The 51,749-nt window shown below is 53.5% G+C and carries 52 protein-coding genes, 3 tRNA genes and 1 pseudogene (1 of these 56 cut by a window edge); 36 read left to right on the forward strand and 20 right to left on the reverse strand.

Annotated features, from left to right (window positions below; all coding sequences use genetic code 11):
- The 4 genes in view from purF to CJD38_RS12645 are tightly spaced (at most 49 nt apart) and all read left to right on the forward strand, a layout consistent with a single transcriptional unit that may run on beyond the window.
- A protein-coding gene (gene purF / locus CJD38_RS12630) for an amidophosphoribosyltransferase (RefSeq protein ID WP_107940710.1) crosses the window boundary here: on the forward strand, nt 1-1,461 show its 3' portion. It extends 54 nt beyond the left edge of the window; the window shows 1,461 of its 1,515 coding nt (coding positions 55-1,515); the start codon falls outside the window, past its left edge; the stop codon is at nt 1,459-1,461.
- 33 nt (nt 1,462-1,494) lie between these two features.
- On the forward strand, nt 1,495-2,037 hold the full coding sequence (locus CJD38_RS12635; protein ID WP_107940711.1) for a DUF2059 domain-containing protein: 543 nt from the start codon (nt 1,495-1,497) through the stop codon (nt 2,035-2,037).
- Between the two features lie 49 nt (nt 2,038-2,086).
- Complete coding sequence (locus CJD38_RS12640) at nt 2,087-3,328, forward strand: cystathionine gamma-synthase family protein (RefSeq protein WP_107940712.1); 1,242 nt, start codon at nt 2,087-2,089, stop codon at nt 3,326-3,328.
- Nucleotides 3,329-3,352: 24 nt separating this feature from the next.
- Nucleotides 3,353-4,105 carry a ferritin-like domain-containing protein gene (locus CJD38_RS12645; RefSeq protein WP_107940713.1) on the forward strand — a complete coding sequence of 251 codons (753 nt, stop codon included), beginning with the start codon at nt 3,353-3,355 and terminating at the stop codon, nt 4,103-4,105.
- A 3-nt stretch (nt 4,106-4,108) separates the two neighbouring features.
- Here the strand turns inward: CJD38_RS12645 and CJD38_RS12650 are convergent, their stop codons facing one another.
- Genes CJD38_RS12650 through dusA form a run of 3 tightly spaced genes read right to left on the reverse strand, consistent with a single transcriptional unit; the run spans nt 4,109 to nt 6,443 of the window.
- Nucleotides 4,109-4,825, reverse strand: coding sequence for a UDP-2,3-diacylglucosamine diphosphatase (locus CJD38_RS12650; RefSeq protein ID WP_107940714.1), 717 nt, complete (start codon nt 4,823-4,825; stop codon nt 4,109-4,111).
- Nucleotides 4,826-4,862: 37 nt separating this feature from the next.
- The gene (locus CJD38_RS12655) at nt 4,863-5,396 is read right to left on the reverse strand and encodes a peptidylprolyl isomerase (protein WP_366511337.1); all 534 of its coding nucleotides are present in this window, start codon (nt 5,394-5,396) and stop codon (nt 4,863-4,865) included.
- Nucleotides 5,397-5,450: 54 nt separating this feature from the next.
- Nucleotides 5,451-6,443 (reverse strand): tRNA dihydrouridine(20/20a) synthase DusA, encoded by a 993-nt coding sequence (gene dusA / locus CJD38_RS12660; protein WP_366511339.1) that lies wholly within the window; start codon nt 6,441-6,443, stop codon nt 5,451-5,453.
- 433 nt (nt 6,444-6,876) lie between these two features.
- On the opposite strand from dusA, the gene CJD38_RS12665 reads away from it, so the two are divergent.
- Together CJD38_RS12665 and CJD38_RS12670 are read left to right on the forward strand one after the other, a co-directional pair.
- Nucleotides 6,877-7,290 (forward strand): hypothetical protein, encoded by a 414-nt coding sequence (locus tag CJD38_RS12665; RefSeq protein WP_107940717.1) that lies wholly within the window; start codon nt 6,877-6,879, stop codon nt 7,288-7,290.
- On the forward strand, nt 7,287-7,634 hold the full coding sequence (locus tag CJD38_RS12670) for a hypothetical protein (protein WP_107940718.1): 348 nt from the start codon (nt 7,287-7,289) through the stop codon (nt 7,632-7,634). Before CJD38_RS12665 ends, CJD38_RS12670 begins: the two co-directional genes overlap by 4 nt.
- A 42-nt stretch (nt 7,635-7,676) precedes the next feature.
- Here CJD38_RS12670 and CJD38_RS12675 read toward each other — a convergent pair whose 3' ends face one another.
- Nucleotides 7,677-7,862 carry a hypothetical protein gene (locus CJD38_RS12675; RefSeq protein WP_107940719.1) on the reverse strand — a complete coding sequence of 62 codons (186 nt, stop codon included), beginning with the start codon at nt 7,860-7,862 and terminating at the stop codon, nt 7,677-7,679.
- A gap of 208 nt (nt 7,863-8,070) precedes the next feature.
- On the opposite strand from CJD38_RS12675, the gene CJD38_RS12680 reads away from it, so the two are divergent.
- A complete protein-coding gene (locus tag CJD38_RS12680) occupies nt 8,071-9,540 on the forward strand; it encodes a phospholipase D-like domain-containing protein (protein WP_206362985.1) in 1,470 nt (489 codons plus the stop codon).
- On the forward strand, nt 9,537-10,349 hold the full coding sequence (locus CJD38_RS12685; RefSeq protein WP_107940720.1) for an endonuclease/exonuclease/phosphatase family protein: 813 nt from the start codon (nt 9,537-9,539) through the stop codon (nt 10,347-10,349). Before CJD38_RS12680 ends, CJD38_RS12685 begins: the two co-directional genes overlap by 4 nt.
- Nucleotides 10,350-10,411: 62 nt before the next feature.
- Here the strand turns inward: CJD38_RS12685 and CJD38_RS12690 are convergent, their stop codons facing one another.
- Entirely contained in the window at nt 10,412-10,825 is a 414-nt protein-coding gene (locus CJD38_RS12690; RefSeq protein ID WP_107940721.1) for a hypothetical protein, read from the reverse strand.
- 161 nt (nt 10,826-10,986) lie between these two features.
- Between CJD38_RS12690 and CJD38_RS12695 the strand changes: the two genes are divergently transcribed.
- Complete coding sequence (locus CJD38_RS12695) at nt 10,987-11,886, forward strand: hypothetical protein (RefSeq protein ID WP_107940722.1); 900 nt, start codon at nt 10,987-10,989, stop codon at nt 11,884-11,886.
- A gap of 195 nt (nt 11,887-12,081) precedes the next feature.
- A pseudogene (gene mtgA, locus CJD38_RS12700) lies at nt 12,082-12,720 on the forward strand (monofunctional biosynthetic peptidoglycan transglycosylase); the annotation flags it as partial.
- A 240-nt stretch (nt 12,721-12,960) separates the two neighbouring features.
- On the opposite strand, the gene CJD38_RS12705 reads toward mtgA, so the two are convergent.
- The 4 genes from CJD38_RS12705 to CJD38_RS12720 all read right to left on the reverse strand — a co-directional run bounded on the left by CJD38_RS12705 (nt 12,961) and on the right by CJD38_RS12720 (nt 16,194).
- On the reverse strand, nt 12,961-13,743 hold the full coding sequence (locus CJD38_RS12705) for an alpha/beta fold hydrolase (protein ID WP_107940723.1): 783 nt from the start codon (nt 13,741-13,743) through the stop codon (nt 12,961-12,963).
- Nucleotides 13,744-13,836: 93 nt separating this feature from the next.
- Nucleotides 13,837-14,613, reverse strand: a complete 777-nt coding sequence (locus CJD38_RS12710; protein WP_107940724.1) for an SDR family oxidoreductase — start codon at nt 14,611-14,613, stop codon at nt 13,837-13,839.
- Between the two features lie 11 nt (nt 14,614-14,624).
- Nucleotides 14,625-15,323, reverse strand: coding sequence for a histidine phosphatase family protein (locus CJD38_RS12715; RefSeq protein ID WP_161554230.1), 699 nt, complete (start codon nt 15,321-15,323; stop codon nt 14,625-14,627).
- 25 nt (nt 15,324-15,348) lie between these two features.
- Entirely contained in the window at nt 15,349-16,194 is an 846-nt protein-coding gene (locus CJD38_RS12720; RefSeq protein WP_107940726.1) for a hypothetical protein, read from the reverse strand.
- A 295-nt stretch (nt 16,195-16,489) separates the two neighbouring features.
- Here CJD38_RS12720 and CJD38_RS12725 point away from each other — a divergent pair, with 295 nt between their 5' ends.
- From CJD38_RS12725 to CJD38_RS12755, 7 genes are all read left to right on the forward strand, one after another.
- Nucleotides 16,490-17,914 carry a 3-oxoacyl-ACP reductase gene (locus tag CJD38_RS12725; protein WP_107940727.1) on the forward strand — a complete coding sequence of 475 codons (1,425 nt, stop codon included), beginning with the start codon at nt 16,490-16,492 and terminating at the stop codon, nt 17,912-17,914.
- Nucleotides 17,915-18,115: 201 nt separating this feature from the next.
- Nucleotides 18,116-18,703: a GTP cyclohydrolase II gene (ribA, locus tag CJD38_RS12730; RefSeq protein WP_107940728.1), complete on the forward strand. Its 588-nt coding sequence runs from the start codon at nt 18,116-18,118 to the stop codon at nt 18,701-18,703.
- Complete coding sequence (locus CJD38_RS12735; protein WP_107940729.1) at nt 18,704-20,707, forward strand: ABC1 kinase family protein; 2,004 nt, start codon at nt 18,704-18,706, stop codon at nt 20,705-20,707. It begins immediately after the preceding gene.
- On the forward strand, nt 20,697-21,704 hold the full coding sequence (locus CJD38_RS12740) for a quinone-dependent dihydroorotate dehydrogenase (RefSeq protein WP_107940730.1): 1,008 nt from the start codon (nt 20,697-20,699) through the stop codon (nt 21,702-21,704). The genes CJD38_RS12735 and CJD38_RS12740 overlap by 11 nt, the downstream gene beginning before the upstream one ends.
- Nucleotides 21,705-21,804: 100 nt before the next feature.
- On the forward strand, nt 21,805-22,938 hold the full coding sequence (locus tag CJD38_RS12745) for an OmpA family protein (RefSeq protein ID WP_107940731.1): 1,134 nt from the start codon (nt 21,805-21,807) through the stop codon (nt 22,936-22,938).
- 98 nt (nt 22,939-23,036) lie between these two features.
- Complete coding sequence (locus CJD38_RS12750; protein ID WP_240783617.1) at nt 23,037-23,237, forward strand: DUF1289 domain-containing protein; 201 nt, start codon at nt 23,037-23,039, stop codon at nt 23,235-23,237.
- Nucleotides 23,215-23,652 carry an acyl-CoA thioesterase gene (locus CJD38_RS12755; RefSeq protein ID WP_107940732.1) on the forward strand — a complete coding sequence of 146 codons (438 nt, stop codon included), beginning with the start codon at nt 23,215-23,217 and terminating at the stop codon, nt 23,650-23,652. Before CJD38_RS12750 ends, CJD38_RS12755 begins: the two co-directional genes overlap by 23 nt.
- Here CJD38_RS12755 and CJD38_RS12760 read toward each other — a convergent pair.
- Together CJD38_RS12760 and purB are read right to left on the reverse strand one after the other, a co-directional pair.
- Nucleotides 23,649-24,146 carry a DUF7931 domain-containing protein gene (locus CJD38_RS12760; RefSeq protein WP_107940733.1) on the reverse strand — a complete coding sequence of 166 codons (498 nt, stop codon included), beginning with the start codon at nt 24,144-24,146 and terminating at the stop codon, nt 23,649-23,651. The genes CJD38_RS12755 and CJD38_RS12760 overlap by 4 nt on opposite strands.
- An 11-nt stretch (nt 24,147-24,157) precedes the next feature.
- Complete coding sequence (gene purB, locus CJD38_RS12765) at nt 24,158-25,525, reverse strand: adenylosuccinate lyase (protein ID WP_107940734.1); 1,368 nt, start codon at nt 25,523-25,525, stop codon at nt 24,158-24,160.
- A gap of 156 nt (nt 25,526-25,681) precedes the next feature.
- On the opposite strand from purB, the gene CJD38_RS12770 reads away from it, so the two are divergent.
- The 17 genes from CJD38_RS12770 (at nt 25,682) to CJD38_RS12850 (ending at nt 41,423) form a co-directional block, all read left to right on the forward strand.
- On the forward strand, nt 25,682-27,037 hold the full coding sequence (locus CJD38_RS12770; protein WP_240783623.1) for a class II fumarate hydratase: 1,356 nt from the start codon (nt 25,682-25,684) through the stop codon (nt 27,035-27,037).
- Between the two features lie 212 nt (nt 27,038-27,249).
- Nucleotides 27,250-28,770: a fumarate hydratase gene (locus CJD38_RS12775; protein WP_107940736.1), complete on the forward strand. Its 1,521-nt coding sequence runs from the start codon at nt 27,250-27,252 to the stop codon at nt 28,768-28,770.
- Between the two features lie 20 nt (nt 28,771-28,790).
- Nucleotides 28,791-29,297, forward strand: a complete 507-nt coding sequence (locus tag CJD38_RS12780; protein WP_107940737.1) for a disulfide bond formation protein B — start codon at nt 28,791-28,793, stop codon at nt 29,295-29,297.
- 32 nt (nt 29,298-29,329) lie between these two features.
- Nucleotides 29,330-29,812 carry a ribonuclease E activity regulator RraA gene (gene rraA / locus CJD38_RS12785; protein WP_107940738.1) on the forward strand — a complete coding sequence of 161 codons (483 nt, stop codon included), beginning with the start codon at nt 29,330-29,332 and terminating at the stop codon, nt 29,810-29,812.
- Nucleotides 29,813-29,888: 76 nt separating this feature from the next.
- Nucleotides 29,889-31,253 (forward strand): MATE family efflux transporter, encoded by a 1,365-nt coding sequence (locus CJD38_RS12790; RefSeq protein ID WP_107940739.1) that lies wholly within the window; start codon nt 29,889-29,891, stop codon nt 31,251-31,253.
- A gap of 54 nt (nt 31,254-31,307) precedes the next feature.
- Nucleotides 31,308-32,888 (forward strand): malate synthase A, encoded by a 1,581-nt coding sequence (gene aceB, locus CJD38_RS12795; protein WP_107940740.1) that lies wholly within the window; start codon nt 31,308-31,310, stop codon nt 32,886-32,888.
- 307 nt (nt 32,889-33,195) lie between these two features.
- Entirely contained in the window at nt 33,196-34,506 is a 1,311-nt protein-coding gene (gene aceA / locus CJD38_RS12800) for an isocitrate lyase (protein WP_107940741.1), read from the forward strand.
- A gap of 124 nt (nt 34,507-34,630) precedes the next feature.
- Nucleotides 34,631-35,185: an SRPBCC family protein gene (locus CJD38_RS12805; RefSeq protein ID WP_107940742.1), complete on the forward strand. Its 555-nt coding sequence runs from the start codon at nt 34,631-34,633 to the stop codon at nt 35,183-35,185.
- Between the two features lie 159 nt (nt 35,186-35,344).
- On the forward strand, nt 35,345-36,046 hold the full coding sequence (locus CJD38_RS12810; RefSeq protein ID WP_107940743.1) for a hypothetical protein: 702 nt from the start codon (nt 35,345-35,347) through the stop codon (nt 36,044-36,046).
- Nucleotides 36,047-36,261: 215 nt separating this feature from the next.
- Nucleotides 36,262-36,954 carry a hypothetical protein gene (locus tag CJD38_RS12815; protein ID WP_107940744.1) on the forward strand — a complete coding sequence of 231 codons (693 nt, stop codon included), beginning with the start codon at nt 36,262-36,264 and terminating at the stop codon, nt 36,952-36,954.
- A 137-nt stretch (nt 36,955-37,091) separates the two neighbouring features.
- On the forward strand, nt 37,092-37,790 hold the full coding sequence (locus CJD38_RS12820; protein WP_146165982.1) for a hypothetical protein: 699 nt from the start codon (nt 37,092-37,094) through the stop codon (nt 37,788-37,790).
- 122 nt (nt 37,791-37,912) lie between these two features.
- On the forward strand, nt 37,913-38,569 hold the full coding sequence (gene uvrY, locus CJD38_RS12825; RefSeq protein WP_107940746.1) for a UvrY/SirA/GacA family response regulator transcription factor: 657 nt from the start codon (nt 37,913-37,915) through the stop codon (nt 38,567-38,569).
- Nucleotides 38,570-38,620: 51 nt separating this feature from the next.
- Nucleotides 38,621-40,438, forward strand: coding sequence for an excinuclease ABC subunit UvrC (uvrC, locus tag CJD38_RS12830; RefSeq protein WP_107940747.1), 1,818 nt, complete (start codon nt 38,621-38,623; stop codon nt 40,436-40,438).
- A gap of 44 nt (nt 40,439-40,482) precedes the next feature.
- A complete protein-coding gene (gene pgsA, locus CJD38_RS12835; RefSeq protein ID WP_107940748.1) occupies nt 40,483-41,049 on the forward strand; it encodes a CDP-diacylglycerol--glycerol-3-phosphate 3-phosphatidyltransferase in 567 nt (188 codons plus the stop codon).
- Between the two features lie 38 nt (nt 41,050-41,087).
- Nucleotides 41,088-41,163, forward strand: a tRNA-Gly gene (locus CJD38_RS12840).
- Nucleotides 41,164-41,242: 79 nt separating this feature from the next.
- A tRNA-Cys gene (locus CJD38_RS12845) sits at nt 41,243-41,316 on the forward strand.
- 22 nt (nt 41,317-41,338) lie between these two features.
- A tRNA-Leu gene (locus CJD38_RS12850) sits at nt 41,339-41,423 on the forward strand.
- A 198-nt stretch (nt 41,424-41,621) separates the two neighbouring features.
- On the opposite strand, the gene dksA is transcribed toward CJD38_RS12850, so the two are convergent.
- The gene (gene dksA, locus CJD38_RS18780; RefSeq protein WP_276307795.1) at nt 41,622-42,536 is read right to left on the reverse strand and encodes an RNA polymerase-binding protein DksA; all 915 of its coding nucleotides are present in this window, start codon (nt 42,534-42,536) and stop codon (nt 41,622-41,624) included.
- A gap of 255 nt (nt 42,537-42,791) precedes the next feature.
- Between dksA and CJD38_RS18455 the strand changes: the two genes are divergently transcribed.
- Nucleotides 42,792-42,935: a hypothetical protein gene (locus CJD38_RS18455; protein WP_161554231.1), complete on the forward strand. Its 144-nt coding sequence runs from the start codon at nt 42,792-42,794 to the stop codon at nt 42,933-42,935.
- A 60-nt stretch (nt 42,936-42,995) separates the two neighbouring features.
- Here CJD38_RS18455 and CJD38_RS12865 read toward each other — a convergent pair whose 3' ends face one another.
- The 4 genes from CJD38_RS12865 to CJD38_RS12880 are packed head-to-tail and all read right to left on the reverse strand — an operon-like array spanning nt 42,996 to nt 46,595.
- A complete protein-coding gene (locus CJD38_RS12865; RefSeq protein ID WP_146165983.1) occupies nt 42,996-44,048 on the reverse strand; it encodes a LysR substrate-binding domain-containing protein in 1,053 nt (350 codons plus the stop codon).
- A 39-nt stretch (nt 44,049-44,087) separates the two neighbouring features.
- Entirely contained in the window at nt 44,088-45,329 is a 1,242-nt protein-coding gene (fabF, locus tag CJD38_RS12870; RefSeq protein ID WP_107940751.1) for a beta-ketoacyl-ACP synthase II, read from the reverse strand.
- Between the two features lie 51 nt (nt 45,330-45,380).
- Nucleotides 45,381-45,629, reverse strand: coding sequence for an acyl carrier protein (acpP, locus tag CJD38_RS12875; RefSeq protein WP_107940752.1), 249 nt, complete (start codon nt 45,627-45,629; stop codon nt 45,381-45,383).
- 42 nt (nt 45,630-45,671) lie between these two features.
- A complete protein-coding gene (locus CJD38_RS12880) occupies nt 45,672-46,595 on the reverse strand; it encodes a ketoacyl-ACP synthase III (RefSeq protein WP_107940753.1) in 924 nt (307 codons plus the stop codon).
- Nucleotides 46,596-46,789: 194 nt separating this feature from the next.
- On the opposite strand from CJD38_RS12880, the gene CJD38_RS12885 reads away from it, so the two are divergent.
- Complete coding sequence (locus CJD38_RS12885) at nt 46,790-47,407, forward strand: TetR/AcrR family transcriptional regulator (RefSeq protein ID WP_107940754.1); 618 nt, start codon at nt 46,790-46,792, stop codon at nt 47,405-47,407.
- Between the two features lies 1 nt (nt 47,408).
- Here CJD38_RS12885 and CJD38_RS12890 read toward each other — a convergent pair whose 3' ends face one another.
- The 4 genes from CJD38_RS12890 to CJD38_RS18940 all read right to left on the reverse strand — a co-directional run bounded on the left by CJD38_RS12890 (nt 47,409) and on the right by CJD38_RS18940 (nt 51,741).
- The gene (locus tag CJD38_RS12890; protein ID WP_161554232.1) at nt 47,409-48,974 is read right to left on the reverse strand and encodes a tannase/feruloyl esterase family alpha/beta hydrolase; all 1,566 of its coding nucleotides are present in this window, start codon (nt 48,972-48,974) and stop codon (nt 47,409-47,411) included.
- 99 nt (nt 48,975-49,073) lie between these two features.
- Complete coding sequence (locus tag CJD38_RS12895) at nt 49,074-50,216, reverse strand: acyl-CoA dehydrogenase family protein (RefSeq protein ID WP_107940756.1); 1,143 nt, start codon at nt 50,214-50,216, stop codon at nt 49,074-49,076.
- A 104-nt stretch (nt 50,217-50,320) separates the two neighbouring features.
- Nucleotides 50,321-51,592, reverse strand: a complete 1,272-nt coding sequence (locus CJD38_RS12900; protein ID WP_107940757.1) for a tetratricopeptide repeat protein — start codon at nt 51,590-51,592, stop codon at nt 50,321-50,323.
- 2 nt (nt 51,593-51,594) lie between these two features.
- Complete coding sequence (locus tag CJD38_RS18940) at nt 51,595-51,741, reverse strand: energy transducer TonB (protein WP_366511321.1); 147 nt, start codon at nt 51,739-51,741, stop codon at nt 51,595-51,597.
- Nucleotides 51,742-51,749 lie beyond the last annotated feature (8 nt).

Genomic DNA, 51,749 nt, shown 5'->3' on the forward strand with positions numbered 1-51,749 from the left:
TTTGACGCGCTGACCATGCTTCAACATCGTGGTCAGGATGCCGCAGGCATCATCACCAATGATGAAGATCGTCTTTATCTGCGCAAAGAAAATGGTCTGGTGCGCGATGTGTTCAACAAAGATGAACACATGCAGCAGCTCCGCGGCCCAATGGGCGTTGGGCATGTGCGTTATCCGACCGCTGGTTGCTCAACGTCTGCCGAAGCGCAGCCGTTTTACACCAACATGCCATTCGGCATTTCGCTTTCGCACAACGGCAACCTGACCAATGCCGAAGAGCTGAAGCAAGAACTGTTTCTGCAAGATCGTCGCCACCTCAACACGGAGTCTGATTCCGAGGTGTTGCTGAACGTTTTTGCACATGAACTGATGCAGCGCAACGCGCTACGTCTGTCGCCAGAAGATATCTTTGCCGCTGTCTCCGGCGTGCATCATCGTTGCCGCGGCGCATACGCTTGCGTTGCAATGATCACCGGCTACGGCGTTGTTGGCTTCCGCGATCCGTTCGGCATTCGTCCAGTGGTTTACGGTTTCCGCGAAACCGCCAACGGCCGCGATTACATGATTGCTTCGGAATCCGTTGCGCTCAACGCGCTCGGCTACGAAATGCTCGGCGACATCTTGCCAGGCGAAGCGGTCTACATCACGCATGATGGCAAGCTGCACAAGCGTCAGTGCGCCGCCAACCCAATCTACTCGCCATGCATTTTTGAGCACGTCTATCTGGCTCGTCCAGACTCCGTGATCGACAACATCTACGTCTACAAAGCGCGTCTGCGCATGGGCATCAAGCTCGCAGAAAAAATCCTGCGCGAATGGCCAGATCACGATATCGACGTCGTCATTCCAATCCCAGATACCAGCCGCGTAGCTGGCGCTGAACTCGCCGCACGTTTGGGGGTGAACTATCGCGAAGGCTTCATTAAGAATCGCTACATAGGTCGTACCTTCATCATGCCCGGGCAGGCACAGCGCAAGAAGTCCGTGCGCCAGAAACTCAATCCGGTCGGCATCGAGTTCAAAGGCAAGAACGTGCTGCTGGTGGATGACTCCATCGTTCGCGGCACCACCAGCCAAGAAATCATTCAGATGGCACGCGACTCCGGCGCCAGAAAGGTTTACTTCGCTTCTGCATCGCCACCTGTGCGTTATCCCAACGTCTACGGCATCGACATGCCAACGACCGTTGAACTCGTCGCTCACGGGCGCAGCAATGAACAGCTCGAACAGCTGCTGGGTGCTGATCGTTTGATCTATCAGGATCTGCCAGATCTGATTGAAGCCGTGCGTCAAGGCAACAAGAACATCACGCGCTTTGACACCTCGGTGTTCACTGGCGAATACGTCACGCAAGACATCAGCAGCGAGTACCTGAGCCAGCTGGAACTGTTCCGCTCAGATGCTGCCAAACAGAAACGCACTCGCAGTGCGCAAACTGTTATCGAACTCAAGAACGCTTAAAACCAAATACAAAAAATTATTCGGAGCAACGTCATGTTTAAGTCGATCCTTACTGCTGTATTGATGCTCAGCGTTACCTCGGTTTGGGCTGCCGCTCCGGCTGCTGCTGCCACTGGCGGCGGTGCCAGCGCCAAAACCGTTGAGAAACTCCTTGAGATCACTCACGCCGATAACACTGCCAAGCTGCTGCAAGCGCAGATTCAGGGCTCATTGGCACAGCAGATTCAGCAGCTGAATCTGGGCGCTGCGGATAAGCCGATCATCGACAAGTATTCAAAAGAGCTGAACACCACCATCATGCCGGAACTCTCTTGGGCCAAGCTCAAGCCAGATATGGTGCAGGCTTATTCGACGACGTTTACTGAAGAAGAAGTGGGCGATCTGATCAAGTTCTACACCTCCAAGACCGGCCAGTCGTACCTCAAGAAGGCGCCAGATCTGAGCAAGCTGACGATGGGCTCAACCCAAGCACGCCTGCGTGCACTGGTGCCTAAGCTGCAAGACATTTCGCGCCGCTTGGAAGCAGAACTGAAAGCCAACCAGAAAGCGAAGGCCGCACCTGCACCCAAGAAGTGAGTAAAATCGTGATTGCAGCGTAGGCTGCAATCACGATTTGAGGCTCACAATGAAGTACGGCATCACCACACGCATTCTGCATTCGGACCACGTCACGGGCGTCGAGCACGGCGCTGTGCACAAGCCCATGCACACGTCTGCGGCCTATACGCAGGGCTCCGCACGCGATCTGGCGGCCGTATTCAAGGGCGACCAATCCGGCTACGTCTATGCACGTCAGGGCAACCCGACGGGCGCTGCGCTGGAAGCCAAAATCAATCTACTCGAAGAAGCACGCGCCACCGCCTGCTTCTCTACCGGCATGGCTGCGATTGCAGCGGCGTTGGTATCGCTGCTGCGTAGCGGCGACCACATCGTCAGCAGCGCGTTCCTGTTCGGCAATACCAACAGCCTGTTCCAGACGCTGCAAGCCATGGGCGTGGAAGTCAGCTTTGTTGATTCGACTGACGTTAAGCAGGTTGCTGCTGCTGTGCGCCCAACTACGCGCATCGTGTTTGTCGAAACCATCGCCAATCCACGCACACAGATTTCAGACCTCGCCGGCATTGGCGCGCTGTGCGCTGAAAAACAGTTGCTCTATGTCGTCGACAACACGCTAACGACGCCAGTGTTGCTGCGTGGCCGCGACGTACAGGCCGGCCTTGTCGTGCATGCACTGACCAAAGGCATTGGTGGCCATGGCAACTCCATGGGCGGTTCGGTCAGCGACACAGGTCTGTTCGACTGGTCGAAATATTCCAACATTTTGCCTGCCTACAAAAAGGGTGATGCCGCGAACTGGGGCATTCTGCAAATCCGCAAGAAAGGTCTGCGTGACTTTGGCGCAACGCTGCGCGCTGAAGATGCACATCGAATTGCCGTGGGTGCAGAAACTTTAGTTCTGCGCTTGGCTCGTGCCTGCGACAACGCATTGCAACTCGCACAGTGGCTGGAGAAGCAGCCGCAGATTGCACGCGTCTATTACCCGGGCTTGAAGAGTCACCCACAGCATCAGCGCGCTGCTGATCTGTTTAAAGGTAGTTTCGGTACACTGCTGAGCTTTGAGTTGCGTGATGGTTTTGATTGCTTCGATTTTCTCGACGCACTCAAACTCGTCATCGTTTCCAGCCATCTGTCCGACACACGCACGCTCGCGATTCCGGTTGCTCACACCATCTATTGGGAGATGGGCGCAGAGCGTCGCAAAGAGATGGGCATCGTCGACGGACTCGTGCGCTTGTCCGTAGGCATCGAAGACTTAACGGATTTGCAGTTCGACTTCACGCAGGCGTTGGGCCAGTTCAAGGCCTAAGAGATTCGCGTGTCACTCCAAGCAATGCCGACTGTCTTTTCCGCACTGACCGAGCCAGACCCTGAGCGCAAATGCGCTCAGGTGGCTGCGCTCGTGTTGCCACTGCGCTTTGATGCGAATGAAGACATCCAACGCATTCCCGGAAGGCCTGCGCTGCCAACGCTCGTGCCGCCAAACAAAGTGCCATATCGTGGCCTTGGCACGCCTGAAGGCCGTGCAGCGCTGATTCACGCAGTCGCTCACATCGAATTCAACGCCGTGAATCTGGCGCTCGATGCCTGCTGGCGATTTCGCTATCAGCCAGACGATTACTACCGTGATTGGCTGTCGGTAGCGCAAGACGAAGCACGACACTTCCTGATGCTCAGCGGCCGTCTCAAGGAATTGGGTTATGCCTACGGCGATTTCGTAGCGCACAACGGCCTGTGGGAAATGGCAGAAAAAACAGCCAATGATGTGTTGGTGCGGATGGCAGTCGTGCCACGTGTACTCGAAGCACGCGGTCTTGATGTCACGCCCGGAATCATCCACCGCTTCACCGAACTTCGCGATGTTGAAACCGTGCGGATTCTCGGCATCATTCTGGAAGAAGAAGTACGCCACGTTGAAATTGGCACACGCTGGTACCGGCATTTCTGCACGCTGAAAGGCGTCGATCCGGATTCAACCTTCCGCGCCATCCTCGCAGAGCACCGCATGCGAATTCGATTGCCTTTGAACACTGAAGCACGTGCTCGTGCTGGGTTCAATGATCAGGAATTATTGGACGCGTATTAAAAGCTAGAGTGGCAACGCAATCCGCTTCAAGCCTGACTCACTGATTTCCAGATACTCCTTCCGCGTCGGCGTCCAATCCGCCAGCACAATGCGCTCATTCCCCCAAGCATCACGATGATCCGCAGGCCTGTGTGTATGGCCGTGGATGATGCGTTTGACGTTATGGTGCTTGAACGCGGCTGCAATGGCTGCGTCGTTTACGTCCATGATCTCTAAGCTCTTGGCGGCTTTGTTGTTGGCGCTCTGGCTGCGCAGATCGCCAGCAATACGTTCACGCCAGTTGCGTGGCATCAAGCGGAACAAACCTTGGACGAATGAATTGCGTGAGATGCGGCGCCATTTTTGGTAGCCAACATCGTCGGTGCAAAAAACATCACCGTGAGAGAGCAGGGTGGTGATCCCTGACACTTTGATTGCGCAGGGATCACGAAGAATTTGTGCGCCGGTGATTTGGGCAAAGTGTTTGCCAACCAGAAAATCGCGGTTGCCAGCCATGAAGTAGACATCGACACCGGCAGCGGTGAGCGCTGCGATGCGACTGACTTCACGTGCATAAACTTGTAAACCGACGTCGTCGCCGATCCAGTATTCGAATAAATCGCCGAGGATAAAAACTTGCTGCGCTTTGCGCGCAGGGCCCTCGAGAAATTCTACAAATGCCTCGCGCAGCCGTGATGGCTGCGCGGGCAGGTGTAGATCAGAAAGTAGTAGCGTGGTCATGCGGCACGTATGCGCTGCGCGACACGATTACGTGCGACTACTTTTTTGGAGCTTCAATGATAGTGACGTGCGTGATGACGATCGGCGTCACTGGCACATCGCGACCAAATGGAGCGATGTTGCCGGTTTTGACTTCAGCGATTTTGTCGACGACGTCCATGCCTTCGGTGACCTGACCAAACACGGCGTAGCCCCAACCATCAAAGCTTGGAAAGTCGAGGTTGGAGTTGTCAGCGTGGTTGATGAAGAACTGCGACGAAGCAGAGTGCGGGTCGCTGGTGCGTGCCATCGCGATGCTGCCACGAACGTTCTTGAGACCGTTCTTGGCTTCGTTCTCAATCGGCTTCTGCGTTGCGCGCTGGTTGTACTTTTCGTCGTAACCGCCGCCCTGAATCATGAAGCCACGGATCACGCGGTGAAAGGTCAAACCATCAAAGTGCTTGGCCTTCACGTATGAAACAAAGTTGGCAACCGTCTTCGGTGCCTTGTCTGCATTGAGTTCCAGCGTGATATTGCCCTGGCTGGTTTCCATCAATACGCGTACAGGTTCTGCTGCGTTTGCGAGCGTCATGTTCAGTCCTAAAATTAGTGAAAGTAAGATTTTTTTCATAGCAGTTCTCATTGATTACGCTGCTTCTTCAAGTGTTGACGCTTGCTCAACTGCAGCCAGCGCCTCCTCAATAACTTCGATACCACCGCCAGCGCGGAAAGCGCGCTCGCTGATCACGCGACGATAAGCGCGACCACCGGCTTGACCACGGAACAGGCCGAGGATGTGTTTGGTGATGTGTGCCAGCGGAACGCCAGCGGCCAGCTCGCGTTCAACGTAGGGAATGAAGCTGCGCAGCAACGCGGCGCGGTCCATGTTGAAAGCTTCGCCACCAAATAAATGTTCGTCGACTTCCGACAGCATCCACGGATTTTCGTACGGTTCGCGGCCGAGCATGACGCCATCAACGTACTTCAAATGCTCTTGGCATTCGGCGATGGTTTTAATGCCGCCGTTGATCACGATGTTGAGATGCGGAAAATCTTGCTTGAGGCGATAGACCACTTCATAACGCAGTGGCGGAATCTCGCGATTCTCTTTTGGCGACAAACCGTTCAGCCAAGCCTTGCGCGCGTGGATGATGAAGGTCTCGCAACCGGCGTCAGCGACCGTCTCAACAAAATTACGCAGGAAACTGTATTCCTCAGTGTTGTCGAGACCGATGCGATTCTTCACCGTGACCGGCAAATCCGTCGCCTTGGTCATCATCATCACGCATTCGGCAACCAGATCTGGTTTGCGCATCAAACAGGCGCCGAAGCGGCCGTCGATCACGCGATCAGACGGGCAGCCACAATTCAGATTGATTTCGTCGTAACCAAAGCGAGCGCCAATTTCGGCGCTGCGTGCCAGATCATCCGGATCGCAGCCGCCAAGCTGCAGAGCCACAGGATGCTCGCCTTTGTTGAAACGCATCAGACGTTGGCGATCACCTTTGATGACTGCGCCGGTCGTGACCATCTCGGTGTAGAGACGGGCATTGGACGACAGCAGTCGATGAAATGACCGGCAATAGCGGTCAGTCCAATCCATCATAGGTGCGACGCAGAATTTATGAGTATTATCAATCACTTATATACTTTATTGGCGTACTGCCAATCCAATCGAACGTAGGTGCAATAGAAAATACATTAATATTTTCAATTACTTAAATAAAATGTTAACGCAATATCAGTCCAATCGATCATAAACTCTACATAAAACATATAAATAACTGATTTTATTAAAATAATAAGACTTAATTAACCGCAGCCAGCTATTTTAATCTCAGACATTTTATAGGGATTTCCTTGGAAATCTCGGGTATTTCGGATTATCGGTGTTACAGAAGTGCAACAAAATTCGGCGTAACACCGCACTCATTGGCAGCTTCAAATAGTCGAGCGAATACGTGCTAATTCTATCAAGCGGGCGCCAACAAGGTTTTGTCCGGCCTTCTTTGTCATGTACTGGCTCAAGTGAACCAAGGGCTAAAGCAGCGGGCCAATGTTAGGATCGCGATATGACAACAGCAGATCAAGATCCAAGCGAGCTGATAAGACAGCTAAAAGAGTCCTTCCAGCAGATTAAGCTTGGTGGGGGCTTTGTAGGTAAAACCAGTCGCGTTGCTCTAGCCTTAGTAGCTATATGGACAGTCGTTATTTTCAGGCTTTCAGATAACTATATTCTTGATGCAATCATAATTTTTGCGGCAGGAATAATTACTGCTTTCTCGTTCTGGTGGATTAACAAAACAGAAGCATTTGTACAAAACAATCCAAGCATTGCCCTTTTAGAAGGTGCACAGTTCCTTGAATATCAAAAATTTGAGGCACAAATGAAGGGGGTTTTAAGCTCCCCGCAAACAAAACCCATCGTGGATCCTTCCTTGCCCGCAATATCTAGCTCGGCTTTAGAAAATGATGATTCCAAATGAATAAACTGTTTCATATTGGAATTAATTTTTACGGACGCAACCCGAAGCATGCGGAGTTATCAGCTGCTTTCGATAAAGCCCTTAGTTGGGTTCGTTATGCTCCAAACTGCTGGGTAGTTTTGAGTTCATCTGATGGCTATGCTTGGTTTCACAGGCTAAAGCCCTTGCTACACGATGATGACTCAATTTTAATCTGCGAAATACCCATGCAAGGAGAGAGGACGGGGTTTTTGCCAAAACTTGTTTGGGACTGGCTAGAAAAACAAACTGGGTCAAAGACCATACTGGACGTATTGCCAAGACCAGCACTCACTGATCAACATGATTTGAACCAAAACGTTTAATGCGTTGGTTATCGACCGCCAACTGATGGCACTCATAACGGGCTAGGTGATAACCTTTTGTTGCAGCTGCGGCTTGGCGCTGCCAAGACTCTTGGGCACGGTCACCAACTGTGGCGGCGTGAGCACGAGTACGGCGGTTTCTGCCAGATAGGCGCAGTCAGGCAGGGTCGCGACCTTAGCGGTGAATCTTAGACTGCAGCCAACAGGCCAATGGATTGGGGAAGCCATACATAGGGAGTCGCAGACGATCTGTGTCGCCATTACGGCAGTGAATCCCCAGCTTGTGCGGGCAAGCGCGATAAACGGCTGATTTGTCCCGACTCACAGGACGAATCCTTGTAGATCACCCAATCCCAAAGCGCGACAACGCACCGACGCTCATGCGGCCCATTCCTACTATCATCGTCAATGCCGACACCTACCGCAGGTATGGCCCATGGCGACTAAGATCATTGCTGCGTTTGAGTTCGCTCGGCGTCAGCTGAGTGAGAGTTTCGCTTGGGTAACGGGATGCAAGCTCAGCACGGTTGCGGTGCTTGCGATTATTGCGGCCAATACACAAGGCTGCGCCACTCTGCCGGACGCTAAACACGACATGGCAACGACGCCGACACAAAAGGTTGAGTTCGAAGATACGCGTGGCCCAGTCTCGGCTGCGAAAGGTGAGGCCATCCTCGAACATATCGAAGACAAGCACGGTGACTCCGAGGCGCTGCAAAACCATCTGGCCTACGAGCAGGCGGTAAATGCCAATAGCCCACTGGTTCTGGGCAACAAGCTGAAGCTGCTACAAAACGGACCTGCGACCTACGAGTCGATGATGGCGGCAATCCGTGGTGCCAAAGACAACATCAACCTTGAAACTTTCATCTTTGATGACGACAAGGTTGGTCGGCTGTTCTCTGATCTGTTGTTGAAGAAGCAGGCTGAAGGCGTGCAGGTCAACATCATCTACGACAGCATCGGCGGCCTGTCGACACCGCAAGAGTTTTTTGATCGCTTGCGTGAGGGTGGAATCAATGTGCTGGAGTTCAATCCAGTCAATCCACTGTCGGGTAAGCAGAAGTCATGGCTGATCAACAATCGTGACCATCGCAAGCAGCTGATCGTTGATGGCCGCATTGCTTTTACTGGCGGCATCAACATCAGTGACACTTATTCGAGCGCACCCTCAGGCAAGTTGCGCAGGAAGAAACATAAAGAAAACCAACCGAAAGCCGGCTGGCGCGATACGCATATTCGTATTGAAGGACCGGTGGTCGCCGAGTTTCAGAAAATGTTTCTGGAAACTTGGGCGCGGCAAAATGGTGAGCCGCTGGCGGCCAGACATTATTTGCCCGAGATAAAAGACAAGGGCGACGAGATCGTTCGTGCGATTGGCAGCACGCCAGGCGATTCTCCAAACCTTATTTTCTTAACGCTGATTTCAGCGATCACGCATGCAGAACGCAAAGTACATCTAACCATCGCTTATTTTGCACCTGACCCGCAGTTGCTTAAGGCGCTGACTGATGCAGCGCAGCGTGGCGTTGACGTGAAACTGGTATTGCCGAGTTTTTCCGACTCATGGCCCATCTTTAATTTGGGCCGATCCTATTATTCGAAGCTGTTGCGTGGTGGTGTCAAAATTTACGAGCGCCACGGCTCGGTCATGCATGCCAAGACGGCTTGCATTGATGGCGTCTGGTCCACCATCGGATCAACCAATCTGGACTGGCGCAGCTTTTTGCATAACGACGAAATTAATGCCGTCATTCTCAGTAGCAATTTCGCCAAGCAAATGGACACCATGTTCGCCGAGGACTTGAAAGAGTCCGAGGAAATCGTGCTCAGTAAATGGAAACACCGCTCCTGGTTTTCGCGCTTGAAAGAGCGGACAGCGCGAATCGGTGCGTATTGGCTATGAGTGAGAATTCCGTTGGACGAGAGGGCAGCGCTGACACCGTGCGCCTTTTGTCGCTCAACATCCAAGTTGGTCTTAATTCTTCTCGCTACTGGCATTACCTTACGCATGCTTGGCGGCATGTTCTGCCTACGCGTAGTGCTCAGCTCAATCTGGATCGCATCGCCAAGCTCGTGTCGCGCTATGACATCGTGGCGTTACAAGAAGCAGACGCGGGCAGTTTGCGTACCTCGCAACTGAATCAAGTGGCACATCTTGCAGAACGCGCAGGCTTCCCCTATTGGCATTCCGCGGTGACGCGTGATCTACGTCCATTTGCTCAGCATTGCTTAGGTTGCTTATCGCGCTGGCCTTTGGAGAACGTGAAATATCACGCACTGCCGGGCTGGTTGCCGGGACGTGGTGCACTCGAAGTGGAAGTGCAACCTGAAGGTCGCGAACCACTGCGCCTATTCATTGTTCATCTCGCACTTGGGCGTCGTGTGCGTAAGCAACAACTGCATTTCATCTCGACGTTAATTCATGATCGCATCGACACCATCGTACTCGGCGATCTCAATTGCGATGAAAGCGAACTGACAATTCACGATGGCTTGCGCAACGCTGGCTTACGCGGCGTACACAAAAATCATACGTTCCCAAGCTGGCGACCATCGCGCGCTTTGGATCACATCTTGGTGACCCCGACAGTAGAGGTGCTCACTGCAACAGTTCTTGAAGAGCGACTCTCAGATCATTTGCCAGTGGCCACCGAGATTCGACTGCGTCTAGAAACAGATGATCGCAAAGCCGCACGTAGCAATAATGCATAGCTGCAAATAAACGAATGGCCCCATTGCGGGGCCATTCATCGATACAAATTTACGACTGATTTTTACTGCTTAGGATCTGTTGCGTACTTGGTGATCTTGGCCTGTACCTTGGCCTGTTCAAGTGTCGCATCAGCCTGCTTCTTGCAAAGCGTGCGGGCATCGCCAGCCAGCGCTTCGCAACGTTCAATGGTCACCTTGTGTGCGGCTTCGGCTTCTGCGATCGCGAGATCGAGATTGCCCTTGGCAGCTTCATGGCCATATTCAGCATCAGCTTTGTTTACATCCTTCTGAGCGTCGTTCAGGTTCTCGACCACATTGGCGCGTTCCTTCTCGACATCCTTCGCGCCTTCTACAGCGGCCTTGGTTACGTCTTCTTGGTTTTTAGCTGGGGTATCTGGGCCTCCGCATGCGCTGAGACCGAGACTCAGAACACCAGCTGAAATGATGACAACGATGTGTTTGTTTAATCCGTACATGTTTAATCTCCGTGATATTTCTGGCAACTGAAATATGCGCGATCGAGTGCAAGACTTCGGTGCGCTAACACACCGATGCGATTTTCATTCGTCGCTACCATCATTTCCGTGATCTCTATATCGACACTGCCATTGATTGGCACGCGAGTTCTAAGAGTGAGATGAAAGTGAAATTCAACGTCCTAATGCGAGTGGTCTTGTTGTGTGCGGTTGTCAGCACGCCTCTCGCGCTGGCGCAGGACGCCACTTCGCTAAAAGCGCGTCACGCCGCGTTGCGTGAGCAGCTGACCAATAATCCTTTCAAACGCCCGCTCTATCTTGAGTCGAGTCAAACCTCTGGCGGACTCAAAGGCGAAACTTACGCCGTGATCGAACAACCTTATGCCGTGGTCAGTCCTGCGCTGAAAGACATCAATCATTGGTGTGACATTCTGATCCTGCATCAGAACGTGAAGAGTTGCAGTGCGGGTTCGTCGAAGTCAGCCGACATGCTTCAACTCAGCGTTGGGCGGAAATTTGATCAACCACTCGACGATGCTTTTCCGATTGATTTTCATTACAAGGTTGTGACGAATCAGTCTGACTACCAGCAACTGTTGCTGACAGCTGATGAAGGCCCGATGGGCACCAGCCGTTACCGAATTCAGCTCGAAGTGGTGGCACTGGATGCCCAGCGCAGCTTCCTGCATCTGTCGTATTCGTATCGCTACGGCATGGCGGCGCGCGTAGCAATGCAGGGCTATCTGACAACAACCGGACGCAACAAATTGGGCTTCAGCATTGTTTCGCGCAAAGCCAATGGTGAGCCGGTCTACATGCGCGGCGTACGCGGGGTGGTCGAGCGAAACACGATGCGCTACTTCTTGGCGATTGAGGCGTATCTCGGCGCACTGTCGGCGCCAGCGTCAGAACAGCTTGAGAAGCGTCTCAACGCTTGGTACGCCGGAGTTGAACGTTATCCGCAACAACTACATGAACTCGAGCGCGGCGAGTATCTGGACATGAAGCACAAAGAAATCCAGCGTCAGCAGACCCTGCAGTCGGCCACCAGTGCCAAATAAGCCCCAATTCATCTCGTATGACGGGGCAACAACCCGTCAATCTCTGTAAGCCGTTAATATTCGCGCTACAGAAATTATTAAAAACGACTAGCCCCAGCGATGGATCCTCAAAACCCGCGTATCGAACCCGATCTGACTGCACCTGCAGCAGCGCCGCAATTGACTGCGTCCAAAGCAACACCGCCTTCCGAGAAAATGACTAAAAAACGCACGTCGCTGTTTGGCTTGTTGCTCAAGCTATCGCTGATTCTGATTGCACTGGTTCTGCTGCCGATCGTGTTGTTCAAATGGGTTCCGCTGCCAACGACGGCCTTCATGCTGCAAAGTGAGGTCAAGCCGGTTGAATACACTTGGGTGCCTGCTAAAAACATCGCCAAGTTTGCAGGCCAAGCAGTTATTTCAGCCGAAGATCAAAAGTTTTATACGCACAATGGCTTTGATATCGAAGCCATGGAAAAAGCCTACGCACACAACAAAAAATCCAAGCGTAAACGCGGTGCATCGACGATCAGTCAGCAGACCGCGAAGAATCTATTTTTATGGTCCGGCGGTGGTTACTTCCGCAAAGGCATCGAAGCAGGCGTCACGGTGTTGATCGAAAACATCTGGGGCAAACAGCGCATTCTTGAGGTGTATCTCAACGTCGCAGAATTTGGTCCCGGGCTCTACGGCGTAGAAGCCGCGTCACAAAAATATTTTCATAAATCCGCTGCGCAACTCACGCCTACAGAAGCCGCAAGATTGGCTGCAGTGCTGCCGAATCCCAAACGCTGGAAAGTGAACTCACCCGGCGCGTATGTGCAGAAACGTGTGCGCTGGATTGTGGGGCAGATGGGCTACGGCTCACGTGGCACGCCGAGCGAAGAACCAGAACCGCCGAGCACGGGGCCTGAGAGTGGCGGACAGCTTAATGACATCGATGCGCCCCTCAGCACAGAAGCGCCTATCGTAACGACTGAGCCAGAAGCACCGATTGAAGCAGAACCGAGCGGAGCGCCTATGCCCGTGCCTGTTCCTGTGGCTCCCGAAGCAGGCACTGCACCAGCGCCCGAGGCCGCTACACCTTAGTCGCGATTAAAAGCGCTCGAGGAAAGTTTCAATCAGTGGCGTAACTAACGCAGCATGCGTCAGGTTCGCTGCGTGCCCAGCACCTGGAATCACTTTGAGTGTGCCTTGAGGCAGCAGACGCGCCATCTTTTCGGCATGCGCCAAGGGAATCGCGTTGTCAGTGTCGCCATGAATCACCAGCGCAGGTACTTTGATTTGCGAGAGTGAATCCGTGAGATCGTCTCGCGTCACCAGCGTGTTAAAAATCTGCAGCAGATTGGCAGGCGTTACTTTCTTCCACTTGGCTTTCCATAACGATGCATCGGCGTATCCCGCGCCGAGGATGATGTGCTCCAGCGTCGCCGCGGTTTGATCATCCAAGCCATTCGTAACCCAGTTGTTAATCAGCTGGGTGTAATGGGGAAGGGTGACTGGATTCTCTGGAAGCGCTTGCGTGTCGATCAAAATCAGGCCCGCAACAAACTGCGGATAACGCAGCGCTGCACGCAGCGACAGATAACCACCTTGCGACATCCCTGCAAAAACGGCGCGCGGAATTGAAAGCTGTTGCAACAATCCAACGAGATCAGCCGCTGAGTCGTAATACGAGAACGGAGCAGCCGCGTCGCCCGTATTGCCATGACCGCGTTCATCCCAAGTAATCACGCGATACTTTTTCGACAGCGCAGTCACCTGCGCGTCGAACATCGTGCGATCCATCAGCAAGCCATGCGAAAACACCACAACCTTGCCATTACCGCCAGTGTCTTCGTAATAAAGCGTCTGACCGCCGGTTTGTAGTGTGGGCATTGCGATGCTCCTGCGTTAGAGACTGAGTAGCCCGGGTGAAACCCGGGAAGTCTCATCTAATAAGAAGATCCCGGGTTGCACCCGGGCTACAAATCAAAGACCGCCGCAACCAATCAAACCACCATCCACCGTCAGCGTTGTGCCGGTGACGTAGCTGGCGGCATCAGAAACCAAATACAAAATGGCCGGTGCAATTTCTTCTGGCTGTGCGACGCGTGCGAGTGGAATCTGCTGAAGCGCAACGTTGAGAATTTGTTCGTTCTTGGTCAGTGCCGATGCGAATTTGGTCTCCGTTAAACCCGGCAGCACGGCATTAACGCGAACTTTCCATGGCGCACATTCCTTGGCAAATGCCTGCGTCATGTTGATGACGGCGGCTTTGCTGATGGAGTAGATGCCTTGGAACATGCCAGGCTTCACGCCGTTGATCGATGCAATATTAACGATAGCGCCGCCGCCATTCTTCTTCATCAGCTTGCTGGCCAGCGCTGCAAGTTCAAAGTAACCCTTGATGTTCACCTGTAGGGTTTTTTCGACCATGCTCATATCGGTATCCGAGATGTGGCCGAAGTAAGGATTGGTAGCAGCGTTATTGACCAGAATATCGAGGCGGCCAAGGCCTGCTTCAATTTCGCCAATCAAACGATGCAACGCAGCAGATTCACCTTGGTGCGCCGCAATCGCCGTAGCTTTGCCACCGCTAGCGATAATCTCAGCTGCAACCTTGTCGAGATCCTCTTGCTTACGGCTTGAGATCACGACGTGCGCGCCTTGTTGTGCGAGCAGACGCGCAGTGGCTGCGCCAATACCGCGTGAAGCGCCGGTGATTAATGCAACGCGACCGGTCAGGTCAAAAAGTTGAGTGGACATGAAAAAAACTCCTAACGAAAAGTAATCAGTTCTTTTTGCTCAGTCAGTTCAAGATGAGCAATGTTATTGAAGCTCAGCAGCGAAAGATCAGAGCGACCTTTGTGAAAGCTGTGCACTGAGCCGTTGTAGATGCGCCAGTTCTGGCGAAAGGTGGTGACGTCATCCAACCCTAGCGCTGTGCGTAGCGCAACAGAGATCACGCCACCTGAAGTAAACACCACAACACGCTTATGGCCTTGGGCTGCGATTTGATTCAAACCATTCACGCAGCGATCAAAGAATTCACGCCAAGATTCAAACGGCGAATGCTCGTGCGGCGCATCCTCCAACCATTTGGTAATCGCCAAACCAAAAACTGTCTGGAACAGTTTTGGATTCTTATAGAGATCGCCCATTTGCTGGGCCAACTCCGGTGTTTCTTTTCCTATCTGCGGAAGATAAGCACGCAGAATCGGTTCGAAGGCGTATTCGCTAAAGTACGACAGCGTTTGTATGGGCAGATCGCTGCGCTGCATTGCAGCGAGCGTCGCGCGTGCGGTGTCCTGCTGGCGCGCCATGTCGCCGGCATAAACTGCATCGAATGAGAATTTGAGCTGCGACCAATACTCGCCGAGCACTTGGCCTTGTCGCTGGCCTAAGGCTGAAAGTTGATCGTAGTTTTGATGACCAAAAGAAGCCTGGCCGTGACGGACTAAATAGATCGTCGTCACGGCCAAGTGTGATGCGTTGCGAAGCTTACTTAACCTGAACCGGACCGCCGAGCTTGCTGCCGAACTTGCGGCCCTTGCTGTCGGTCAAGCCTGAAGCAATCGAAACTTTGTAGGTGCCAGCGGCATCAACTGGGAACACCACCATGCGGCGGTTGTTTTCGCCCAATTCCCAATTGCCCGAAATCGCTTTGCCAGCCTTGTTGGTGACTTTGATGTTGGCGTTAACGGTATCGGCCTGGAAGAACGCGCCGTTGAACATCAACACGACGGCTTTTTTGTAAGACGCTGGACCGGCATAGACCAATGAAAGCTTGTCGGCTTTCTCAGCTGGCCACCAGGTTGAAGAACCTGTGCTAGGTGATTTGCTGGCCGACTTCTTCTTAGGCTTTGGAGCCGGGGCAGGAGCAGGTGCTGGCTCTGGAGCCGGTGCAGCTTCTGCGACAGGTTCAGAGTAAGTCTCTGCAACTGGCTGTTCAGCTGACGCGGTATCAACTGGAGCAGATTGATCAGCTGCGGCTGGAGCGGCAGCAACAGCGCCTGCTGGAACCAATGGAGCAACGCTACCATCGCCAGATGCAGTTGCCGCAGCAGTGGCATCTACGCTGCCAGCAGGCTGCACGGCGGTATCAACCGGCTGTACTGCAGCAACATCGGCGGCACCTTCTGCAGCTGGGGCTGGGGCGGCAGCGGCTTCGCCTTCCGCATGCGCTTCGGGATTGTCGACAGAGGCGCCAAACACCTGATCAGGCGAGGTGACATCAGCCACCTTTGGCGTTTCGTGCTTATAAGGCTTGACCACGTTCAGAACGACATAAGTACCGACGCTCAATACTGTTGCCAAGCCTGCAAGTGCAAGAAACCGTTTGTTCATGTGTGCTCCCGATCTACGCCTAAGTGTTTAGTTATAAAAATTTAAGTGATGCTGCCACCCGCCGCTCTCCTCTGAAGAGCGCCGAAATTTAAACCGGCATATTGATGCCTAGCGGGTGGATTCGGGGACTATCCGACACCCCGGTCACGCAGTCAATACACGTGCCGGGTAGTCATGGAGTTGACTGTAACGACAGCCCGCAACGCATTTGCAGCCTAGAGAGTGCTGTAAGGGCCTGCGATAATGTGTGCAATCACTTTTCCTTTCTTTTTTGTTTATTTTTTGGAGCGGGCACATGTCGGATCGTTATCTGGAACTGTCTCACACCCCATTTGGTAAGGCCTTGGCCAGCTTGCTCGGCCTGCCTCAGCCACCGCGTCTGAAGCGCGCATCCGGCCCTTGGGCGCAGCAGCCTTTGATTGGCGTTCCTGCATTGGTTGGTGCAACGACCAATGCTCAGTTTGTAGCGCCATTGCTGAAGGCACTGACAGAAGCGGGCGCCACGCTGCGTATTCAGCCAGAACATGTTGGCCTGCCACTGATCAAAGCAGCTGCTCAGAAACTCGGCGTGACGCTGGCGGGCAATCCGGCCAAGGGTTCGGGCGATGCTCCAAGCGCACTTTATGTCGTCGACGCTTCTGGTCTGGCCAATCCGGCTCAGATCCGCGAGCTGTATGACTTCTTGCAGCCTGTCACTGGCGGAATTCCAGCCAATGGCCGTGTGCTGATTCTGTCACGCGCACCTTCCGAAGCTGGCGATGCTGCACACGTTGCCAGCGCCACCGCGCTGCGTGGTTTCATCCGCGCGCTCGGCAAAGAAGTCGGCAAGAAAGGCATCACCGCCAACTTGCTGGAAGTTCAGACCGGCGCTGAAGACTGGCTGGCTGGTCCGCTGCGTTTCTTCCTGAGCGAACACTCAGCATTTATCAGCGGTCAGGTTCTGCCGGTAGGCGCTGGCCCACGCGAAGAACCGATTGCATTGTCTGGCTCGCTGCAAGGCAAAGTGGCTTTGGTCACCGGTGCTGCACGCGGCATCGGCGCTTCGATTGCCGAAACACTGGCACGCGAAGGCGCAACGATTATCGGCATGGATCATCCTTCTGCTGAAGGTGGTCTGGCTGAAACGATGGCTCGCATCGGCGGCGTAGGTTTGGCTCTTGACGTTACCGCCAAAGACGCGGCTCAGCGCATCGCTGAAGAAGCCAACAAGAAATTTGGTGGCCTTGATATCGTTGTTCACAACGCGGGCGTGACACGCGACAAGATGCTTCGCAATATGGCGCCGCACCTGTGGGATATGGTGCTGGACATCAACTTCGGCGCGATCCTGCGCATCAACGAAGGCCTGCTCAAAGACGGCCTCAAAGATGGCGCACGCATGGTCTGCATCTCGTCCATCGGCGGCATCAGCGGCAACGCGGGTCAAACCAACTACGCTGCGACCAAGGCCGGCATCATTGGCTACGCCTCATCAATGGCATCAACCATGGCTCGCCATGGTGGCGCGATCAACGCTGTGGCTCCAGGCTTCATCGAAACCGCAATGACGGCGCAGATGCCGGTTGGTCCACGTGAAGTCGGCCGTCGTCTCAGCTCGCTGGGTCAGGGCGGCATGCCGATCGACATCGCCGAAGCAGTGACTTTCTTTGCTTCACACGCTGCGGGCGGCATCAACGGCCAGACTTTGCGTGTTTGCGGCCAGAATTTCATGGGCGCTTAAGCCCACAATCTGTCATCCTGTGCGTCGCGCAACGGTACTTGTTCCGGCGCACAGGACGATAGGGCCTCACGGACGACTTTGAGGCCACCCGCAATACCCAGATTCATTGATTTGAATGTGAAGAAATAGATTTAATTATTATATGATTCAATTAAATATCACATTCTTGGCAGCGATTTCAGTTTCACAGGGAGCAATCTAATGGCTCTCGAACACATCGCTGAATCCGTTTTACCTACCCAATTCGGCGAATTCCGCATCAGCGTCTATAACGCCGCGGATGGCAAAGAGCATGTCGTGCTCTCCATGGGCGACCTGAAAGGCGAACCACCCCTGATCCGCATTCACTCCGAATGCCTCACCGGTGACGCACTGTTCTCGCTGCGCTGCGACTGCGGCGCACAGCTTGAAGCGGCATTAGAAAAAATTTCGGACGAAGGTCGAGGCGCTGTGCTGTATCTGCGTCAGGAAGGACGCGGCATTGGTCTTGGCAACAAGATTCGAGCCTATGCCTTGCAGGATCGCGGCGCTGATACCGTCGAAGCGAATCATCAGCTCGGCTTTCCAGCCGATGCGCGTGAATACAGCTTGGCTATTGAACTGCTCAAGTGTCTGGATTTGTGCCACATCAAATTGATGACCAACAATCCACGCAAGTTTGATGCGCTTAAAGCGGCGGGCATTGAAGTGGTTGAGCGCGTTGCATTGGAATCGGGCCGTAATCCGCACAACGCAAAATACCTCGACGCCAAACGCGCCAAATTAGGCCACTGGTTAACGCTTCCGTAAATGAGTGACACGGTGAACACCACGCCGCCGCAACCTCAGCGTGGGATTCTGCGCGAGATGGGTTCGCTTACCGTTTCCACTTATAAAGTCTCACGCAGCTTCGTGCCGCTTCTGCGCACGCTCGCGCATGAAAATGATGTGACCCGCGAAGAGTTATCAGCGGCCATCGATGAAACGTACAACACGCTCTACAAGCATCCTTTGATGCATCAGACCGGGCGTGTCACCAGTTATCTGCGCAAGCGTCGCCTGATTCCGAACGAGCAATCGACCGAAGAACTGATTCGCTTCGTCGTTGAGCAAGTGGTTGCGCGCTCACCGATGCCAGTGCCTGATGCACTCGTTCAAGAGTTTTGGCAGTTCTTTAACGAGTTGTTCTCTTCACCCGAACTGAAAGGTCTTGGCGAGTTGACGCTCGACATGTCACGCCTCGTACTTAAAACCTACGAGCCGCAGCTGGTTGAGATCATCAACATTCTCAAAGCGGGTCGTCGCTTCAATCAATGGCAACTGAATGAGCTGCTGCGTCGCGCTGCGACGGTGCGTCACGATGCTGTGATTGTGCAGCGTCAGATCAAAGCGCTGCGCTACATCAAGCCATTCTTTCAAACCGACGCAAAAGATTTCAAAGGGCAGGCACAGATCGTTGCGCAGATGGTGCGTGAGTTCGGTCCGTTCTTTATCAAGATGGCGCAGGTTGCGGCTGCCAATGCTGATTTCCTGCCTGAAGAAATCGCACGTGAATTAGCGGTATTTCACGAAGACGTGCCGCCGATGACTGAAGAAGAAGTCAACGCGGCGTTCATCGAGTGCTACGGTAAGTTGCCGCATAAGTTGTATCTGGATTTTGATGCAGCACGACCAGTGAAGTCTGGTTCGATTGGCTCGGTTTACTTCGCTAAAAAACCTTTTATCGAAGACGGCAAAGAAGTGCTGCGTCCCGTCGTGATCAAGGTCGGTCGCCAGAACATTGATCGTGAATTCGCGATTGGGAAACTCGTACTCGGCCTTGCGATTATGTCTTCGCAATACTGGGCTCCTCACTCCAAGCTCGCGCCGTTCTTGCGTGCAATGCAGGAGCAGGTTGATGAGTTTGTTGCGGGCTTTATGGAAGAGCTCGACTTTGAGCAAGAAGCCAAAAACCATTTGCGCTTCTATCAACGCAGCCTCAGCAGCAAGGCTTATCGCGTGCCGGTTCTGCATGCCAGCTCACGTCGCATTCTTGAAATGGAATATCTCAGCGATGCTGACAGTCTGACTCGCGCTCTGCGCAAAATGCCACGCAGTCAGCGTCGCCAATTCCAATTCCAGATTGCGGATCGTTTGCTCTACACCGTTCTGCATCACGTCTTGGTGCATCGCGAAATGCATGGCGATTTGCATCCCGGCAACATCATGGTCGGTTCAGACGGCGCATTGCATCTGATCGATTGGGGCAATGTCGTTTCACTTGATGGCAAGTGGAGCGCCGTTTGGGATTACCTCGCAGGCGCCATTCTCGCCGACACCGAACTCCTCGCCGATGCGCTAATCCGCGTCAGTACGCAGCCAGAAGCCAACAGCGCGCGCCGTGCAGAAATCAAAGCTGCGCTGGATGAAACGCTGGCCAAGAAAGATGTGCGTCCGCTGACACGCCGTAATTTCATTGGCGAACTACGTCGCGGTGGTACCGCGGGATTACATCAGCGCGGACAGAGCGTTTTGCATTTGATGTCCAACACGCAGCAGGTCGGTCTGGTTTTACGTCGTGACTATTTGCATCTGTCGCGTGCGCTATTCGCAGCGGCCGGCAGCTTTGGTTCGCTCTACGAAGAAACCCCGAAAAAATATCTGGCACGCGACATCGCTTTAAGCCTTGTCCGCATGCCTGTCACGGCGACACAAAATCGCCTGCATCATGAAGTCGGCAACCTGCGCTCACGTATCGCGCGCTACTTGCCATTGCCGCGCTCAGTTCGCGAGCGCCTCGCCATCCAGCATCAACCAGCCGCTAATGCTCTATAACCTCGCTCGCAGTGCGCTATTCCGTTTAGACGCCGAACACGCGCATGAGCTCACGCTCGCAACCTTCAAGAATTTCCCGCGACTGGCGACAGCGCCATTTGCCTGCCAAACCTCGGCAAAGCCCGTCGAATTGATGGGACTCAAGTTCCCCAATCGCGTGGGACTCGCAGCGGGTCTCGACAAGAACGGTGAGTGCATTGAAGCTTGGGCACGACTCGGCTTTGGCTTTATCGAGGTCGGCACGGTGACGCCACGTGCACAGCCGGGCAATCCAAAGCCCCGCATGTTCCGCCTGCCGCAGCATCAGGCGATCATCAATCGCCTTGGCTTCAACAATAAAGGCGTCGACTATCTGTTGGCGCAGATTGAACGCACCGACTACAAAGGCATTCTCGGCATCAACATCGGTAAGAATTTTGATACGCCGATTGAAAATGCCGCTGACGACTATTTGATCTGTCTGCGTAAGGCTCACGCCGCCGCCAGCTACATCACCGTCAACATTTCTTCGCCGAACACCAAGAACCTGCGTGATCTACAGGACGAAGAGCGCCTCAATGATCTGCTGCGTCAAATACGCGATGAGCGCGTGAAGCTCGCGCAAGAGCAGGGCGTTCGCAAACCCTTGCTGGTGAAGATCGCGCCGGACATTTCCGGCACTCAAATTGAACATATCGCCCAAGCCGCTAAACAGTTCGATATCGATGGCCTGATCGCCACCAATACCACCGTCACACGGCCGCAACTTGGCGACGAGATACTTGCTAAAGAGCAGGGTGGATTGTCTGGGGCGCCGTTACGCGAGCTAGCCAATGAAACCCTGCGCAAATTGCGCACAGCAGTGGGTCCAGACTTCACGCTGGTGGGCGTAGGCGGCATTGTGAGCGGGGACGACGCACTGGCTAAAAGACAGGCTGGAGCCGATCTGGTGCAGGTTTACACAGGGTTTATCTACCAAGGCCCGTCCCTGATCGGGGACTGTGCGAAAAAAGTATAAGTTAAGCTAAATTTCTAACTTGGCACTAGTGTGTAAATCCAGTAGATTCCGCTTGCACTTAAAACAAAAATCTTCATACATCAATATCAGGGATATAAAAATGTACAAGAAACTATGGGGCATAGCGGTACTCGGCGCTGCGTTTAGCGCACCGGCATTCGCAGTGACCACGGATGGCTACGAAATCCCGTACGTCGCTGCTCAATACGCACGTGAATTTGGTGATAGCGCTCGCGATTCCGAAGACGGCAACGGCTACCAGCTGACTTTCGGTTGGCCTCTTGCAGATTCCAGCCTCGCCATTGAAGGTTTCTTCTATGACGTTGGCCGCAATCGCAACATCGACGGCAACAAAGACTACCAAACGATCGTTGGCGCTGACCTCGTAAAAGATCTTGGCCTGTTTACCTGGAACGGTAACTACACCAAGTATCTGCCTAGCTTTAAGCCTTTCGGCTTGGTTGGCCTTGAAGCCGCTTATGAAGACGTTCGTGGCCAGCAGGACTGGCACCCGGCTGCCAACATCGGCGCTGGCTTGCTCTTCCCACTGCCTTGGTACGGCGCTGCAATCCGTACGGAAGGTCGCGCTCAGGTTCAGGTTAACGACAAGTCGGTAGCAAACGAAGATGTTCTGATCGACTACCGTTTCACCATCGGTATCCAGATCCCGCTCACCCCGTTCTTCAAAGATCGCGTTACGCCAGCTGCTTCGGCCTGCGGCGTACAAGTGGTTGACCTCAACGGCGCAGCTCGCACCGATTGCGGCACCGCTGACTCCGACAAAGACGGCGTTCTGGACGCAGCTGACAAGTGCCCAGGCACGGCTCAGGGCTTGCCAGTTGGCCCAGATGGTTGCCCAGCAGCTATCGGCCAGGCTGTACCGGCTCCGGCTAACCCGCTCAACCTCAAGGGCGTGAACTTTGAAAATGACTCAGCCACACTGACCTCAGCATCGCATGCGATTCTGGACGGTGCTGCTGCAACGCTGAACGCTCAGCCAAACGACAATGCTGAAATCGCCGGTTACACCGACGCTAACGGCCAGCCAGAGTACAACCTGACCCTGTCGAAGCAGCGCGCTGAATCGGTACGTCAGTACCTGATCAGCAAAGGCGTTGATGCAGCTCGCTTGACCGCTAACGGTTACGGCGAAGCCAACCCAGTTGCTGGCAACGACACCGACGCAGGCCGCGAAGCCAACCGTCGCGTTGAGCTGAAGCTGCAAGTTAAGTAATAAGTAGTCAGTACAAAAAAGCCCGTGTCGAGATAACTCGACATGGGCTTTTCTATGCGCGTTAGAAACGCGGCGATCCGGTTTACAATTGCATCATCGTGAACACTTCTGAAATCGCCTCTCCCTGCATCAATATCTGCGAGCTAGACACAGCGAACATTTGCGTTGGCTGCGGTCGTTCGCTTAATGAAATTGGCGAGTGGTCAGTTGTCGATGGCTCTCGCAAACAAGCTATCTGTGACGCTGCTGCTCAGCGTCTCAAAATGATGGAAGCCCATGGAAAACATTCAGCTCAGTGACTTTGGCCATGTTGTACGGATTCCGACGCGTTGGTCGGATCTCGATGCGCTTGGCCATGTGAATAACACCAAGTTCTTCACCTTCGATGAAGACGTGCGCTTGTCTTACTTCAAAGAGCAAATGGACAAGCCAAGCTTCTGGAAAGAGCAGGGCATCATCCTTGCCAATATCAGTGCCGACTTCATTTCACAGCTACATCACCCGGCTGATTTGCAGGCAGGTTTCCGCGTGATTTCGATTGGTCGCTCAAGCCTCAAAACACTGGCGGGCATTTTTAATGGCGACAAGCTGGTTGCCGTGACACGCGGCACGATTGTGTGGTTTGACTACGTTAATCAGAAATCGATGGCGGTGCCGGAAGATGTACGTCAGTGGATCCGTGCGCGCGAAAAGATTGCGCCGGCGGAAGGCTAGAGTTTCAAATCTCTGAATTCAGCAGCCGGTGGCGACTCTTGCCACCAAGTATCAAATTCACGTTTCTGATCTCGCGCCAGCAAAGGCGCGTGCGCGTAGTAACGCGCTTCTAATTGGTCCGGCGAATCACGCAGTAACAACGCGGATTCATCGATGATCAAAAACTCTTTCCGGAGCAGTTGTCGCTCAGACAACAATTCTCGAAATTCGATGCGGCTGGATAAACGTCTACCCAATTCAATCAATCGATGCCCCGTACGCATTGCTGCTGACGGCGTATGCACGAGCACACGCAGTCTTGCGCGTTGATGACTGAGGAGAAAGGTTTGCAGCGGCGAAATAAAATCTTCGCTGCTATACGTGCGTCGATCGAGGCCCTGACTAAACAGGGTGATGTCCATTTTTGCAGACGCAACTAAAGCTGACGCTCGAAGCAGAAACTCGGCTTGGCCGCTGACGACCTCTATCTCGGGTTTCTGCGGTTCGAGCGCCATTTAGATCACCGTTAAACAGCCTTGGCTTGTTGCGTCGCGTTGCCGGTGTAGCTGGCAGGCGTCATCTGCATCAGACGTTCTTTTTCAGCGGCTGGCAGATCAAGCGTCTGCACAAACTCACGAATTTCTTCGCGACCAATTTTCTTGCCGCGCGTGAGGCGCTTGAGTTGTTCGTACGGCTCAGGCAAGCCGTAACGACGCATCACGGTTTGAATCGCTTCACCGAGAACTTCCCAGTTGCCGTCGAGATCCTGGCTCATGCGCCATGCATCGCCTTCGAGTTTACCGATGCCTTTCTGCAGTGCCTGATATGAAATCAAGCTGTGCGCTGCGCCAACGCCGAGGTTACGTAGAACGGTGGAGTCGGTGAGGTCGCGCTGCCAGCGTGAGATTGGCAGCTTCTCAGCGAGATGCTGAAGGATCGCGTTCGCAATGCCGAGGTTGCCTTCGGCATTTTCAAAATCAATTGGATTCACTTTGTGCGGCATCGTTGAACTTCCGACTTCGCCAGCAACCGTGCGCTGCTTGAAGTAGCCAACCGAGATGTAGCTCCAGATATCACGTGAGAAGCCAATCAGAATCGTGTTGATGCGAGCCAGCGCATTGAAGTATTCAGCGATGTAGTCGTGTGGCTCGATCTGCGTTGTTGCCGGGCTGCGTTCAACGCCGAGGCTATGAATGAACTGACCGGCGAAGCCAACCCAATCCACATCCGGATAAGCCGCCATGTGAGCGTTGTAGTTGCCAACAGCGCCGTTGATCTTGCCGAGCAAAGGCACGGCAGCGAGCTGATCACGCTGACGACGCAGACGCTGCACGAATACGGCCATTTCCTTGCCCATGGTCGTTGGCGTTGCTGGTTGGCCGTGCGTACGCGCCAGCATCGGCTGTTCGGCATATGCGCGCGACAGACCCGTGATGGCGAGAATCAGTTTGTCGATCACCGGCAGCAGCACCTTCTCGCGTGCATCTTTGAGCATCAATGCGTGCGAGAGGTTGTTGATGTCTTCGGAGGTGCAGGCGAAGTGGAGGAACTCTTTGATTGCCGAGAGTTCAGCGTTGTTGCTGAACTTTTCTTTGAGGTAGTACTCAACTGCTTTTACGTCGTGATTGGTGGTGTCTTCAATCGCTTTGACGCGTTGGGCTTCGGTGATGTCGAAACCGTCGGCGAGTTTGTTCAGTTTTTCGATGGAAGCGGCCGAGAGTGGCTTCACTTCAGGAATGCCCTCATGAGCGGCCAGTGCGGCGATCCAGCGAATTTCGACCAGCACGCGATAGCGCATCAAGCCGTACTCGCTGAAGATTTCGCGCAGAGCGACAGTCTTTTCGGCGTAGCGGCCGTCAATAGGGGAAATGGCGGAAAGCGAGGTCAGGTTCATTAGAAGGTACGAAAGAATGAAAGGGCGCCATCTGCGGCGTTTTGACAAGGCGCGTATTCTAAACGAAACACCGTACTGAACGGCTTTTAAGAGCCGCTTCACCCTGAGCTGGAGTGCATCTTGGCCAAGAAAACCTTCCGCGTAGAGTCTGATTCCATGGGCAATCTACAAGTGCCTGCCGATGCGCTGTGGGGCGCACAGACTCAAAGAGCGGTGGAAAACTTCCCGATCTCGGGCCTGCGCATGCCACGCGGCTTCATCCGCGCACTGGGCTTGATCAAGGCCACTGCGGCTGAGGTTAATGCGGGATTGGGCGAGTTGCCAAAATCAGTGGCCGCGGCCATTGCCGAGGCTTCATCTGAAGTGGAGCAGGGCAAGCACGACACTCAGTTTCCGATTGATGTGTTCCAGACCGGCTCTGGCACCTCTAGCAATATGAACGCCAACGAGGTGATTGCGCATCTGGCATCTAAGCGTCTCGGCAAGCCGGTACATCCCAACGATCACGTCAATTGCGGACAGTCGTCGAACGACACCATTCCCACCGCCATTCACGTTTCTGCCGCGCTCGCACTTCACGAACAATTGCTGCCTGCACTGACACATCTGGCCAAGATCACTGAGAAGAAAGCCAAGTCCTTAAGCAAAATCACTAAGACCGGCCGTACGCATTTAATGGATGCGATGCCGCTGCGCTTTGATCAAGAATTGGGAGGCTGGGCCGCGCAGATTCGTAATGGCATTGATCGCATCAATGCAACGCTGCCACGCGTGCAAGCGTTGGCACAAGGCGGAACAGCTGTGGGCACAGGCATCAATGCGCATCCACAGTTCGGTAAAAAATTTGCAGCGGCGCTGAGCAAACACACCAGCATCAAATTCAAAGCTGCGCCAGATTATTTTGAAGCGCTGTCTTCGCAAGATGCTGCGGTAGAACTATCAGGACAACTGAAGACAGTTGCGGTGTCGCTAACCAAAATCGCCAACGATCTGCGTTGGATGAATAGCGGTCCGCTCGCAGGCCTTGGCGAGATTGAACTCAAAGCGCTTCAGCCCGGCTCATCCATCATGCCGGGCAAAGTGAATCCGGTGATTCCGGAAGCCACCGCGATGGTCGCCGCACAGGTGATTGGCAACGATGCCACCATCACCATCGCCGGACAGAGCGGCAATTTTCAGCTCAATGTGATGCTGCCGGTCGTGGCCTATAACCTGCTGCAGAGCATCGAACTGCTCGCCAATGTTTCACGCTTGTTGGCTGACGAAGCTATTGCCAGCTTCACTGTGCAACAAGCTCACATCGACGCCACGATCGCGAAGAATCCCATCCTCATCACCGCACTCAACGCCGTCATTGGTTATGAGAAAGGCGCGGCGATTGCCAAGAAGGCCTATAACGAACGGCGCCCGGTGCTGGATGTTGCGCGTGAAGAGACCGGCATGAGCGAAGCCGAACTGCGCAAACTGCTGGATCCTGCACGCTTGACTCGTGGGGGAATTCAGGGTGGGTGAGCGGGCTCGCTTCGCGAGCATTGCTCGCGGAGCCCGCGAACGCCCGGCCAAGGATGGCCGGGCCGGGCTCTCAAGTGGAGATGCTGCTGCGCCATGGACGGCAGAGTTAGCCCACTAAGTGGCGAGCCCCTGAAATTCGGTCGGAATCGGTGCGCACGGCGCACCCTACGTTAGAATACGCACCCTCAAATCCCGCCAGCCACCGCAAGCACATGACCACGATCCGCCAAGAAGACTTCATCCAATCCGTAGCCGACGCTTTCCAGTACATCAGCTACTACCATCCATTGGACTATGTGAAGGCTTTGGGCGAGGCGTATGAGCGTGAAGAGAATCCGGCGGCCAAGGATGCGATTGCGCAGATCCTGACCAACTCGCGCATGAGCGCTGAGGGCAAGCGTCCTATTTGTCAGGACACCGGCATCGCCACCGTCTTTCTCAAAGTCGGCATGCACGTGAGATGGGACGCGACGCTCAACGTCACCGACATGATCAACGAAGGCGTCAAACGCGCCTACAACCACCCAGACAACAAGCTGCGCGCATCGGTACTCGCCGATCCTGCAGGCAAGCGCATCAACACCAAAGACAATACGCCGGCCGTGATTCACTACGAGATCGTTGATGGCGATCATCTGGAAGTGATCTGTGCGGCAAAGGGCGGTGGTTCTGAAGCCAAATCGAAGATGGCGATGCTTAACCCGAGTGACTCCGTCGTCGATTGGATCATCAAGACCATCCCCAGCATGGGCGCTGGCTGGTGCCCGCCGGGCATCCTCGGCGTCGGCATTGGCGGCACGCCTGAGAAGGCGATGCTGCTCGCCAAAGAATCACTGATGGCACCGGTTGATATTCACGAACTGAAAGCTCGTGGCGCCAAGACTCGCGCTGAAGAACTGCGCCTGGAACTGTTCGAGAAGGTCAACGCACTCGGCATTGGCGCACAGGGCCTCGGCGGTCTCACAACGGTTGTCGATGTGAAAGTACTCGACTACCCAACGCACGCTGCCAACCTGCCGGTTGCGATGATCCCGAACTGCGCCGCAACGCGTCACGTTCACTTTCATCTCGATGGTTCAGGCCCAGCCGTATTGCCGACACCAAGACTCGAAGACTGGCCAAAGGTGACTTGGAAGGCGAACCTCGAAACCTCCAAGCGCGTTGACCTCAACACGCTGACGAAGGAAGAAGTCGCCAGCTGGAAACCGGGTCAGACGCTGCTGCTAAACGGCAAAATGCTTACGGGTCGCGACGCTGCACACAAGCGCATCGCCGACATGCTCGCCAAGGGCGAGAAGCTGCCGGTCGATTTCACCAACCGTGCGATCTACTACGTCGGCCCGGTCGATCCAGTACGTGATGAAGTCGTTGGACCTGCAGGCCCAACCACCGCAACGCGCATGGATAAGTTCACCGAGATGATGCTGGCGCAAACTGGCTTGATCACGATGATCGGCAAGTCCGAGCGCGGCCCAACCGCCATTGAGTCGATCAAGAAGCACAAGAGCGCTTACTTGATGGCCGTTGGTGGCGCTGCCTACTTGGTTGCCAAGGCGATCCGCAGCGCCAAGGTCGTTGGCTTTGAAGATCTCGGCATGGAAGCGATCTACGAATTTGAAGTGCAGGACATGCCAGTCACTGTCGCCGTCGACAGTCAGGGCACTTCTGTCCATGAAACCGGTCCTAAGCTCTGGCAGGCCAAGATCGGCAAGATTCCGGTTGTTACGGCGTAATCAAAAAGAGCATTACAAAAATGAAAATGAGCTTCCGCTTACTCAGCTTCCTCGGCTTTCTGGCCTGCGTGGGCTGCATGGCATTTGCTTTGTATCTCGAACACGGCCTGCACCTTGAGCCATGCCCGATGTGCATTTTCCAACGCGTTGCGATGATCGTGACTGGCATTTTCTTTTTGCTCGGCGCCATTCATGGTCCGAAAGCTTGGGGTCGCTGGATTTACTCAGGCCTCGCGTTGAGCTCTGCACTCGCGGGCGCTTTGATTGCGGCACGTCATGTTTGGTTGCAGTCGCTGCCTCCAGATCAAGTGCCTGCTTGCGGCCCAACCTTGGCCTACTTGCGCGAAATGTTTCCGCTGAGTGAAGTTGTTGCCATGGTGCTGAAAGGCGATGGCGCCTGCGCCAAAATTGTCGGCGAATGGCTGGGCATTTCGCTGCCAGGCTGGACCATGATTGGCTTCATCGCGCTGTTTGGATATGCGCTATCTGCGCCGATCCTCGCCAAAGCTTTCGAAAAGAAAACTTAAAAATTCCAACTCAATTAATAAGAGAATTGAAGATGAGCACTGCTACTACCGATATTTCTGACGCCCATCCCGAACTGCCTGTTTGCGAGCCACTGTTTAGCGATTTTGGCGGCAAAGAAAAATTTCACGGCCCAATTCGCACCCTGAAAATTTTTGAAGACAACGCACTCGTGCGTAGCACGCTGGAGACAGCAGGCAAGGGCGCTGTACTCGTCGTTGATGGCGGCGGCTCTGTGCGTTGCGCACTCGTCGGCGGCAACCTCGGCGTGCTTGCAGTGAAGAACAACTGGGCGGGCATCGTGGTTTACGGTTGCGTGCGTGACTCCGAAGAACTCTCGCAGCAAAACGTTGGCATCAAAGCCATTGCGGCCCACCCGCGTAAGAGCGAAAAAGGGCTGCACAGCGGCCACGTCGACAAGGTTGTGAACTTTGCTGGCGTTACTTTCAAACCCGGCGCATGGCTTTATGCAGACGCTGACGGCATCGTCGTTTCTGACAAGCCCGTTCACAAATAAATCGCTTTTAAGTTTTCACTCGACAACGGCCGCTGTGCTGATGCGCAGCGGCCGTTTTCTATTCTGAGATTTGATCATGCAAGACCTGAGCACAGGCTCTCTGCGTCGCCATTTGACCAGCATGACTTTGTTCATGCTAGTCGGCATGGTGATGCAAACGCTGTACAGCCTGATCGATCTTTACTGGGTCGGGTCTCTAGGCAAAGAAGCCGTGGCCGCTGTCAGTGTTGGCGGCAACCTCATGCTGCTCAGTATTGCGCTGTTGCAGATGTTAGGCGTCGGTACCGTAGCGCTGATTTCGCATGCTACTGGCCGCAAGGACACTGTCGCAGTTCAGCAAATTTTCAATCAGGCCTTGGTTCTGTCTTGGGTTATTGGCCTGCTATTTTTTGGTGTGTGTTTTCTCGGCAGTGATTTCTATGTGCGTAGCTTAAGCAGCGATCCGCTAAGCGAAAAATTAACGCATGAATTTCTGCGCTGGTTTATTCCAGCGATCGCATTGCAATTCACCATGGTGAGCGTGGGCTCAGCGCTACGCGGCATCGGCAATATGCGGCCGGGAATGATTGCGCAGACCGGCACCGTGTTGCTCAACATCATTCTCGCTCCAGTACTGATCTTTGGCTGGGGCAGTGGACATCCGCTCGGGGTAGAAGGTGCTGCGCTATCGACATTCTTGGCAAGCGCCATCGGTGTTGTCGGCTTCGTGTTTTATCTGCGGCGCGGCAAGACCTATCTCAAATTTGATCCACCGCAATGGCGCCGTCCGGACTTCGCTCTGTGGCGCAGATTGCTAGGGATTGGCCTGCCTTCCGGCATGGAATTTGTGCTGCTAACGATCTACATGGTGGTGATCTTTGCAGTCATCAAACCCTTTGGCGCTGAAGCGCAGGCTGGGTTTGGTATCGGCATGCGCTTGATGCAATCCGGCTTGCTGCCCGCAATGGCCATCAGCTTTGCCGTATCCGCCATCGTTGGGCAGAACTATGGCGCCGGCCGACATGATCGCGTCAAAGAGTGCTTTCGCATTGCTGCAATCATTGCGTGTAGCTACATGGCTTTATTGATGGCGCTGGCGCATATCGCGCCGCAGGTTTTAGTGGGCGCCTTCTCGCATGATGCAGCGGTCATCGCCTTTGGTACCGACTATCTGCGCATCGTGTCTTGGAATTTCTTGGCGATGGGCATCGTGATGGTGGCGTCCGGTCTATTTCAGGGGCTGGGCAATACCTGGCCTTCGCTGATCAGTTCAGCCTCTCGGTTGGTGATCATGATCCCTGCGGTGTTGTGGCTGTCGCAGCGTCCAGAGTTCAAGATCAATCAGGTCTGGGTTGTCTCGGTAGTCGCGGTGATTGTCCAGATGCTGCTGTCTCTAACGCTTTTGCGGCTTGAAATCCGCCGCAAATTACGGTTGCTGCGTGGTTTTGCCGGGAACAGCTAGCTATAATTGCCGCCCAAAATTTAACCGCATCATCCCATCTTCACGGAGCACAGCATGAGCTTGCCAAAAGGTATTGAGATCACTGGCGAATTAACGCCAGCCATCAAAAAGATTCTGACCCCAGAGGCGCTCAAGTTCGTCGCCAAGCTGGTCCGCAAGCACGCTCCGGCCCGCGAAAAACTGCTGGCACTGCGCGAAACGCGTCAGGCCCTGATCGACTCCGGCAAGAAGCCTGGCTTCCTCAAGGAAACCAAAAAGATTCGTGACGGCAAGTGGAAGATCGCTGGCATTCCTGCTGACCTGCAGGATCGTCGCGTGGAAATCACTGGCCCAGTTGATCGCAAGATGGTGATCAACGCGCTGAACTCCGGCGCCAAGTGCTTCATGGCGGATTTTGAAGACTCCGCCAGCCCGACTTGGGATCTGATGATGACTGGCCAGATCAACCTGGCTGACGCGGTTCGTCGCAAGATCAGCTACACCAACGAAGCGGGCAAGGAATACAAGCTCAACAAAGACGTCGCGACCCTGATCGTGCGTCCACGTGGCTGGCACCTTGAAGAAAAGCACATCCTGATTGACGGCAAGCCAGCGCCTGGCGGCATCGTCGACTTCGCGCTGTACTTCTTCCACAACGCCAAGGAAGCGATCAAGCGCGGCACCGGCCCTTACTTCTACCTGCCGAAGATGCAGTCGCATCTCGAAGCACGCCTGTGGAACGCGATCTTCGTTGACGCACAGAAAGAACTGAAAGTGCCGCAGAAGACGATCAAGGTCACCGTGCTGATCGAAACCCTGTGGGCTGCGTTCGAGATGGACGAAATCCTCTATGAACTGCGCAACCACATCGTCGCGCTGAACTGCGGCCGTTGGGACTACATCTTCTCCTGCATCAAGACCCTCAACGCCCACGGCGATTGGGTTGTGCCTGATCGTCAGCAGGTCGGCATGGATAAGCACTTCCTCGACAGCTATTCCAAGCTGCTCTGCGAAACCACCCACAAGCGCGGCGCGTTCGCGATGGGCGGTATGGCTGCATTCATTCCAACCAAAGACGCGGTCAAGAACGAAGAAATCTTCGCCAAGGTTCGCGCTGACAAACTGCGCGAAGTGCGCAACGGTCACGACGGCACTTGGGTGGCTCACCCGGGTCTCGTTCCTATCGCCATGGCCATCTTTGATGAACACATGCCGACCCCGAACCAGCTGAAGAAGCAGTTCAACTACAAGATCAAAGCTTCAGACCTGCTGACCAAGCCTGAAGGCCAGATCACAGAAGGCGGCCTGCGCAACAACATCAATGTCGGCATCGGTTACATGGAAGCCTGGATCCGCGGCGTTGGCTGCGTTCCGCTCCATAACCTGATGGAAGACGCTGCAACGGCCGAAATCAGCCGTACGCAGGTTTGGCAGTGGCTCAAGTACGGCGCCACGCTGGCCGACGGCCGCCAGGTGACCCGCGAGCTGGTGCTGAAAATCGTTGACGAAGAAGTGGGGGCTTACAAGCAGCAGCTCGGCGAAGAAAAGTTCTACGCTGGCCGCTTTGTTGAAGCCGCAGGCATCGTTGCCCGCATGTCGACCGCGGCAAAGTGCGAAGCTTTCTTGACGTTGCCCGGTTATCGCTACCTCGACTAAGTCGAGACTCGATAAAAATGATCGATTGGAGCAGGGCGCGAAAGCGCCCTGTTTCATTTGTGTATTAATAACTGTTAGTTAGACGCTACTTCTAATGTGCGTCCCATTTCAGACGAGAACAAAAAATCAGGCCGAAATGCCAATCGGGTAGGGTCATAGCCACCATAAATCGGCATGATTTCCTCGAAATTTTTATCTAATCTGAATAAAGGTTGTGCACTGCAAAAAAAGTGCAGTTATAATCCGCGCCGCAATTTTCCGGACGTAAGTCCGACCTGTTTTTCCACATGACCTCATAGAGGATGTTATGGCCACTCGTGACGAACAAATCAAAGCCCTAGAGTTAGATTGGGCAACCAACCCCCGCTGGAAACTCGTAAAGCGCGGCTATTCCGCTGCTGACGTCGTCCGCCTGCGCGGCAACGTTCAGATCGAGCACACCCTCGCCAAGCAGGGCGCTGAAAAGCTCTGGGCCAAGGTCAACGGCGGCGCCAAGAAAGGCTACGTCAACGCTTTCGGCGCTATCTCTGCCGGTCAGGCGATGCAGCAGGCCAAGGCTGGCCTCGAAGCGGTTTACCTCTCGGGCTGGCAGGTTGCAGCTGACGGCAACACCAGCGAAACCATGTACCCGGATCAGTCGCTGTACGCGTATGACTCCGTGCCGACGATGGTTCGCCGCATCAACAACACCTTCAAGCGCGCTGACGAAATTCAGTGGGCACGTGGCATCGAAGCCGGTCACAAAGATCACGTTGACTACTTCCTGCCAATCGTTGCTGACGCAGAAGCCGGTTTCGGCGGCGTTCTGAACGCTTTCGAACTGATGAAGAACATGATTCAGTCGGGCGCTGCTGGCGTTCACTTTGAAGACCAGCTGGCTGCCGTTAAGAAGTGCGGCCACATGGGCGGCAAGGTTCTGGTTCCTACGCAGGAAGCGATCGAGAAACTGATCTCGGCTCGTTTTGCTGCTGACGTTATGGGCGTGTCCACGATCGTTCTGGCTCGTACCGACGCAGAAGCTGCAAACCTCATCACCAGCGACCACGACGCTAACGACAAGCCGTTCCTCACGGGCGAGCGCACGCAGGAAGGTTTCTACCGCGTGAAGAATGGCCTCGAACAGGCAATCAGCCGCGGCGTTGCATACGCTCCGTACGCTGACCTCGTCTGGTGCGAAACGGGCGTGCCAGATATCGGCTTTGCTCGCGAATTCGCACAGGCTGTACACGCTGCATGCCCAGGCAAGCTGCTGTCGTACAACTGCTCACCTTCTTTCAACTGGAAGAAGAACCTCAACGACACGCAGATCGCGTCGTTCCAGGAAGACCTGTCGGCACTCGGCTACAAGTATCAGTTCATCACCTTGGCTGGTATCCACATCAACTGGTTCAACACCTTCCAATTTGCTCACGCTTACGCCCGCGGCGAAGGCATGAAGCACTACACGCAGATGGTGCAGGAACCAGAATTTGCTGCACGCGACAAGGGTTACACCTTCGTTTCGCACCAGCAGGAAGTGGGCGCTGGCTACTTCGACGACGTCACCACCGTAATCCAGGGCGGCTCGTCCTCGGTTAAGGCGCTGACCGGTTCGACCGAAGAAGAACAGTTCCACTAAGAACTGGCTGCATGCTTCACAAGAAAGGGTCGCCTCGTGCGGCCCTTTCTTTTTTTATACGTTGCCTGCATTGCATCTCTGGCGTAACTTCCCGTTACACAAAAAAAATAAAACAGGTGCACAAATGAAATCTCTCAAGACCTTCATGATCAGCGTCATCGTTTTTGTCGTCCTGCTGGTCGGCGTCGGCTTCACGCTACCGAATAGTGCTCACATCGAACGTTCAGTTGTTGTGAAGGCGAAACCAGACGTAGTGTTTCCACTGATCAATAATCTGCACGGATTCATGCGCTGGTCACCTTGGGGCAAGTTGGATCCGCACATGACGCTGACCTACGGCGGCCCTGAAGAAGGCGTTGGCGCGCGACTGAGCTGGAGCGGAAACGCATCAGTTGGCACTGGCAGCCAGGAAATCATTGAAAGCGTTCTCAACCAACGTGTGAAAACCACGCTGCAATTCGGCGGCTATCAACACGCTTCAACCGCAACCTTCACGCTAACGCCACAAGGCGAGGGCACCAAAGTGGCGTGGGCCTACGACACCGCCATGGGCAACGACATCATCAGCCGCTACTTTGGCATGGCGTTGGATGGCTGGATTGGGAACGAGTACGAACGTGGATTGGCGACGTTGGCAAAACTGGCAGAAAGTGAACCAGAAGCAAACACAACGCCGTGATTCTTGCCGCACGATAAATAGCACGATAAATAATTTGCGTAGACCACTTTATTAGCTAGCGCAATCCTCTTTGCCAGAGGATGCCGCTTGAGTAGTCATCTCCCGATAATCGAGGCAAGCCTGTCGACAGAGTCAGGCGCACTTTACGGGAGAATCATCATGCTCAAAAAAATACTGCTCGCTGTTTCTAGTCTCGCCATCCTCGCTGCAGCAAGTGCTGCAAACGCAGGAGGCCCGCCGGTTTATTCTGTCTATCCAGCTACAGCAACCATAAAAGTTAAAGGAACCGAATATCTCCAGGCGGGGGCATCCAAGATTGTTTCTGGTAGCGCCAATAATCAAAAGTTGATTCGATTGGCGATGGGTAACGACATCAACACGCCTTTTCCAAACGAAAAAAATCTTGTTCTTGGGTATGTGCCTTATGGCCCGTTCTATTCATGCGAAGCCCAGTTAGTCGTTTGGAATAAACTTACAAACACAGCTGTTGGTGTGCTTGGTTTTGTAAATAGCTGTCATGGGACTTCGTTTCAAACTTCAAAACCTGCATCTTTAAAAAGCGGCACAAGAACCGACCTTGAAACAACTTACGTGCGCCTTGAAAACACGTCGGATAACTGCAGCTCATTGAATCAGAGCCTACTATCCGGCGACATATATGCTCAGGGGCTTTTAACTCGCAAAGTATTAACGGGCGGTACGGACACTGGGACAAGCTTTAAATTTACCCGCTTTGTCGGAGACGCTTATGATCGTTCTGATGACACAGCTCTAACCGTGGTTGATGGCTCAATCAGCGTTAATTTCACAAAGAAGTTAGGCACGACAAGTCAGGAGCTTTACGAAGAATGCGATGAATAAAAAGTTTCTGCGCATTGTAAAAAGCCGGCCATAAGGTCGGCTTTTTTATAAGACAAAGCTAAATTGCGAATCGCGGCCTAAAGATCAAGTCGCGCTAAGCTTTTTCTCCACCTTGCGCAATCCTCTCTGCCAGAGGATGCCGCTTGAGCATTCATCTCCCGATAATCAAGGTCAGCCTGTCGACAGAGTCAGGCGCACCTTACGGGAGAATCACCATGCTTAAAAAAGTACTAGTCGCTGTTTCTAGTCTCGCCATCCTTGCCGCAGCAAGCGCTGCCAACGCAGGAGGCCCTTCACCTGTTCCTGTATATCCAGCGACTGGCACAGTAAAAATTAAGGGAACCGAACAAATCGCTTCCAGCGCATATAAGATTTTCTCGGTCACAGTAACGAATCAAAAATTGATTCGTTTGATGATGGGCAACGACGTCAATACGCCGTTGCTAAATGAGAAGAATCTTGTTCTTGGCTATATTGGCGATACGAGGTATTGCAGCGGCCAAAATTATGTTGTCTGGAATAAATCCACCTCTCAAATTGTCGGCTTGGTTGCAGCGATTAATGCCTGCAATGGGAATGCTCAGGCTGTTTATCCTGCGAATGGCAAAAGTGGCGCTCATACTTATTTGAGCACTACTGAACTTTATTTTCCAACGACAGAGGACAACTGCAGCTCGTTAAACAAGAGCCATATCTACGGCACGGCATCTGCGCTACAGACTAAATCCGCAAAAATGAATGTAGCTCGTGAAATTACTTTCACGGGCTCGAAAATTACGCGATTGGTTGGAGACGTTACAGATTTTGTAGAAGATGCTGGGCTAACAATTGTTGACGGTACGTTCTCTGTTAACTACACGAAGCAGCTAGGCACTAGCAATCAGAATCTCTCTGGCCTCTGCGAATAACGAAGACTTCCTCGTTTTATAAAAAAGCCGGCCCTTAAAGGCCGGCTTTTTGTCCATGCTGGATTAGTAATAAAAACAAATATGATGGCGATCTTGCTGGCTCTTAATCCAGCTCGCAAACAAGGAAACAAATACTTGTGTCTACTTCAATGCGCGCAGTAATCATCGGCACTGGATTGGGTCTTTGCTTTGGACTTGGGGCTGGATATTGGCTAGGCCAAAATTCTGTCGCCAGTGAAGCGACAACAACGGCCAGCACCTTTGAAGCATCTGCGATTAATTCATCAGCACGAACAAACATTCAAGCGACAACAGCAACTTCTGTCACACCGAGTACGGCTGACACAGGGCCGACAGGCTTGCGTCTGGTCGGAACGATTGTTGATGCGAACCGCAAAAAGTCCAAAGGCTGGCTGCAAGAAATCACAACAGAAGCGACTCAAGCCTTTGCTGAAGGCGATTCAATCACTGGCGGCTATCTGATCGAAGCAATCGGCGCTGACATGCTGACTGCCAGCAAAGATGGTCATCAGTATGTGATTCGTCGCAGCTCAACTCCATCTGCTGCCTCAACAGCTAACAGCGCGCCGGATACAGGTTATTCCCGTTCAGCTGAACGGGAGGCGGCGAGAACAGGGCGTGACTTCGTTGAGCGCCCATCAGCTGTTCGGGGTCGCAATCCACAAGAGCAAACCCTCAAAAGCGGCAGCCACAGGGAACAAGGCGTGCGGCCGATGAGTGCCAAAGGTCTTGCTGGGTGGAAGGACGCCGATCAGAGCGAAAACGCCAGCGACGATGCGGAGCCTGAAGAGCCTGCTGCTAAGGACTCGGAATAAGGCTTTTTAGCCTGTTTGCGCAGTAAAAATGTAGGGATGTATCGCTCATTTTGCAAAAGATTCATTTAGCGCACCCCAGCAGCGTCATTAGGCCTTAATATGTCGCTAGCTAGGAGCTTTTCATGATTAAAATTATGCTGGTTGACGATCACCGTTTGGTACGAGCAGGACTCAAGCGAGTTCTCTCCGAAGTGCCAGACATTGAGATCGTTGCGGAAGCCAGCACAGGCGAAGAAGCACTCGAACTTTCTCGCACGCTGATTCCAGATATCGTCCTGATGGACATCAATATGCCGGGCATTGGTGGCTTAGAAACCACGCGCCGCCTCAAGCAGCGCCTGCCGGATATCAAGATTATTGTCGTGTCGATGCACCTTGAAGAGCCGTACCCCAGCCGCCTGTTGGCCGCTGGCGCCAACGGCTATATCAGCAAGGACTCGGCTGCAGATGAAGTGGTTGCCGCGATCCGTCGTGTTTCGATGGGCGGACATTACGTCGCTGCCGACGTCGCCGGAAACCTGGCTGCCAGCTTGGTCAAGGGCAGCAATGGCGGTTCGCCGTTTGAGCAGCTCTCGCAGCGCGAAACGCAGGTGATGCTGATGGTCACCAAAGGTTATTCGACGCAAGACATTTCAGATCGCCTGCACCTGTCGCCTAAAACGGTCAGCACCTATCGTTATCGCTTGTTTGAAAAGCTGGGCGTCACCAACGACGTTGAGCTGACCCGCATGGCGATGCGTTATGGCCTGCTGGATGAAAAGGCCGAAGCGCTGAGCTAAAACCAGTCGTCCGCGCTTGCATTAATCGCAGCGCGGACACCTCGAATCAACATGAACTCTTCAATAGAACTGTTTGATTCAAAAACGTTTTTATCTCAATTAACCTCGCAACCCGGGGTTTACCGGATGTTTGGCAGCGAGGGTGAGCTGCTTTACGTCGGCAAAGCAAAAAATCTCAAGAAGCGCGTCTCAAGTTACTTCTTGCGCGCCAGCGGCAGCCCCCGCACCGAGATGATGGTCGACCTGATCCGCAAGATCGAGATCACCGTCACCAATACCGAAGATCAAGCGCTGATTCTGGAAGCGACGCTGATCAAGGAACTGCATCCACGCTTTAACGTGATGCTGCGGGATGACAAGAGTTATCCCTATCTCAAAATCAGCGCTCACGAATATCCACGCATCTCGTTTTATCGCGGACCTCAGAAAGGGCCGGATCAATACTTTGGGCCGTTCCCCAGCGCACAGACGGTGCGTTACACGCTCGATACTTTGCAGCGCCTGTTTCGTCTGAGACCGTGCAACGACACTTTCTTTGCACATCGTGATCGGCCGTGTCTGCAGTATCAGATCAAACGTTGCTCGGGCCCTTGCACGGAAATGATTTCGCAAAAGGACTACGCGAGCGATGTACGCAACGCCACGCGACTGTTGCAGGGCCGCGCTGATGAACTCGCCACAGAACTTGGCACGCAAATGGAGCGCGAGGCCGAAGCGCTGGAATTTGAACGTGCGGCACGCTTGCGTGACCAGATTGGCGCCCTCAAGCGTGTGCAGGAGGCGAGGGCAATCAGTGGTGGTACGCGCGATATGGATGTCATCGTCGTCGCGCCACATGCTTCGGCCAGTTGCGTTACGGTGGTGAGCGTGCGCGATGGCCTCAATCTAGGTCATCACAGCTATTTCCCGCGCCACCCACACAATATTGAACCCGCGGTGCTAATAGAAGAATTCATCGGCCAGTACTACCTTGGCAGGCCGATTCCCAAAGATATTCTGTTGAGCGATGAGCCTGAGAATATGGATTGGATTGAGCACACATTGACGACGCAGGCTCAACACAAAGTATCGATCAGCAAACCTGCACGTGGCACGCGCGTGCGCTTGCTGGAAATGACACAGCAAACCGCCTCACAAGCGCTGTCGACGCGTTTAGTGGAGTCGGCGAGCATGGACTCCAGGCTGTTGGAACTACGCAATGCGCTCGATCTGGCAGAACCACCGCAGCGCATGGAGTGCTTCGACATCTCGCACACCGGCGGCGAAAAAGCCGTTGCGTCTTGCGTGGTGTTCAATCACGAAGGGCCACTGAAATCGGCTTATCGAAAATTCAACATCGATGGCATCACGCCCGGCGATGACTACGCTGCGATCAGACAAGCTGTGCTGCGGCGCTATACAAGAGTCAAATCTGGTGAAGTGCAAATTCCAGACGTGTTGTTTATCGATGGCGGACAAGGCCAGCTGAAGTCTGCGATGGACGCTCTGGAAGAAGTCGGCATCGACAATCTGCGCGTCGTCGCGATTGCCAAAGGCCCAACACGCAAACCTGGATTGGAAGAATTGTTGATGCCAGAACAGGATCAGCCTTTGCGACTGCCGCCTGATTCTCCGGCGCTACATCTGATTCAACGCATCCGCGATGAAGCGCATCGCTTTGCGATCACCGGTCATCGCGGCCGCCGTGATAAAGCTCGCGTGACATCGGGCCTGGAAACAATCGAGGGCCTTGGGCCCGCACGCCGTCGCGCGTTGCTCAAAACGCTAGGTGGTTTGCCGCAGGTTAAACGTGCAGTGGTTGACGAGTTGGCCAAAGTTGAAGGCATCAATCGCACGCTGGCTGAGCGCATCTACGCCCACTTCCATTAATTACTGATAAAGTCTCCAGCAATGAATTCTGTGCGACAGGAACTATGCGGCTGACCTTGCCTTTGTGGCTTACGATCTTGCGAGTAGCAGTCATTCCTGTCGTGCTCGCATTGTTCTATTTGCCGATTCCCTATGCGCGCCAAATCGCCACTGTGCTTTATGCAGCGGCGTGTATCACCGATTGGTTTGACGGATGGCTCGCGCGCCGCTGGGGACAAACCAGCAAGTTTGGTGCGTTTCTAGATCCCGTCGCAGACAAACTTCTGGTCGCCGTGTGTCTCGTGATGTTGTTGCACGCCCAAAGCAATGCAAACCCTTTGTTCTCCGTGCTGGTGGCTATCATCATTGGTCGCGAGATCACGATCTCGGCGCTGCGTGAATGGATGGCTGAGTTGGGCAGCCGTGCCAATGTTGCGGTAAGTTGGATCGGCAAGCTCAAGACTGCCTTTCAAATGACTGCAATCGGCATGATGATCTGGGAGATCCCAACCTTCGGGCTGCCATGGTTTGATATGGGTTTTGCACTACTTTTTGTGGCTGCAGCGCTAACAATATGGTCAATGGTCATTTATCTCAAAGCTGCGTGGCCAATGATGAAAGAAAGTGCTTGACTTAAAGTTTGCCGACACTAGAATACGCACCTCGCAACGCGGGAATAGCTCAGTTGGTAGAGCGCAACCTTGCCAAGGTTGAGGTCGCGAGTTCGAATCTCGTTTCCCGCTCCAAGTTTTAATAGAAAACCTCGTTGCCACGAGGTTTTTTAGTTAAAGAGCCAGTAAACTGTGGCTCTAGTTGTTAGCAAATGGCTGCGTGGCAGAACGGTCATGCAGGGGACTGCAAATCCCCGTACGTCGGTTCGACTCCGGCCGTAGCCTCCACTTGCTAGCATTCATTGATCAAGCGACCGTGGCGAAACTGGTAGACGCAGGAGACTTAAAATCTCCCGGCGCAAGCTGTGCCGGTTCGATTCCGGCCGGTCGCACCAATTTTTGAAGCTGCAAATAGAGCAGGGCGCAGGCGTCCTCGCCATTGGCCTCAAAATACACACAACTTAAAAGCCTCTGTCCTGAAAATGGCCAGAGGCTTTGTTTTGCCCGCGTTTTAACAATCTGCGGATTTTTGGGCGCACAAAACAAAAGAGCCACTCGAAAGTGGCTCTTTTGATCAAACGTTTAAAGACTAATTAGCGATCGCGGAACTGCGACTCGATACGCTCGTCCTGACCCTTAACGTCTACGCAAACCGTAGCCGTAGGACGCGCCAGCAGACGCGGAATGCCGATGGCATCGCCAGTCTTCTCGCAGTAGCCATACTCTCTGTCAGCAATGCGGCGCAGAGCGTCGTCAACCTTGTGAAGCAGCAGCGATTCACGCTCACGCAGACGAAGATCCAACCAATGTTCTTCTTCAGCCGTTGCACGGTCTGCCGGATCAGCAAACACTTCGCGCTGGTGCAGACGCTCTTTAACGTCCAACTCGCGCTCCAGAACTTCATTACGCATCTGCAGGAGACGATGGCGGAAGAATTCCAGCTGGCTATCGCTCATGTAATCGCGGTCATGCGATTTACGAATCTGATCTTCAGTCAGCACGCCTTTCGGCGACACGTAATTCGATGGCAATTTGCCGACGAATTTTGGCTTCGCTTTAACTGGAACTGCCGCTTCAGGTCTCACCACGGCTTTCAGCGTAGGAACTGGAGCAGGCTTGGCAACCTCTGCCTTAACAACTGGCGCAGCAACCGGCTTTTTAGCTGGCACTGGAGCAGGCTGCTTTTTAGCGACGACAGGCACAGCCGCTTTTTTGACTGGCTTAGGCTCAGGCTTCTTGGTCGTCAGCGCGCTCTTCAACTTGGCTGCAGCAGCCTTAATTGAGAAGCCAGCGGACGATTTTGCTGCTGGCTTGGACGGCTTAGCGGCCGGCTTCTTAGCCACAACTGGCTTCTTGGCAGGGCTCGCAGCCTTGGCTTTCGCCACAGGCTTCTTAGCAACTACTTTCTTGGCAGCAACTGGCTTTTTCACCGGCTTTGCTTTCGCTACAGGCTTCTTAGCCGCAACCGGCTTGGCCACTTTCTTAGCGCTACTTTTCTTTGCCTTCATCCGAACTCTATCCAAGGGGACTAAAAATTAAGCCGCGGTTTATAACATCTTCACAGCTTATTCGTCAATTTGTCACTACTTAATCGTGCCTTATCGGTGTTTCTATTATTTAACATAATATACATTATGAAGTTTATATACGATTCCACCATTAACTTTTTCTAAGCGACAAACCGAATAAAAATCAATTGTTGGCTTGCCCAATAAAGAGTCCAATGGCGTCGTACAAAACGCACAAGGAAATGGAGCACTGACATGGAATTGTTTACGACTACCGCTGAAATCTTGGTTCTGTCGCTGATTAGCGCAACCTTCATCGCGATGGCTACGACGTCCATTCTTGACTCAGTTGTCGACCAGAAACTGCTAGCCGCGCGTTTTAAATCAATTATCAATTAATTCAAGCGAGTAATCAGAAACCGCTTAACCGATCTCCTCCAGATCCCCCCACGGGATCTACTATTCAGGCCGCCTTTTGGTGGCCTTTTTTTTGGCCGCTATTGGGCCTTCTGATGAGCTAATTGGGGGATTTGCGGCTGTCGCAACGTAGGTTGAAGCGCTCCGCTCGCTATCTTTACGGGCCTCTTCCAACAGCCAGTTGCGGAAAGCACTGACTTCAGGCCGGTGGATTGCTGATCGCGAAGTGACCACGAAATAGGATTTGGTGATCGGGAGCTCAATTGGAAAGAGGATTCGAACCTTTCCTTCCGCAAGTTCCTGGCTGGCCAGCATCGGCATTGCCAGCGTGACCCCCAAACCATCCGCAGCCGCTTCTAGCGCCAAGGTCGAGTGATCCAGCTGCAGGCCACGGCGCGGATCAACCATGGTGGCGCCAGCGTGCTTGAGCCATTTTGCCCATCCTGATTGCTCACGATCCGACAGGCTACTGTCGCCATGAAGCAAGGTGCGGTGGCGCAGATCGTCTGGCGTGAGTAATCGCGGCGACGCCTCGATCAAGCGCGGATGACACATCGGCACGACATAGACCGAGAACAAGGGATCTACATACTCGCCCGGTGGCGGCCCATTACTAAAATGAATCTCGATGTCCGGGCTTTGCGACGGCGTTGTATGGGAATCGCCATCATGGTTGTAGTCAGAGGCATCAATAATTTGCCGACTCGCCAAAATTCGAACATCAACGCCCGGATGTTTAGAAAGAAAACTTTCGAGCCTCGGCACCATCCATCGTGATGCCAAAGTTGAGGTAACGGAGATCGTGAGTCTTGGCGACTGTCCAAAATCGCGTAACTCACGGACCGCTTGTGAGACCGTCTCAAACCCTTGCTGTAATCGAGGCAAAGCCGCTTCCGCTGGTGGCGTCAGTTCAATGCCATGGCTAAGTCGAACAAATAAAGCGATACCCAGCTGATCTTCCAGTGCTTTGATCTGGTGAGTCACCGCTGCAGGCGTTACAAACAACTCATCCGCAGCTTTGCGAAAGCTGCGCAGACGAGCAACCGCCTCGAACATGCGCAGCGAATTGAATGAGGGGTTTCTAGGCGACGCCACGAGGATTAATCATTTAGAGCTAGGTGAGCCGCTATTCAATCACTGTAGACGTTGAAAGATCAAACTACCGTTCGTTCCGCCAAATCCAAATGAGTTCGAAACCACGATACCCACGGCATCGTTTCTTGCTGTTCCGGGCACATAGTCCAGATCACAGCCCTTGCCAGGATTTTCGAGATTGATCGTTGGCGGGATAACCTGATCGCGAATAGACAGCACAGCGAAGATCGCTTCAATACCGCCGGCGGCGCCCAGCAAATGACCCGTCACTGATTTAGTTGAGCTCACCGCAACTTTCATCGCGTGATCGCCGAAAGCTGTCTTGATTGCTTTGGTTTCTGCCAAATCACCGGCAGGCGTCGAAGTGCCATGTGCATTGATGTAGTCAACCTGATCTGGATTAATGCCGGCATCTTTCAATGCATTCTGCATGCAGCGTGCTGCGCCATTGCCATCATCTGGCGGCAAGGTGATGTGATACGCATCACCAGACATGCCAAAGCCAATCAGCTCAGCATAGATACGCGCGTTGCGCTTCTTGGCGTGCTCATATTCTTCAATGACCAACACCCCTGCACCGTCGCCCAGCACAAAGCCATCACGATCCTTATCCCAAGGACGGCTGGCTTTTTGAGGATCGTCGTTGCGAGTTGAAAGCGCCCTCGCCTGACAGAATCCGGCCATGCCTGCGGGAGTCGATGCGCATTCGGCACCGCCGACAATAAATACATCCGCATCGCCAGCCTGAATCAAACGTGCGCCCAACCCGATCGAGTGCGTCGCAGTCGTACATGCGCTCACAGCCGCGAGATTAGGACCAGTAATTTCTAGTTCAATCGAAATGTATCCGGAGATCATGTTGATGATTGATGCCGGAATAAAGAATGGCGAAACACGGCGCGGGCCACTGGCCTGCAACGTCGCGCATTCTTCTTCAATTGTTCCCAAGCCACCGATGCCTGATCCAACGCAGATTCCAATGCGATCGCGATTTGAATTCGTGATGTCGAGACCTGAATCAGTCACCGCCTGCTTTGCAGCAGCAACGCCGTACTGAATGAACGGATCGGTCTTCTTGATTTCCTTCGGGCCCAGATAATCGGCCGCATTAAAGTCTGCGACCAATCCGGCAAAACGCGTCGTGTACGTCGACGTGTCAAATTTCTTGATGAAGTTGATACCGGATTTTCCCGACACCACATTCAACCAAGCGGATTCAATAGTTGATCCAACCGGGGACACAATCCCCATTCCAGTAACAACAACGCGACGACGATTCATGTTTGGACTTCTTCAGACAGAAATTAATAAAGGTAAAACTCAACGCTTGGCTTATGCGGCAGCCTTCGCTGCATGTGCTTTGAGATAAGCGAGCACATCGTTATACGTGCGAATTCCTTCAGCTTCTTCGTCTGGAATATCAACTTCAAACGCCTCTTCAAGCGCCATCACCAACTCAACGGTATCCAGAGAATCGGCGCCAAGGTCTTCTACAAATCGAGCGCCTGGAACGATGCTCTCGATGCTGATGCTGAGTTGCTCAGCAATAATTGCTTTTACTTTGTCTTCAAAACTGCTCATAACATTCTCCAAATAATTAATGCTGGCGCTAGCCAGCGGCGTTTACGCAACTTTTTCCAACACAGCAGAGGCCCACGAGAGCCCTACTCCAAATCCAGAAATCGCTACACAGCGATCAGACTCCAAAAGGTTTTCAGCCAGAACAATCGGAATCGAAGAACTGACGGTATTGCCGTAGTTCTGTGCATAGAAGGCGGTCTTGTCTTCAACCTTCAAGCGTTCAGCGATGTTTTCAACGACGACTCGGCTGCCCTGATGCAACACAAAGCGATCAATCTGTTCCAAAGCAATTCCATTTGCAGCAGCCACGCGCTGCAAACTGCCGGGAACTTGGCTCATCGAAAAACCAAGAACTGCGCGTCCGTCCATCACCAGCGTTCCATCTTCTGATTTACGAATGGACTGTCCCAAACGGCCGGCTGTTCCGAAGTCAAACTTTCCAATTTTCCAAACAGGCGATTCAGTCATCAATGTGACCGTCGCGGCATCTCCAAAGAGAAGCGCAGTTGAGCGATCGCTCTCGCTGACAATTTTGGAATATGGATCTGCGGTAAATAAAAGGCCGCAGCGCAGGCCGTTGTCCTGCATGAATGATTTGATGATGGATAGTCCGTAGACATATCCAGAGCAACCCAGCGAGACATCGAATGAAGCGCAGTTCTCCGATATACCTAATCGATCCTGAACAATCGCAGAGGTCTGTGGAAGTCCTTGGCCATCAGGGTTCTGCGTAACGACAATGACGCAGTCGACGTCAGTCGGGCGGACACGCCCTGAGGCAAATAATTTTTCGGCGGCAGCGACACAAAGATCAGCCGTGTCCTGATCGGATGCCTTGCGCGAAGTCTTTATGACCCCTACTCGATCCTGCAGTGTTTTTAGCGGGATACCGAGTGCATCAATACGAGGTTCTGTGGGAATACGCTGCTCGGGAATCTCAGCATAAATAGCGGAGATACCAATCATTGCGAAGTCATCATCCTGATCATTTCAACGCACTAGCGGTGTAGCTCGGTGCGCCGTAAAACGCCACACGTATCAAGCTTTATATTTTTGAATAAATCCACGATATCAACTATCGGACACTGTGTCCAGTCATAATGTCGTAGACAGCCTGTATTCCATGATTCATTGTTACAAAAATAGAACCCCACTCAGCTATGACCTCGATCACTCGCCGACGCCGCTCTAAAGGTCCAGACACACGCGCTGCTGTGGAAGATGCGATTACTGATGCGATGACCCGGCTTTTAACTTCGGGGCACACTTTTACGTCAGTGAGCGTTGAAGATCTCGCAAAAGAATCCGGTATCGCGCGCTCGACGTTTTATATGCATTTCCGAGACAAGGGCGAACTGGTCAGACGACTAATGAAGCGCGTCACGCAGGAGTTAGTCGGCGCGACAAATGTATGGTTTGAGCATGAGCATCCCGAGCAGCGGGTCGTCCTGCATCAAGCGCTTAAAAGCATTTCTCAGGTCTACATTAAATATCAGGCCATCATGCTTGCGGTGTCCGAGACCTCCGCTTACGACCCGGACGTCGCCGCGATGTTCAAGGAAACGATGATGCACTTGATGGCCAATATGCGCGCCGTCTTGAAAGGCGGCCAGAAAGCAGGATGGGCCAATGCTGATGCTAGCCCTGAAGTTGCGGATGCACTGACCTGGATGGTTGAACGTTGCTGCTTACAGTTGCTTACCGTGCAAAAGCCCGCTCAGCGTGAACGCATGATCGAAGCGCTGACACACGTCATGTCTCGCGCGCTCTATGCCTGATTCAGCGGCAAAGCCAATTCTGCGGATTGGCGCGATCACCCTTCCCTAAATACACCGCCCGCGCAGGCAGCGCACACAGCGGCTCGCTACGCGTAACGCGTCCGCTTTCATCGCGACGCGTTGCAATGATTGCGTCCGGTGCTATGCCCTGCTCCACCCACTTCTCGAGAGCGGTAAGAGGATCGTAGTCACCAGTGTCGTATCCCGGCAGTCGCGGGCCATCACCATTGCCGCAATGTCCCATGCCCGGAACCATGAACATTCTCACCGTGTTCGGCGCTTGCGTTCCAAGGCTTGCTTGAGTCTTGCGCCAATAGTCGATCGTGAAAGCAGGTGGCACTGCGACATCTGCAGTGCCTTGTGTGATCAATAGCTTGCCGCCACTGGCCTTGAATGCACGGAGATCACTGGAAGGCGACATCTCTGCAGAAAATTTCTTCAGACGTGGAAGATCGCGCGCAGGATCAAAGTTTTTTGCGTTGTAATCGGAATCGAAAGCAGGCGTCGCCAACACGTCACGCATCAGCAGCGTTGACCCATATTTGAGCGGGAGCAGAACTGAATCTATCGGCAGGCCTCCTGACATGAAGGGCCAGATCGCACGCAGAATTAAAGGCACGCCGCCACGCCCAGTCCAGAACACTTCTGAACCAAACGGCACACCACCTAAGTTTTCATAATCTGCCGAGCCCGACGGGCCGCCATACCACGCGCGCAATACGCTCACATCGGCTGCGCTCAGACAATCAGGGCTGTCTGCAACAGCGCATTGCAAAACTGCAGGATCAAATTTGCAGTTCTGCGGATCACTCACCACACCATCAGCATCGCCACAGGCTTTAGCAACTGCACGTTGCACGAGCGGCATTTTTTTAGCGTTGAAGATGCTCTTGCCATCGGCAGCAGTGTCCGACAGCAATGTATTAGTCCAAACCATCAGCATTGATAAAACATTCTGCGCGGGTGCTTCTGCAAGAATGCCGTCGAAATCATCCGGAAAGCGCGCAGCTTCCATCAAGCCTTGGCGTCCGCCGTTGGAGCAACCATTGAAATACGCACGCTTCACGTTGAAGCCGTAATAGGCCTGCGTAATCTGGCGTCCGGCAACTGCAACATTATGAATTGCACGCCAAGCATGATCGGTGCGAGCCTCTTGATCATCGCGCGCCCATTTGGTTCCAGCTGGAGTCCATGACTGATGACCCGCGTCAGTCACGATGGTGGCATAGCCACGCGAGATACCGTCCTTGTAGGCAGGATCTTGGGTACGGAGCGTTCCACAAAACGAGCCACAGCCCGCCATGTAGTACTTGCCGTTCCAACGCGATGTCGGCAATCGCAACTCAAAGCCTGCGCGTCCGACAAAACCAGTGACGCGACAATATTCAGGCTGGCCCGCTTCAGGCGACAGCACTTTCACCGACTTAATCTTCAAGTCAGGAATAACGAGATTTTCAAGGACTTCGCAACGCGTTTTAGCATCCGCGTCATTCTTTGCATTTGCCGTCGGCGCAAAGACTGACAGGCCAATAACAATGAACGAAAACTTCAGCAGCGCATTCTTCACGTGAGACTCCTTAACCGACGTGAAGATTATGCAGGAAGCGAACTCACTGCCCCTCCCATGAAGGAAGGGCATAACAAGTTTGCTTACAAACGCTCGCTGTTAGCGGCCGACGATAGACCGCGCAATCACTTCTTTCATGATTTCTGAAGTTCCGCCGTAGATACGCTGAACGCGTGCGTCGCAAAAGAAACGTGAGATCGGATACTCAGTCATATAGCCGTAGCCACCGAACAGTTGCAGGCAGCGGTCAGCCACTTTGAACTGATTCTCTGTGGCAGCGAGTTTGCACATTGCGGCAGTCGGAACATCCAACTTACCTTCGACATACAGCCGCTCACACTGACGCACGAAAGCTTTGGTCATCTCGATGTCAGTCTTCATCTGAGCCAATTCAAATCGAATGTGCTGCAGGCTCGAAATCGGCTTACCGAAAGCTTTGCGGTTTTGCGTATAGTCGATGGTGATTTCCAGCGCGCCTTCGGCGGCCCCAATGGCGCCGATCGACAAGGTCAATCGCTCGCGTGGAAGTTCATCAATCAGATGGCCGAAACCTCGGCCGATACTGCCGAGAACTGCGGTCGCAGGCACGCGCACATCGCTATAAAAAAGCTCTGAAGTGTCGCCGCAGTGCTGTCCGATCTTTTCCAGATTCTGACCACGAGCAAAACCAGGCGTCGTCGCATCAACCAGGAATAACGTCGTGCCCTTGGCACCGGCAGCCGGATCAGTCTTAGCGAAGGTCACAATGACATCAGCATGCTGGCCGTTGGTAATGAAAGTCTTCGAACCATTGATGACAAAGTCATCGCCATCGCGAACGGCATTCATCTTAACGCCCTGCAAATCAGAGCCTGCACCCGGCTCGCTCATCGCAATAGCACCTACAAACTCGCCCGATACAAACTTGGGAAGGTAATACTGTTTCTGAGCTTCGGTCCCGAGGTGATTCACATACTGCGTGACAATGTCCGAATGCACGGCAAGGTTTGCTGCAAGCGCACCAAAGCCCATGCGGCCTACTTCTTCCAGAACGACGCCGGAGAATTCAAATGGCGCGCCTGCACCGCCGTATTCAACAGGAATGTCGACACACAACAGTCCAGCCTCACCGAATTGATTCCACAAACTGCGTGGCGTAATTCCGGCTTTCTCCCACTTTGGATAATGAGGAGCAACTTGATCCGCCAGAAAGCGCTTAACGCTATCGCGAAAGAGTTCGAGTTCAGAGTTGATGTCAGACATTGAAATTTATTCCTACAATTTATTGCCACATAAAAAGATATCGCTCAAAACAAAGCGGCCGCTGGATTACAGCGGCCGCCGAGATTTGTAGGGCAGAACCTCTGCTATTTAGCTAGAGCCTTCTTTCTGTCGATTTCGGTTGTAACAAACTTCACCCAGTTTTTTGCAGACTCCGCCGTGCTCGGATTCTTAGCCGCAGCAGCAAACACGTCTCGCGCCTGCTCAAGCTTCCCTGAGTTATAGAGTGCGTTACCGAGCTGCACTTGGATCTCAGCTGGCTTAGTGATGTTCTTAGCCTTCAGCGCTGAGCGCAGTGCCTCTGCTGCTTCAGGCCATTTGTCGATCTGGAAATAAGCCTGTGCCAAATAAACAAAGTGCTTCGATTCACCCGTCAGCTCGGTCAGCTTCGTCAGCACCGGAATCTGACGCTCGTATTCCTTCGCCATCACCAGCGCTTGAGCGTAAAGCTGCAACGTCTCGGCATTGATCTTGATGACCTTGGCTTTCATGCCGCGAGCAATCAACTGCGCCGCTGGATACGGAATGTCCTGCACCATGTACAGACGCGCCAAGTTCAAGAAGTCGCTTTCGTTCTTCAGCAACTCTGCGCGATAAGCACCGTGCAAGATGTACATCTGCTCTTGCTGACGCTCCAGCAAACCATTCATGCCAGCCAGCTGTTGCCAGTACGATCCATTTTCTGGGTACAGCGAGATCAGAATCTCAAGCACCTTGGCCGATTTGACGTACTGCTTCTCTTCGTAGAACACCGCGCGCAAGAGTGCGAGCCAGTTTTCTTTCGGCACGATGTTCTGCGTGCGTGCGATCTGAAGTGCTTGCAGCAGATTTACTTCGGTCTGCTTGTAGTTCTTCTTCTGGTAATACGCTTGGGCCATCAGCACATAGCCGTCAGCCTGTGGCGTCGTCATGACCGCCATCCATTTCTTAACAACTGAAATAGCCTTGTCGTATTCCTCAGTGATGAAGTAGAGCTGGGCTAGCGTGTGCAGGCCGCCATCTCTCAAGGCATCTGGCAGATTCTTCTGCTGCAATACATTGATGTAAGCGTTGATCGCGCTCTTGGTGTCGCCCTTGGTGTAGAACGTCGCGCCATACATATTCCACAGCGTGGCTTTTTCGTAGTCGTTGAGCTTTTCGTAGCCCGCCTTCATCGAATCCAGCGCAGTGATCGCGCCGTTGTAGTCTTTGGCTTCAAACGCTTTCTGCGCGACGTCCATCTTTTTATAGACTTCGGCGCGAATCACCTGCGTTTGTTTTGTAGGTGGTTTGACCGGTGGTGGCTTTTTGTCAGCCGCGAAGGTTTGCGTTGCCAGCGCTACGCACAGTACCGCTGCTATCGAGCGAAGGATGCGCATGGCTACTTCTTTTCCATCTTGAATGAGATCAAGTGCTGAACATGGGGCACGGAGACCGGCTTGCCATTCTCAACACGCGGCTTGTATTTGAATTTCAGAACAGCACGCTTGGCGGCTTCGTTGAAGACGTTTGGTGGCTGGGCTTCGATGACGACGG

Origin of the sequence: Stenotrophobium rhamnosiphilum, assembly GCF_003052265.1 — a bacterium.
Classification (GTDB): Bacteria; Pseudomonadota; Gammaproteobacteria; order Nevskiales; family Nevskiaceae; genus Stenotrophobium; species Stenotrophobium rhamnosiphilum.

Coding starts and splice junctions, on each gene's coding strand:
- CJD38_RS12695 (WP_107940722.1), top strand. CDS start 10,987: ATGAAAGTGAAATTCAACGTCCTAATGCGAGTGGTCTTGTTGTGTGCG.
- CJD38_RS12650 (WP_107940714.1), bottom strand. CDS start 4,825: ATGACCACGCTACTACTTTCTGATCTACACCTGCCCGCGCAGCCATCA.
- purB (WP_107940734.1), bottom strand. CDS start 25,525: ATGAACCTGACCTCGCTTTCCGCCATTTCCCCTATTGACGGCCGCTAC.
- CJD38_RS12895 (WP_107940756.1), bottom strand. CDS start 50,216: ATGTCTGACATCAACTCTGAACTCGAACTCTTTCGCGATAGCGTTAAG.
- ribA (WP_107940728.1), top strand. CDS start 18,116: ATGGCTCTCGAACACATCGCTGAATCCGTTTTACCTACCCAATTCGGC.
- CJD38_RS12770 (WP_240783623.1), top strand. CDS start 25,682: ATGGGCAATCTACAAGTGCCTGCCGATGCGCTGTGGGGCGCACAGACT.
- dksA (WP_276307795.1), bottom strand. CDS start 42,536: ATGAAGGCAAAGAAAAGTAGCGCTAAGAAAGTGGCCAAGCCGGTTGCG.
- fabF (WP_107940751.1), bottom strand. CDS start 45,329: ATGAATCGTCGTCGCGTTGTTGTTACTGGAATGGGGATTGTGTCCCCG.
- aceA (WP_107940741.1), top strand. CDS start 33,196: ATGGCCACTCGTGACGAACAAATCAAAGCCCTAGAGTTAGATTGGGCA.
- uvrY (WP_107940746.1), top strand. CDS start 37,913: ATGATTAAAATTATGCTGGTTGACGATCACCGTTTGGTACGAGCAGGA.
- CJD38_RS12885 (WP_107940754.1), top strand. CDS start 46,790: ATGACCTCGATCACTCGCCGACGCCGCTCTAAAGGTCCAGACACACGC.
- CJD38_RS12635 (WP_107940711.1), top strand. CDS start 1,495: ATGTTTAAGTCGATCCTTACTGCTGTATTGATGCTCAGCGTTACCTCG.
- CJD38_RS12735 (WP_107940729.1), top strand. CDS start 18,704: ATGAGTGACACGGTGAACACCACGCCGCCGCAACCTCAGCGTGGGATT.
- CJD38_RS12810 (WP_107940743.1), top strand. CDS start 35,345: ATGCTCAAAAAAATACTGCTCGCTGTTTCTAGTCTCGCCATCCTCGCT.
- CJD38_RS12755 (WP_107940732.1), top strand. CDS start 23,215: ATGGAAAACATTCAGCTCAGTGACTTTGGCCATGTTGTACGGATTCCG.
- CJD38_RS12710 (WP_107940724.1), bottom strand. CDS start 14,613: ATGTCCACTCAACTTTTTGACCTGACCGGTCGCGTTGCATTAATCACC.
- aceB (WP_107940740.1), top strand. CDS start 31,308: ATGAGCTTGCCAAAAGGTATTGAGATCACTGGCGAATTAACGCCAGCC.
- CJD38_RS12645 (WP_107940713.1), top strand. CDS start 3,353: ATGCCGACTGTCTTTTCCGCACTGACCGAGCCAGACCCTGAGCGCAAA.
- CJD38_RS12775 (WP_107940736.1), top strand. CDS start 27,250: ATGACCACGATCCGCCAAGAAGACTTCATCCAATCCGTAGCCGACGCT.
- uvrC (WP_107940747.1), top strand. CDS start 38,621: ATGAACTCTTCAATAGAACTGTTTGATTCAAAAACGTTTTTATCTCAA.
- CJD38_RS12805 (WP_107940742.1), top strand. CDS start 34,631: ATGAAATCTCTCAAGACCTTCATGATCAGCGTCATCGTTTTTGTCGTC.
- CJD38_RS12880 (WP_107940753.1), bottom strand. CDS start 46,595: ATGATTGGTATCTCCGCTATTTATGCTGAGATTCCCGAGCAGCGTATT.
- acpP (WP_107940752.1), bottom strand. CDS start 45,629: ATGAGCAGTTTTGAAGACAAAGTAAAAGCAATTATTGCTGAGCAACTC.
- CJD38_RS12745 (WP_107940731.1), top strand. CDS start 21,805: ATGTACAAGAAACTATGGGGCATAGCGGTACTCGGCGCTGCGTTTAGC.
- CJD38_RS12900 (WP_107940757.1), bottom strand. CDS start 51,592: ATGCGCATCCTTCGCTCGATAGCAGCGGTACTGTGCGTAGCGCTGGCA.
- rraA (WP_107940738.1), top strand. CDS start 29,330: ATGAGCACTGCTACTACCGATATTTCTGACGCCCATCCCGAACTGCCT.
- CJD38_RS12760 (WP_107940733.1), bottom strand. CDS start 24,146: ATGGCGCTCGAACCGCAGAAACCCGAGATAGAGGTCGTCAGCGGCCAA.
- CJD38_RS12670 (WP_107940718.1), top strand. CDS start 7,287: ATGAATAAACTGTTTCATATTGGAATTAATTTTTACGGACGCAACCCG.
- CJD38_RS12720 (WP_107940726.1), bottom strand. CDS start 16,194: ATGAACAAACGGTTTCTTGCACTTGCAGGCTTGGCAACAGTATTGAGC.
- CJD38_RS12665 (WP_107940717.1), top strand. CDS start 6,877: ATGACAACAGCAGATCAAGATCCAAGCGAGCTGATAAGACAGCTAAAA.
- CJD38_RS12690 (WP_107940721.1), bottom strand. CDS start 10,825: ATGTACGGATTAAACAAACACATCGTTGTCATCATTTCAGCTGGTGTT.
- CJD38_RS18455 (WP_161554231.1), top strand. CDS start 42,792: ATGGAATTGTTTACGACTACCGCTGAAATCTTGGTTCTGTCGCTGATT.
- CJD38_RS12780 (WP_107940737.1), top strand. CDS start 28,791: ATGAAAATGAGCTTCCGCTTACTCAGCTTCCTCGGCTTTCTGGCCTGC.
- CJD38_RS12640 (WP_107940712.1), top strand. CDS start 2,087: ATGAAGTACGGCATCACCACACGCATTCTGCATTCGGACCACGTCACG.
- CJD38_RS12790 (WP_107940739.1), top strand. CDS start 29,889: ATGCAAGACCTGAGCACAGGCTCTCTGCGTCGCCATTTGACCAGCATG.
- CJD38_RS12680 (WP_206362985.1), top strand. CDS start 8,071: ATGGCGACTAAGATCATTGCTGCGTTTGAGTTCGCTCGGCGTCAGCTG.
- CJD38_RS12675 (WP_107940719.1), bottom strand. CDS start 7,862: ATGGCTTCCCCAATCCATTGGCCTGTTGGCTGCAGTCTAAGATTCACC.
- CJD38_RS12815 (WP_107940744.1), top strand. CDS start 36,262: ATGCTTAAAAAAGTACTAGTCGCTGTTTCTAGTCTCGCCATCCTTGCC.
- CJD38_RS12685 (WP_107940720.1), top strand. CDS start 9,537: ATGAGTGAGAATTCCGTTGGACGAGAGGGCAGCGCTGACACCGTGCGC.
- CJD38_RS12655 (WP_366511337.1), bottom strand. CDS start 5,396: ATGACGCTCGCAAACGCAGCAGAACCTGTACGCGTATTGATGGAAACC.
- CJD38_RS12705 (WP_107940723.1), bottom strand. CDS start 13,743: ATGCCCACACTACAAACCGGCGGTCAGACGCTTTATTACGAAGACACT.
- CJD38_RS12725 (WP_107940727.1), top strand. CDS start 16,490: ATGTCGGATCGTTATCTGGAACTGTCTCACACCCCATTTGGTAAGGCC.
- pgsA (WP_107940748.1), top strand. CDS start 40,483: ATGCGGCTGACCTTGCCTTTGTGGCTTACGATCTTGCGAGTAGCAGTC.
- CJD38_RS12740 (WP_107940730.1), top strand. CDS start 20,697: ATGCTCTATAACCTCGCTCGCAGTGCGCTATTCCGTTTAGACGCCGAA.